At 40.8% G+C, this 57,671-nt stretch carries 49 protein-coding genes (2 of these 49 cut by a window edge); 27 read left to right on the forward strand and 22 right to left on the reverse strand.

The window, feature by feature from the left end:
* Window positions 1-7,390, reverse strand: partial view of a retention module-containing protein gene (locus A9260_RS13035; RefSeq protein ID WP_068699635.1) — the 5' end (the start) only. Its footprint begins 12,011 nt before the window's first position; only the first 7,390 of its 19,401 coding nucleotides appear in the window; the start codon lies at window positions 7,388-7,390; the stop codon falls past the left edge of the window.
* 439 nt (window positions 7,391-7,829) lie between these two features.
* Between A9260_RS13035 and A9260_RS13040 the strand changes: the two genes are divergently transcribed.
* Together A9260_RS13040 and A9260_RS13045 are read left to right on the forward strand one after the other, a co-directional pair.
* On the forward strand, window positions 7,830-8,057 hold the full coding sequence (locus A9260_RS13040) for a cation transporter (protein WP_068699639.1): 228 nt from the start codon (window positions 7,830-7,832) through the stop codon (window positions 8,055-8,057).
* A gap of 199 nt (window positions 8,058-8,256) precedes the next feature.
* Window positions 8,257-8,556: an isoamylase early set domain-containing protein gene (locus tag A9260_RS13045; RefSeq protein ID WP_068699641.1), complete on the forward strand. Its 300-nt coding sequence runs from the start codon at window positions 8,257-8,259 to the stop codon at window positions 8,554-8,556.
* 138 nt (window positions 8,557-8,694) lie between these two features.
* Here A9260_RS13045 and A9260_RS13050 read toward each other — a convergent pair whose 3' ends face one another.
* A complete protein-coding gene (locus A9260_RS13050; RefSeq protein ID WP_197485238.1) occupies window positions 8,695-9,462 on the reverse strand; it encodes a sulfite exporter TauE/SafE family protein in 768 nt (255 codons plus the stop codon).
* A 222-nt stretch (window positions 9,463-9,684) separates the two neighbouring features.
* Here A9260_RS13050 and A9260_RS17215 point away from each other — a divergent pair, with 222 nt between their 5' ends.
* The 6 genes from A9260_RS17215 to A9260_RS17195 all read left to right on the forward strand — a co-directional run bounded on the left by A9260_RS17215 (window position 9,685) and on the right by A9260_RS17195 (window position 13,407).
* The gene (locus A9260_RS17215; RefSeq protein ID WP_306763859.1) at window positions 9,685-9,858 is read left to right on the forward strand and encodes a helix-turn-helix domain-containing protein; all 174 of its coding nucleotides are present in this window, start codon (window positions 9,685-9,687) and stop codon (window positions 9,856-9,858) included.
* 41 nt (window positions 9,859-9,899) lie between these two features.
* Window positions 9,900-10,586, forward strand: a complete 687-nt coding sequence (locus A9260_RS13055; RefSeq protein ID WP_306763860.1) for a substrate-binding domain-containing protein — start codon at window positions 9,900-9,902, stop codon at window positions 10,584-10,586.
* An 86-nt stretch (window positions 10,587-10,672) separates the two neighbouring features.
* Window positions 10,673-11,872, forward strand: a complete 1,200-nt coding sequence (locus A9260_RS13060) for an OmpP1/FadL family transporter (protein WP_068699753.1) — start codon at window positions 10,673-10,675, stop codon at window positions 11,870-11,872.
* A 148-nt stretch (window positions 11,873-12,020) separates the two neighbouring features.
* Complete coding sequence (locus tag A9260_RS17050; RefSeq protein WP_197485239.1) at window positions 12,021-12,167, forward strand: hypothetical protein; 147 nt, start codon at window positions 12,021-12,023, stop codon at window positions 12,165-12,167.
* A 117-nt stretch (window positions 12,168-12,284) separates the two neighbouring features.
* Window positions 12,285-13,244: a LysR family transcriptional regulator gene (locus A9260_RS13065; protein ID WP_068699645.1), complete on the forward strand. Its 960-nt coding sequence runs from the start codon at window positions 12,285-12,287 to the stop codon at window positions 13,242-13,244.
* Between the two features lie 34 nt (window positions 13,245-13,278).
* Entirely contained in the window at window positions 13,279-13,407 is a 129-nt protein-coding gene (locus A9260_RS17195) for a hypothetical protein (protein WP_269451473.1), read from the forward strand.
* A gap of 44 nt (window positions 13,408-13,451) precedes the next feature.
* Here A9260_RS17195 and cra read toward each other — a convergent pair whose 3' ends face one another.
* Window positions 13,452-14,438 carry a catabolite repressor/activator gene (gene cra, locus A9260_RS13070; RefSeq protein WP_068699647.1) on the reverse strand — a complete coding sequence of 329 codons (987 nt, stop codon included), beginning with the start codon at window positions 14,436-14,438 and terminating at the stop codon, window positions 13,452-13,454.
* Window positions 14,439-14,753: 315 nt separating this feature from the next.
* Between cra and fruB the strand changes: the two genes are divergently transcribed.
* The 6 genes from fruB to A9260_RS13100 all read left to right on the forward strand — a co-directional run bounded on the left by fruB (window position 14,754) and on the right by A9260_RS13100 (window position 22,389).
* On the forward strand, window positions 14,754-15,887 hold the full coding sequence (gene fruB, locus A9260_RS13075; RefSeq protein ID WP_068699649.1) for a fused PTS fructose transporter subunit IIA/HPr protein: 1,134 nt from the start codon (window positions 14,754-14,756) through the stop codon (window positions 15,885-15,887).
* A gap of 10 nt (window positions 15,888-15,897) precedes the next feature.
* Window positions 15,898-16,863 (forward strand): 1-phosphofructokinase, encoded by a 966-nt coding sequence (gene pfkB, locus A9260_RS13080; RefSeq protein WP_068699651.1) that lies wholly within the window; start codon window positions 15,898-15,900, stop codon window positions 16,861-16,863.
* Window positions 16,864-16,873: 10 nt separating this feature from the next.
* Window positions 16,874-18,610, forward strand: a complete 1,737-nt coding sequence (gene fruA / locus A9260_RS13085) for a PTS fructose transporter subunit IIBC (RefSeq protein WP_068699653.1) — start codon at window positions 16,874-16,876, stop codon at window positions 18,608-18,610.
* A 754-nt stretch (window positions 18,611-19,364) separates the two neighbouring features.
* Window positions 19,365-20,087, forward strand: coding sequence for an oxygen-insensitive NADPH nitroreductase (gene nfsA / locus A9260_RS13090; RefSeq protein WP_068699654.1), 723 nt, complete (start codon window positions 19,365-19,367; stop codon window positions 20,085-20,087).
* On the forward strand, window positions 20,077-20,643 hold the full coding sequence (locus A9260_RS13095) for a DUF1415 domain-containing protein (RefSeq protein ID WP_373604484.1): 567 nt from the start codon (window positions 20,077-20,079) through the stop codon (window positions 20,641-20,643). The genes nfsA and A9260_RS13095 overlap by 11 nt, the downstream gene beginning before the upstream one ends.
* Window positions 20,644-20,997: 354 nt before the next feature.
* Window positions 20,998-22,389 carry a hypothetical protein gene (locus A9260_RS13100; RefSeq protein ID WP_068699658.1) on the forward strand — a complete coding sequence of 464 codons (1,392 nt, stop codon included), beginning with the start codon at window positions 20,998-21,000 and terminating at the stop codon, window positions 22,387-22,389.
* An 801-nt stretch (window positions 22,390-23,190) separates the two neighbouring features.
* On the opposite strand, the gene dbpA is transcribed toward A9260_RS13100, so the two are convergent.
* Entirely contained in the window at window positions 23,191-24,570 is a 1,380-nt protein-coding gene (gene dbpA, locus A9260_RS13105; RefSeq protein ID WP_068699660.1) for an ATP-dependent RNA helicase DbpA, read from the reverse strand.
* A gap of 590 nt (window positions 24,571-25,160) precedes the next feature.
* Between dbpA and A9260_RS13110 the strand changes: the two genes are divergently transcribed.
* Window positions 25,161-26,120: a porin gene (locus A9260_RS13110; protein ID WP_068699662.1), complete on the forward strand. Its 960-nt coding sequence runs from the start codon at window positions 25,161-25,163 to the stop codon at window positions 26,118-26,120.
* A 104-nt stretch (window positions 26,121-26,224) separates the two neighbouring features.
* Here the strand turns inward: A9260_RS13110 and A9260_RS13115 are convergent.
* A protein-coding gene (locus A9260_RS13115; protein WP_373604483.1) for an IS3 family transposase occupies window positions 26,225-27,336 on the reverse strand; the annotation gives its coding sequence in 2 pieces (ribosomal slippage) (window positions 26,225-27,084 and window positions 27,084-27,336; 1,113 coding nt in all).
* Window positions 27,337-27,534: 198 nt separating this feature from the next.
* Here A9260_RS13115 and A9260_RS13125 point away from each other — a divergent pair.
* The gene (locus tag A9260_RS13125) at window positions 27,535-28,155 is read left to right on the forward strand and encodes a glutaredoxin domain-containing protein (protein ID WP_068699668.1); all 621 of its coding nucleotides are present in this window, start codon (window positions 27,535-27,537) and stop codon (window positions 28,153-28,155) included.
* A 73-nt stretch (window positions 28,156-28,228) separates the two neighbouring features.
* Here A9260_RS13125 and A9260_RS13130 read toward each other — a convergent pair whose 3' ends face one another.
* From A9260_RS13130 to A9260_RS13140, 3 genes are all read right to left on the reverse strand, one after another.
* The gene (locus A9260_RS13130) at window positions 28,229-28,576 is read right to left on the reverse strand and encodes a hypothetical protein (RefSeq protein WP_068699670.1); all 348 of its coding nucleotides are present in this window, start codon (window positions 28,574-28,576) and stop codon (window positions 28,229-28,231) included.
* A gap of 15 nt (window positions 28,577-28,591) precedes the next feature.
* A complete protein-coding gene (locus A9260_RS13135; protein WP_082957105.1) occupies window positions 28,592-29,962 on the reverse strand; it encodes a peptidoglycan DD-metalloendopeptidase family protein in 1,371 nt (456 codons plus the stop codon).
* Between the two features lie 166 nt (window positions 29,963-30,128).
* Window positions 30,129-30,776 carry a hypothetical protein gene (locus A9260_RS13140; RefSeq protein ID WP_068699671.1) on the reverse strand — a complete coding sequence of 216 codons (648 nt, stop codon included), beginning with the start codon at window positions 30,774-30,776 and terminating at the stop codon, window positions 30,129-30,131.
* A gap of 417 nt (window positions 30,777-31,193) precedes the next feature.
* Here A9260_RS13140 and A9260_RS13145 point away from each other — a divergent pair, with 417 nt between their 5' ends.
* Window positions 31,194-31,436 (forward strand): hypothetical protein, encoded by a 243-nt coding sequence (locus A9260_RS13145; protein ID WP_068699673.1) that lies wholly within the window; start codon window positions 31,194-31,196, stop codon window positions 31,434-31,436.
* A gap of 92 nt (window positions 31,437-31,528) precedes the next feature.
* Here the strand turns inward: A9260_RS13145 and malG are convergent, their stop codons facing one another.
* The 3 genes from malG to malE all read right to left on the reverse strand — a co-directional run bounded on the left by malG (window position 31,529) and on the right by malE (window position 35,254).
* Window positions 31,529-32,419: a maltose ABC transporter permease MalG gene (gene malG / locus A9260_RS13150; RefSeq protein WP_068699675.1), complete on the reverse strand. Its 891-nt coding sequence runs from the start codon at window positions 32,417-32,419 to the stop codon at window positions 31,529-31,531.
* Between the two features lie 11 nt (window positions 32,420-32,430).
* Complete coding sequence (gene malF, locus A9260_RS13155; RefSeq protein ID WP_068699677.1) at window positions 32,431-34,008, reverse strand: maltose ABC transporter permease MalF; 1,578 nt, start codon at window positions 34,006-34,008, stop codon at window positions 32,431-32,433.
* 67 nt (window positions 34,009-34,075) lie between these two features.
* On the reverse strand, window positions 34,076-35,254 hold the full coding sequence (gene malE, locus A9260_RS13160) for a maltose/maltodextrin ABC transporter substrate-binding protein MalE (protein ID WP_068699679.1): 1,179 nt from the start codon (window positions 35,252-35,254) through the stop codon (window positions 34,076-34,078).
* A 705-nt stretch (window positions 35,255-35,959) separates the two neighbouring features.
* Here malE and malK point away from each other — a divergent pair.
* Complete coding sequence (malK, locus tag A9260_RS13165; protein WP_068699680.1) at window positions 35,960-37,084, forward strand: maltose/maltodextrin ABC transporter ATP-binding protein MalK; 1,125 nt, start codon at window positions 35,960-35,962, stop codon at window positions 37,082-37,084.
* A gap of 95 nt (window positions 37,085-37,179) precedes the next feature.
* Here malK and A9260_RS13170 read toward each other — a convergent pair whose 3' ends face one another.
* From A9260_RS13170 to A9260_RS13195, 6 genes are all read right to left on the reverse strand, one after another.
* The gene (locus A9260_RS13170; RefSeq protein ID WP_068699683.1) at window positions 37,180-37,380 is read right to left on the reverse strand and encodes a chromosome partitioning protein ParA; all 201 of its coding nucleotides are present in this window, start codon (window positions 37,378-37,380) and stop codon (window positions 37,180-37,182) included.
* Window positions 37,381-37,550: 170 nt separating this feature from the next.
* Window positions 37,551-38,300 carry a phosphate ABC transporter ATP-binding protein PstB gene (gene pstB, locus A9260_RS13175; RefSeq protein WP_068699685.1) on the reverse strand — a complete coding sequence of 250 codons (750 nt, stop codon included), beginning with the start codon at window positions 38,298-38,300 and terminating at the stop codon, window positions 37,551-37,553.
* Between the two features lie 40 nt (window positions 38,301-38,340).
* On the reverse strand, window positions 38,341-39,204 hold the full coding sequence (gene pstA, locus A9260_RS13180) for a phosphate ABC transporter permease PstA (protein ID WP_068699686.1): 864 nt from the start codon (window positions 39,202-39,204) through the stop codon (window positions 38,341-38,343).
* Window positions 39,205-39,209: 5 nt separating this feature from the next.
* On the reverse strand, window positions 39,210-40,121 hold the full coding sequence (pstC, locus tag A9260_RS13185; protein ID WP_068699688.1) for a phosphate ABC transporter permease subunit PstC: 912 nt from the start codon (window positions 40,119-40,121) through the stop codon (window positions 39,210-39,212).
* Window positions 40,122-40,242: 121 nt separating this feature from the next.
* Window positions 40,243-41,064 (reverse strand): phosphate ABC transporter substrate-binding protein, encoded by an 822-nt coding sequence (locus A9260_RS13190; RefSeq protein ID WP_068699690.1) that lies wholly within the window; start codon window positions 41,062-41,064, stop codon window positions 40,243-40,245.
* A gap of 564 nt (window positions 41,065-41,628) precedes the next feature.
* On the reverse strand, window positions 41,629-42,963 hold the full coding sequence (locus A9260_RS13195; RefSeq protein ID WP_068699691.1) for a DEAD/DEAH box helicase: 1,335 nt from the start codon (window positions 42,961-42,963) through the stop codon (window positions 41,629-41,631).
* A gap of 263 nt (window positions 42,964-43,226) precedes the next feature.
* Here A9260_RS13195 and A9260_RS13200 point away from each other — a divergent pair, with 263 nt between their 5' ends.
* Window positions 43,227-43,511: an Lpp/OprI family alanine-zipper lipoprotein gene (locus tag A9260_RS13200; RefSeq protein ID WP_068699693.1), complete on the forward strand. Its 285-nt coding sequence runs from the start codon at window positions 43,227-43,229 to the stop codon at window positions 43,509-43,511.
* Between the two features lie 118 nt (window positions 43,512-43,629).
* On the opposite strand, the gene A9260_RS13205 is transcribed toward A9260_RS13200, so the two are convergent.
* The 3 genes from A9260_RS13205 to A9260_RS13215 all read right to left on the reverse strand — a co-directional run bounded on the left by A9260_RS13205 (window position 43,630) and on the right by A9260_RS13215 (window position 47,078).
* Window positions 43,630-44,493, reverse strand: coding sequence for a L,D-transpeptidase family protein (locus A9260_RS13205; RefSeq protein ID WP_068699757.1), 864 nt, complete (start codon window positions 44,491-44,493; stop codon window positions 43,630-43,632).
* A 61-nt stretch (window positions 44,494-44,554) separates the two neighbouring features.
* The gene (gene phrB, locus A9260_RS13210; RefSeq protein ID WP_068699695.1) at window positions 44,555-46,048 is read right to left on the reverse strand and encodes a deoxyribodipyrimidine photo-lyase; all 1,494 of its coding nucleotides are present in this window, start codon (window positions 46,046-46,048) and stop codon (window positions 44,555-44,557) included.
* Window positions 46,049-46,073: 25 nt separating this feature from the next.
* Window positions 46,074-47,078, reverse strand: a complete 1,005-nt coding sequence (locus A9260_RS13215; RefSeq protein ID WP_082957106.1) for a YbgA family protein — start codon at window positions 47,076-47,078, stop codon at window positions 46,074-46,076.
* Window positions 47,079-47,223: 145 nt separating this feature from the next.
* Between A9260_RS13215 and A9260_RS13220 the strand changes: the two genes are divergently transcribed.
* Window positions 47,224-48,669: a hypothetical protein gene (locus A9260_RS13220; RefSeq protein WP_068699697.1), complete on the forward strand. Its 1,446-nt coding sequence runs from the start codon at window positions 47,224-47,226 to the stop codon at window positions 48,667-48,669.
* Window positions 48,670-48,694: 25 nt separating this feature from the next.
* Here A9260_RS13220 and A9260_RS13225 read toward each other — a convergent pair whose 3' ends face one another.
* On the reverse strand, window positions 48,695-49,585 hold the full coding sequence (locus A9260_RS13225; RefSeq protein WP_068699699.1) for a DMT family transporter: 891 nt from the start codon (window positions 49,583-49,585) through the stop codon (window positions 48,695-48,697).
* A 145-nt stretch (window positions 49,586-49,730) separates the two neighbouring features.
* Here A9260_RS13225 and A9260_RS13230 point away from each other — a divergent pair, with 145 nt between their 5' ends.
* From A9260_RS13230 to A9260_RS13260, 7 genes are all read left to right on the forward strand, one after another.
* Window positions 49,731-50,117: an MbeD/MobD family mobilization/exclusion protein gene (locus tag A9260_RS13230; RefSeq protein WP_068699701.1), complete on the forward strand. Its 387-nt coding sequence runs from the start codon at window positions 49,731-49,733 to the stop codon at window positions 50,115-50,117.
* Window positions 50,117-51,247 carry an HlyD family secretion protein gene (locus A9260_RS13235; RefSeq protein ID WP_068699703.1) on the forward strand — a complete coding sequence of 377 codons (1,131 nt, stop codon included), beginning with the start codon at window positions 50,117-50,119 and terminating at the stop codon, window positions 51,245-51,247. The genes A9260_RS13230 and A9260_RS13235 overlap by 1 nt, the downstream gene beginning before the upstream one ends.
* A 350-nt stretch (window positions 51,248-51,597) precedes the next feature.
* Complete coding sequence (locus A9260_RS13240) at window positions 51,598-52,569, forward strand: LPP20 family lipoprotein (RefSeq protein ID WP_197485275.1); 972 nt, start codon at window positions 51,598-51,600, stop codon at window positions 52,567-52,569.
* A 27-nt stretch (window positions 52,570-52,596) separates the two neighbouring features.
* The gene (locus A9260_RS13245; protein WP_068699706.1) at window positions 52,597-53,595 is read left to right on the forward strand and encodes a hypothetical protein; all 999 of its coding nucleotides are present in this window, start codon (window positions 52,597-52,599) and stop codon (window positions 53,593-53,595) included.
* Window positions 53,596-53,626: 31 nt separating this feature from the next.
* Window positions 53,627-54,220: an LPP20 family lipoprotein gene (locus A9260_RS13250; protein ID WP_068699708.1), complete on the forward strand. Its 594-nt coding sequence runs from the start codon at window positions 53,627-53,629 to the stop codon at window positions 54,218-54,220.
* Window positions 54,221-54,282: 62 nt separating this feature from the next.
* Window positions 54,283-55,806 carry a transglycosylase SLT domain-containing protein gene (locus tag A9260_RS13255; RefSeq protein ID WP_068699710.1) on the forward strand — a complete coding sequence of 508 codons (1,524 nt, stop codon included), beginning with the start codon at window positions 54,283-54,285 and terminating at the stop codon, window positions 55,804-55,806.
* Window positions 55,807-55,851: 45 nt separating this feature from the next.
* On the forward strand, window positions 55,852-56,616 hold the full coding sequence (locus A9260_RS13260) for an ETEC_3214 domain-containing protein (protein ID WP_068699711.1): 765 nt from the start codon (window positions 55,852-55,854) through the stop codon (window positions 56,614-56,616).
* 96 nt (window positions 56,617-56,712) lie between these two features.
* On the opposite strand, the gene A9260_RS13265 is transcribed toward A9260_RS13260, so the two are convergent.
* On the reverse strand, window positions 56,713-57,671 hold the 3' portion of the coding sequence (locus A9260_RS13265) for an MFS transporter (RefSeq protein ID WP_068699762.1). The gene runs 178 nt beyond the window's last position; 959 of the gene's 1,137 nt are visible here — the last part of the coding sequence; the start codon falls outside the window, past its right edge — the gene reads right to left on this strand; its stop codon occupies window positions 56,713-56,715.

The following is a 57,671-nucleotide window of genomic DNA, read 5'->3' on the forward strand; positions in this document are numbered from 1 at the left end:
CCACAAAATCAATCTTGCCATTAACCGATTGCTCGCCGGCAATCTCATCAAGTACCACGTCACTGTCAGTACCACTTGGATCATCACCATCTGTGATGTTGACTGTGATGGTCGCTGAAGTCACATCAAAATCGCTATCGGTTACCGCAACATCAATCGAAAGCTTGCTGAGGTTAAGCACGTCTTGATCTAAAGGTTCACGTAAATCGATGCTATAACTGCCATCTAAATTAACAATGACCGTCATCACAACCGTACCATCAAGCAGCGAGACCGTCAGAGTATCATTCACACCCGTTTGAGTGGTGGAAGACAATGCCGCCGTGGTTTCTAAGCCATTACTGGTTAGCGTCTGCCAAGGGCTTTCCATCGCTACGACCGAATCATCAATCTCAAGCGTAGTCACCAAGTCAATGCCCGCATCTAAGGATAAATCACCAACAAAAGGTTGCTTCGTGACATCGCCAATATCGTTTTCAAACAGATCGGCCGTATCATCGAGGATGATAGGATCGGTGCCATCAATGATGGTAAAGGACAGCGGTGATTTGCTAATGTCACCATCAGTATCGGTGACGATAATGCCAACACCCAACACCGTTTTATCGGGATTAAGCGCATCGTTGTTATCCTGATCAATGGCGGCTAACTGATTGATGGTATAAGTACCATCTGTGCTCACCACAAGCTCAAGAACTGTTGCTCCGCTGGCGGCTACCACCGTAATGCCACTATCGGTAATGGTTAATGAGGTTACCTCACCATTGCTGGTAATCGCATTCCAAGCGGTAAGTTGTTCAGGGCTAAACTCAATCGCAACCTCGGAAATGGCGTCACTTCCTTGGTAATTTATCGCGCCCGTCACCGGCAACACTAAAGTGTCACCAATGCTATCTTCACTCCATTGCTTTGAGTCTGGCGCGATGGAAAATTCATCACCATCGTTAATGGTAATATCAATCACCGTTGATACTAAATCTAAATCACTATCGGTGACCGCAACCCCAACTTGCAGGGTATTCACATCGGCAACTTGGTCGAGAGCACTGAGCTGAGTTAATGTGTAAGAGCCTGAAATATCGATGGTTAATGTCAGAACTGGCGTACCATCGGCCAACTGGACTGTCAGGCCAGTGCTGGTCACAATCAGTTGCGTATCTTGTCCATTACTGGTCAGTGATTCCCACTTGGCTTGTTGTGCATCTGAAAGAGTAAATTCAACCGATGCAATGGCATCACTGCCCTTAACAAGATTAATCGAGCCGCTATCAGTGGCTGTACTATCGGCGACATCATCTTCATCTAAGCTTATTGAGCTTGCTGACAGTTGCGCATTATCACCATCGGTTATCTTAATGCTGATATTCGCGGTAGCAGAGTCTTGGTCATAATCAGTAGCGATCACTGGCACTAACAGATCGCTAATATCGTCAATCGTGAGCTGATCTAATGCGGCATTTTGCACCAAGGTATAACTGCCATCATCGGCAAGCGTTAATACCAGTACTTCCACGCCAGTTGTGCTAGATAAGGTGAGTATTTTTCCAGTGGCATCTAACGAAATATCGGTTGCTTGACCATTACTGGTCAATGCATTCCATGTTGCATCAGATTCAACAGCAGAATCGATCACCATGCTTTCAACACTATCACTGCCTGGAGTAAAGACTATCGTTCCGGTATTGGTTTGCCCGGCCTCACCCTCTTCGGTATAGCTAATGGTGCTCGTGGCACCAATTGGCGCAACATTATCGCTAATATTAATGGTGATATTGGCGCTAACACTGTCACCATCTGAATCACTGGCAATCACTGGCAAAATAAGTTTGGCTAGGTCAGTGCTAGGATCGTGCTCAATTGGCTGTGATTGAGTGACCACATAATTACCGTCGTTATCAATGGTAACCATTAACACTTCTTTACCAGAAAGTGATGTGACGACTAAGGTTTTACTATCACTTAACGCAACTTTTACACCTTCACCATTGGTTTGTAGCGAGCTCCAGTTCGCGTCTAAAAGAACATTGGCATCAAAGGAGATATCGGCAATATCTTCACTTCCTGCGGTAAACACAATCTGCTCACTGCCAGTCACTACACCGGTGGTCTCTTGCAGATTAATAATACTGTCTACACCTGTTGGATCGGCACCATCATTAATCGTAATTTCGATATTGGCAGTATCAATATCACCATCGGCATCATTGGCAGAGATAGGCACGATGAGATCCAATGAATTGCCACTTAATTGATCCAAAGGTTGCAACTGCTCAATGGTGTAGGTGCCATCAAGGTTGACGATGATCTTTAATACGGGACTATCATTATCTGAGCGACTGACCAACAAGGTATCGTTAATGCTGCTCCCATTACCAACTTGATTGGTCGATGACAGCGCAAGCGTTACGCTCTCACCATTACTGGTCAAAGAGGTCCAATCTAAGTCACTCAGTACTGTGCTATCAATAGCGATAGCTTCGACTAAATCTGTGCCTGCAACTAGGTTTAAACTGCCTTGTTGAGGTTGGAAGTTCACATCACCAATTTGGTCTTCATCAAGGGTAGAACTGGCATCAGAGATCACCAGATCTTTGCCGTCCGTAATCGGAATTAAAATAGTGGTTGAAGTGACATCATTATCGGTATCAGTCGCATCAACTTGCAAGGTTAACTCATTGAGATTGCTATCAATATCTTGCTCTAGTGGTAACAACTGTTCAATGCTGTATGAACCATCAAAATTAATCGTGGCAGTCAGCACTATCGCACTTTCATCCCCTTGCAAATGCACAATCACGGTTGTGCCGTCATCACTGAGTTTAACCTCTGTTTGTTGATTGTCACTTTGCAATGCAAGCCAAGCATCATCGGTTTCAACGCTGGCATTAAATACCACACTAGCAAAGGCATCAATGCCATCGGTTAAGCCAATGTTGCCTGTTTCTGGCGTTTGGGTTGGATTAGTAATCTCATTTTCATCAAGGGCTGTGCTGACCTCTGTTGATGAGGCAGGATCGAGTCCGTCATTAATCACCACATCAATCACTGACGTATCAAAGTCTTGATCGGCATCGGTTGCCGTCACCGAAATAGAAAGCAGATTTTGATTGCTGGCAGTCGGCTGATCGATAGGCAGATATTGGGTAATGGAGTACAGCCCGTCTAAACCAATCTCAAGTTTTAGCACTTGAGTATCATCATCAAGGGTTAAGATGAGTGAACCTAGCGAGGTGGTTAAAGTGGTCTCCATTCCATTGCTGGTGAGGCCTTGCCATGCTAACAACTCTTCTGCGGTTAAGGTGACATCCAATGACTCAATAACATCACTACCGACCACCAGCCCAACATTGCCAGTGACCGTAACAGGGCTCACAGTATCGTTATCAAACAGCTCGACACTGCTATCTACAATCACTGGGTCTGCCCCATCGTTAATCTGGATGGTGATATTAGTGGTTACAGGATCGTCATCAGTGTCTGTCACAATCACCGGCAGCGTTAATACCATCGAGTCATTGCCATTGTGCTCTAATGCCTGATATTGAGTGACAGTGTAACTACCATCTGGATTAATAACCGCTTCAAGAACCACATCCGTTGGGTTTCCGCTAACGCTCACCAGCAAGCTATTATCTGTCACAACAACCTGCAGAGCTTGGTTATTGCTCAGTAAACCCGTCCAATCCGTATCACTTTCAACAGTGGCTTTATCAAACACCACGCTAAACACATCATCACTGCCTTGCTGGACATTAATAGTGCCACTAACGGCAACCTCTTGCCCTGTTTCGCTGATAACTGGCGCAGTGCTTGCTTCAATTGTCGCATTGTCACCATCGGTGATTTGTATACCAATATTGGCAATTTGCGGCTCAGTATTGAGTGCATCGGTATCAAAGACATCCACACGCAAATTTAGTAACAGTGTTTCTAATACGCTGTGATCCAGAGCTTGGAACTGAGTGACTCTAAAGTTGCCTGCAAGATCTTCCAGTTCAACTTCTAAAACTTTATTACTGGTATCTCCAGTGACATACAAGGTTAGCAATGTGCCATCGTCACTAAGCTCATAACTCAGCGGTTGATCGTTGCTGATTAAACCACTCCAAATCGGATCGTTATTCAGCGCCTCTTCATTGAATACAACTTCACTAATTGGGTCATCAGTGACCACAATCAAAAATTGATCATAGAAGTTCTGCTGTGTCGCTTTTTCAGTAAATTCAACGCTCTTATCACTGACGATTGGTGGATCGCCATCAACAATGGTTAAGCTAATCGTCGCTGTCGCCACATCTTGATCAGAATCGGTCACCAATACCGGGATATCTAATAGAATTTGATCAGTATCGGGATCTTGGTCGATTGGCTTTGACTGGGTTACGGTGTAGTTGCCATTAATATCAATACTGACACTCAGCACATCCACTTGAGCGTTGCCATTATCCGCATCAAGGTAGTACACCGTGAGTGTATTACCGTCCACTTTTAATTCAGTGGCAATATCACCACTGGTGATACCTTGCCAATTTGGATCGTTAACCAGTTCAGGATCAATGACCACAGAATCAATAGAATCGGCGCCTTTAGTGATCACCACCTGAGCGGATACCGTGCGCACCGTATCGCCAAATTCAACATATTGAATACTGCTATCAGCAGCCGTTGGATCGAGACCATCGCTGATATTAATCGTGATCACATTCGAGGCGGTATCGCCATCAAAATCGGTTGCAAGCACATTAATTGGCAATACTAATAGATTATCAGAACTGTCCCCCATTGCTGGGTGCTCTAAAGCCGCATTTTGTATAATGCTATAGCTACCATCGGTGTTAATCGTCACGATTAACACCTCTTGCGTAGCGGTTGAGACCGTTAATACGCTGCCATCGCTAGACAACGTTACCGTAGTGTCTTCACCATTGGATTTTAAATCTGCCCAAATAGGCGCAACAATACTGGATGGTAAAAACTGCACGCTTTCGATCGCATCACTGAACACCGTAAAATCAATTTGCCCAGAGTTTGCTTGTCCAATAGCGCCCGTTTCTTGATAACTCACCTCACTTGGGGCGCCCGATGGGCTGATATTATCTCGCACTGTAATAGTGATATCTTGCGTAACGGAATCACCGTCAGTATCGGTTGCCGTGGTAGGAATAACTAAATTAAGTACATCACTGTCTTGTTCAATAGCGCGGTACTGAGTCAGGGTGTAGTTTCCATCATTATCGATAGTCGCCAGCAATACAGGCTCACCGCCGAGGGTGTTCACTTGGATGGTTTTACCGTCAATCACGCTGACCGTAGTTTGCTCACCATTACTGACAATGCCTTGCCACGTAGAGTCGGCTTCAACACTTGCTTCAAAAGAGACATCAGCAATTTTGTCACTGCCTTGAGTAAAAACAATCTCACGAGACGTCGTATATTCACCCACTATCTCAGTATAATCGAGCAGACTGTCTTGCCCCGTAGGGTCGCTACCATCTTCAATTTCAATGCTAATGATTTCTTGTTTAAAATCACCGTCGGTATCGACCGCTACAATAGGCAGATCGAGTGCCGTCAGATTAGCACTATCTTGATCTAATGCTTGCTTGAGGAAGACTTGATAAGTGCCATCAACATTGACCACCACTTGCATCACAATGCTGCTCGGATCGCTTTGCAAATACACCACTATCGTATCTTGAACTCGCTCTCCAACACCGTTTAGTTGAACGCTAGAATCTTCAAGTCTAAGGCCTGTCGCTTCACCGTTAGAGGTTAATGAATTCCAAACACTGTCTTGCAGAATCGATGGCGCAATAATAATCGACTCGACATTATCACTTCCTTGTACCAGACCAATATCACCAGTCGAAGAAGGCGACGTTAAGTCGATATCGTCTTCTGAAATTCTTGGCGCAATCACACTATTAATACTCAGATCGTCACCATCGGTCAGACCTAAGGTTAAAAATCCCTGAGTAGTATCACCATCGTTATCGGTTACCGTGACAGGCAGGGCAACGCTTAAAGTCTCAAGTGAGTTCTGCTCTATCGCTTGAAAAGCTTCTAATGTATAACCGCCATCGCGATTCAGGGTAATTTCAAATACTTTGCTCGAAGGGTCATGGCTTAACACTATGCTTAATACAGTGCCGTCATCGCTAAGCTGCGCAAGGGTTGCTGAGTTATTGGATAATAAACCGTCAAATAGAGACAACGAATCTTGATCAAATACAACGCTATCCAGACCATCACTGCCAAGTTGATATAACTCACCACTTAACGCATTAGTACTCACACCATTTGATTCAACTTCATCACTGACAATACTCTCAACTTCAGCATTATCACCATCGGCCACCACCACACTAAATTGAACAGGGTCGATTAGCTCAAAGCCGCTGATATCTTGACCTGTGATTGCAAAATTAATCATCAGTTGATCATCAACGATTGAGACGTATTGGCCACCAGCATCGATATGATCAATGGGTTGCGAAACCAATGTGGTCACGGTCAACTCAATGCCTCGGTCAAGCACTGTTTGCTCAATGGTAATAGAGAGTACCTCTTCACCATTGAGTGTCCCGATCAGTGCATTTAATGATTCATCATAAACAAAACTAACCGCATCACCTCCCGAGGTGATATTGGCATTGAGCTCAGCAAGAACTAAATCCACATCCACCGGCGAAACAGTAAAACTATCCGCATCTAGGGCAAAAGTTGCTTGCTCAATAATCACCGTGCCGCTGCTAGATTGAGGATAAGAGGAACCAGTATTTGCTGTGCTCTGAGTGTTAGATGAAGAGTTAAGAGAGCCTTCAGTCAAGTTTAAGGCTATTTCGCCGCCGCCACTGGCAAAGTTAATGGTCAAGCCATCGTCTTCTATTACAGCTGCATCAATAAGTAATCCATCGGTTTCAAAAGCAGTTTCAGGGCGGATTTCGGCGTGCGTCATATCAACGGTAACAAAGCCACCATTTGCTGATGTTTGAGCATCAACATTATGTCCTGCAACCATTTCATCCAATAAATCTGAAGGGTTTTCACCACGAGCTATGGCATCTTGGAATTGTGCAATATCCTGCTCGTTGTATTGCGCGGGGTGGTCACTTAACTGTAAAGATCGGTCAAGATTTGAAGAAATAAGCTGAGGTGCTTTATCTGCACTGGTACTAGCAAGACATACCGCACAAACTTGGTCGAAAATTTCCGCCTTAGAGCCGTATTGCACCATGACCTTAGCATCGTCACCGATAAGCAATACATCCCCTTTATGTAGGGTGTCGCCTTTTTGCAGTTCTTTAGCAGGGTTTGATGCATTAATTACAACAGATTTACCTTGAGCTGCAACAACAGATACATCAGTGATCAATACTTGCTCTTTCATAACTACATCCTTGTTTTCTGTCTCGACAATCCTTAATCAAAACAGTACATCCACAATACAACTGTGTATTCAACACCATATAAATAATATATTAACAACTCACACCTAATTTTGAAGCATTAATTAACACATTTACATAACAATTTTCCGCGTGACTTCATAGTGTCTAATACATAAATAACCATCAAATAGATTATTTTATGCCTAATATAGAGCTATAAGGATTTACACAGCCAACAAAAGTCACCTTTACAGCATTATATCCTGCCGTAACATTCAGCACATGAATTTAACCGCTATTTGTTACTAAATGATTCAAACTATTAGTGAAATATATTAATTTGAATTCTTGATCGAGCTCAAAAAATAGCCAGTTAACGCTATACCCATAAAGTGGTATTCGGTATTATGAGATCGTCTTCATAGAGGGAGATTTGACATGAATAAGGATTCATTTGGCATTTGCATTACTAGTGCAATGCTAAAAAAAAATGAGCGTACTACATTTACCCATGTTCGAGCCTATCAGGCTGGCGACTCAGGTTTGGATTTAAGAGTATTACTTGCTATCCCACAGATCACTGGGAAGGAACTTTTGAATACTATCCAACATTCGCGAGAGTTGATTTGGCGAGCAACTTACCAATGTACTCGCGAATATGAATAATTATCATTATTTTATTACATCTTAAACGCCAGTGTTCCCCACTGGCGTTTTGCATTGCTTCAATTGCAAGAGTGATATTGCACAGTATTTGTAACATCTTATTAAAATTTAATTATAAAAATACAAAAAAACTTGAAGTTCATATTTTAATCGCTGAAAATTAGATAAGAATTGATTTACATATATAAGGAATATAACTGTGTTGAAAAAACGTTTTTTCAAAACCAAAGATGAGGTTGAGGTTACTTTTGAATGGCCGAAAGCTGACGAACAGTCTCTATCAATAGCAGGCGACTTTACCGATTGGCAACCTGTTGCGATGAAGTACAACAAAACCAAGAAAGCCTTTAATTTTAAAACTCGCTTTCCAAAAAATGAGCAGTTCCAATTCCGCTATCTTATCGATGGCGAAGTATGGGAAAACGATCCAAAAGCTGATGCGTATGTACCAAACGATTGTGGTACTGATAACAGCATGCTATGTACAGCAGAAGCCTAGTACGCTCTAAAAAGTAAGCTAAATATATGTAGCCATTAGAGCTCGGCATAACCCGAACTCTAATGGCTATTTTTTGTTATTTCCCGTATTTCTTACTCTTTTATTTACAAAGACTGCTTTGCATTTAGATTATGTCCATCACAGAAAGTAGGCACTGTAGAAAAAGTAGCTGGTCACTGAAACACTGATAACGATGACCACTCGACTGACCCATATTTGAGGTAATCGTCGTGAGACTCTCGCAGCGTAGTAGCCTCCGACTAATGTGCCTAACAACACGATCAATGTGGCAGGCCAATCAATGACGCCCTGAACAATAAAAATCACCACCGCAGTCAGCGATACACCGCAGGAAATCAGTAATTTAACACCATTCATCGTATTGATGTCTTGGTAACCGGCGATGACCAAAAAGCTTAAAGAAATAATGCCTAAACCTGCATTAAAAAAACCGCCGTAGGCTGAGATTACCAACAAACCTAGCCAAATTAAAATGACCCCCAACTGAGAGGCATGCTTGTATTGCGCAGTTAAGGTTTGCAAAGCTGTGTTTAAACGAGAGCCAACTAAAAACAGTGTAGTTGCAAACAGCAGTAACCACGGAATCACCCTAAGAAAGGTATTTTCTTCAACATGCAGCAAACTCCACGCACCAATGGCACCGCCAATGACACTAAGTATTAAAATTTTGCCGATATTCGCTTTGTCTTTCAATATATCTTCTTTGAAAGCGTATGCACCGCTAAGATAGCCCGCTGTGGACGCTAACGTATTACTGGCATTAGCCATAATAGGAGGCACGCCCGTTAGCATTAATGCTGGGAAGGTAACAAAACTGCCACCACCTGCGATAGAGTTCATTACTCCGCCGACAATGCCTGCTAAAAAAAGCAAAACTACATCCATTATAGCCACATGATTCCCTTTACCCTTTCTCTAAAGATCGGCGCTTTATTCGAATACCGATTGTAGTAAGCGACAGTTCAGCCCAGCTAATTACCCAATATTTTCCTTGCACTATGCCTGACCAAATACTGAGGCTGATTGATATAATAGTAAGTTGAACTTGAATTACCTGCACAAAAAATTATTATTTATAGATATATGCATAAATAAAATTTATCTAACATGTTGAATCAGACTTGGTTAAAAACCTTCAAGACCTTAGTTGAGGTCAATCATTTCACTCGTACTGCCGAAGCGCTTTTTATGACCCAACCAGGGGTAACTCAACATATCCAAAAGCTTGAGCAAGCCTGCAATACTTCTTTGATTATAAAAAAGGGAAACGGTTTGAACTGACAGAACAAGGTTACACCGTCTATCAATACGCTTGCCAATTAATGGATCAACAGCAAGCATTATTAGAGACATTACAAACCGACAATCCCTATAGTGGCAGTATAAAACTGGCGTGTTCTGGTGCTTTAGCGCAATGGCTTTACCCAAAATTTATAGCCCTACAAGCACAGCATCAAAGCTTAGAAGTTCAATTTGAATCTGCGCCAAATAAACGTATTTTTGAATGTGTACGCCAAGATCATTGTTTATTTGGTTTAGTCACTCAAACGCCCAATCAAGGGGAGTTTTCCGTTAAACACATTGGGGTTGAAATACTGTGCTTAGTCCTTCCTAAAGCGTATCAAAATACACCGATCACTAGTGAGACATTGCATAAGATTGGACTGGTGGATCACCCCGATGCCAATCAATACCTTGCTAAGTACATAGAGGAATGTGGTAATCCAGAATTAAGCGAAGTATCACTAAAAACATTGCCGCACTGCACAACCATTAATCAGCTCAGTCAAATACTCTATCCTATAACGAAAGGGATTGGTTTTACCGTATTGCCCCTCAGCGCAGTGGTCTCATCCCCATTTTATTCGGATCTTTACGTGCATATTGCACATAACAATGTTGAAGACAGTTTGTACCTAATTTGCAAAAAAGACCGCCCACTACCAAGTCGTTATCAGCAATTTATTACTCTCATTGAACAGTCTGTCCATCAACCTAAATCCACTTGAGTAATATCTGAAATACGCTTTTCTCATTAGCTAACATAATGCTTCTCTCATACCCTTATATGGTCTTTCATATTGGGGTTCATCTTGTGTCTTTATCTTATTTTCGATGCAGTAAAATTTCAGTGATAGTGGGTCTAACTATCGCCTCATCTACCGCGCATGCTAGCGGGATTTTTTTAGCGGAAGCCAGTTATGCCAATATGGGGACTGGCGGTGCGGGTGACGGTGTGTATACCGAAAATGCGGCTGCTATGTGGACAAACCCTGCAACATTAAGTTTTATGGAGCAAGAGCGTCACACCTTTAATACCACAGTGCTCAATCTTGATATGAAATATGAAGACAGCGCTGATGTTGATGCGTTTGACGCACATTCCAATAAAACCATGCCGATTGTAAGTTACTTTAGTAACCATAATATTAATGATAAATGGGCTTATGGTATTGCTCTGTCATCTCGTGGTGGCGCGGCTTTAGATTATGGAAGCCAATGGAAAGGCATCAATCAACTCACTGATGTGGCATTGGTGACTTACCAATTTAATCCATCCGTGGCCTATCGCCTTGATGAGCGTGTATCTATCGCAGCAGGCCTACAAGTTGACTACGCACTCATTAATGCTAATACCAGAAACCTTGAATTAGAAACAGAAGATAGCTTGGCATTCGGTTACAACTTAGGGGTAATGTTTAATGTCTCTGAACAAACCAAACTGGGGCTCTCCTATCGATCGCAGTTAGAACATAAATTTTCAGGGGACACAAATTTCAAGATAAATGGTTCTACTATTCGATCTGGGCATTATGGCGCGCCTCTTATCACACCTGCCACTGTTGATATAAGTGCCAGTTATCAGCTAAACGAAAATATGACACTGATGAGTTCAGTGCAGTGGCATGATTGGAGCAAATGGCAAGATACGGTCGTTGAGCTTGATTACCCAAATGCCAATCCTTACACGATTAATCGCGAATTTAAAGATGTTTGGCACTTTGGCGTTGGCGGTGAATATAAGCTGAGTAACAACTGGGCAGTTAAGGCCGGTTATTCTTATGAGACTTCCCCACTGGATGACGCTGCAAATCAATCCCCTGATTTACCGGTTGGTGAACAACACCGTTACTCGGTCGGCGTATCAAAAGCTTGGGGTCAACACACTCTAGATATTTACTATCAATATGCCGATTTTGGTGAGATGGATGTTGAACAAACCAATAAAACCATCAATCTCAATGGACAATTTGTTGGGCAAGTTCACTTTATCGGTGTCGGCTACACCTTTTAATCAGCTCCAGTCAGTAGGCCATCTATAACCATCAATACATTCGCTATACAGAAGTTAGCTACACGACTATGAATACACAAACCCTATGGATAAATGAGCTAAGGACAGCCTCGCAACACGTTAAAATTATTTAAATAAGGTTAGAACTATGCATTTTACTAGAAAACCGAATTCTCAAGATATTGATATCTTGCTCTCTTTACCTATTTATTCGTTAGAGCGACTTTTTGAGCGACTCCCATACCAAAGTAAAGAACGCTTAATCACGGCCATGCTTAACAAGCACCTTATCTAATTCATTGAAATTAGAATAAAAAACGAGAGTTTTCACAGCAAAATTGTTCATCCCTGCCTATAGTAATATTTATAAACTAGAACTTATCTAGACTCTAATATAACTAAAGTGGATAGCATGAAAACTCTCGAGCAACAATTGTCCCGCCTGGATTTAAACCTTCTTGTCTCATTAAGTGTATTGCTAAAAGAGAAGAACGTATCAAGATCTGCTGAAGTATTATTCTTGTCACAACCGGCGATGAGTCGAACATTAAAAAGACTGCGTGACGTGTTTGATGATCCTCTGTTCTATCGAGAATCGGCCGGTTTACAACCCACTGCCAAAGCGCTGAGCTTACAAGAGCCATTAAGTGAAATACTACTTTCTGTCAGTAAGCTTATTGATAGCACTAAATTTTCACCACAAAGCTGCGACCAGACCTTTAAAATTTCATTGCCTCCTCTCATGAGTCGACAACTCTCTGTACCCTTGATAAAAGAGTTAATGCGTAATGCTCCCAATGCCAGTCTGGTTGAATACCCTGCCTCTCTTGAGCCTAGTGCTCTATTAAAAGATCGAGCCGTTGATTTTTCAATTCACATCGAAAGCCCAAGCAACAATGAAGAATTTCCTTCAGAGCTTATCGGCCACACCTACGCCGTGTTTTATGGCATGGCAAATCACCCTTTAGCTCATCAGAAAAAGGTCACATTAGAGCAATGCTTAAAATATCAATTTGTGGATTTGAATTTAGATTTAAGATCGGTGTTTGGCGATCACAACCCAATTGATAGGTTTTTAGAAAATAAAGGTTTAAAGCGAGATATTGTTTTTAAAAGCGGGCAACTTAATACCCTTATCGATGCAATGCAAGACTCAGACAAATTGCTCATATCTACTCACACTCTGCGCAATGTTGATGATTTTCAGCAACGTTTAGCACCCGTTCTGGCATTAAAAGATGAGCCCGCTATGGCGGTTAAAGTTTACCTTATCGAACACAAACGCACTTTAAACAGTGCTGCTCATCAATGGTTAAAACAGCTCATTTTAAATACCCTGCGCGATAAAGCCTTTTCAAATGATGAGGTGTAAAGCTTCCCTAGGGTTAGAGCGAACGAACGCATGAATGAACACTTATCGACCAATCATGTACATCATCTCCACAAGACGCCGTGAAATCATCCTTGATGGCTTCATTGTGGCATCCATGCCACAAAGGCTTGTTCCGATAATGCACATGATTTTGTTCAAATAACTTTCGTGAACTCACCCTTCCCCTAGGGTCTAAATAAGGAAGATCTATCTGGTGTTTCTCACTTTCAGCGCACGCTCAATTAATTCAACACCGGGCTGATAACGCTTAGCGCTGGCATTTAATGCTAGCGCGAGTGCGGCATCAGCAATTTCTTCAAATCGCTGCGCCATTGCATTGACTTTGATTGGTATAAAATCAAGAAGCCTATTATCACCAAAAGTGGCCACCTGTAATCGACTCACAAGCTCAGGATTAGGTAAAATAACATCCAAAGCCCCTTCAAGCAGAGTATATGAAGTACAAATTAGCGCATCGGGCAAGCAATCATTGTCCACCCACTCTTGTACTAAACGTCTACCCTCACTTGCAGTAAAGTGCTCCCCATAAGCAAAACTAACAGAGACTTCACACCCTTTGACGGCTGCCTCAACACCTAATTGACGATCTCGCGAAACAGGAAGGTTTGGCAACGCACCGATAATACCAATACTGGATACATCGCTATATAAGATTGACTGAGTAAGATGCAAAGCTGCCTCAAAGTCTTCACTGACAACACAACTGAATATTTCATCATCCAAAAGACGGTCAATCGCAATAACCGGCGTCCCCTTGTTAAGCAATACTTGATAATAATCATTTGCTTGTGGCATCGACGTTGCCACAAATAAGGCGTCGACTCGGCGGCTAAGCAGTGCATCTGCAAGCGCTCTTTCTGTTTTAGGATCATCATCTGAGCAACCAATTAGAATCTGATAACCGGCTTTTCTTGAATTCTGCTCTAGCAGTTTTGCAAGTTTTGCGTAACTGGCATTTTCTAAATCAGGAATGATCAAACCAAAAGAACGGCTATTTCCTGCTCGTAATGACGAGGCGGCATGATCAGGTCGAAAATGATGTTCATCAACCACTGCCATCACTTTTCTTTGCGTCTTTTCACTTATGCGATAGGTTTTAGCCTTACCGTTAATCACATAACTTGCCGTTGTTTTTGACACGCCCGCCAACTTAGCAATCTGTTCTAAAGTCATTTGAGATCCTAATAAATTGTGCAGTTGATCATAGTTATCTAGATCAGTTGTTACTTTTGTTTGAATTATAAGCTGAATCGGTTAACTATGAAAGCTGAAACGATTTAGCAGAGCAAATAAATAGAAAAAATCTCTATTATTTTCTATGCAAATATTGATTTTTACATCCATACTATGATTAAGAATTAAACAATAACGTTCTACAAACTTTAATTTATCTATTTTTTTGCTGATTTGCTGAACCGATTTAGCAAGTTAAGAAAAGTAGTTAAAATAACGAAACAAAAGCTCGAACCAACTTAGATTGAGGCGAACATGCTGACTATAAATAGACAAGATATCCACTTACAGCAATATGCTGATAATAAAGAATCTGCGATCCAAGCCGTGGCAAAAAGCCTTGCACATAAAAACCTGATCGCTCCCGCTTACGTTGAGGGCATGCTAAACCGAGAAGCTCAAAACTCGACATTTTTAGGTAACGGCATTGCAATACCGCACGGTACGGTCGAAACGCGAAACCTTGTCAATAAAACAGGCGTGGCGATACACCACTACCCTAACGGTATCGACTGGGGTGACGGCAACACGGTTTATCTTGCGATTGGTATAGCCGCAAAATCTGATGAACATTTAGGTATTTTAAAACAACTCACCAAGGTGCTCTCAGCCAATGGCGTTGAAGACGCACTCAAAAATGCAGACAGTGCTGATGGCATTGTCGCGCTACTTAATGGCGATGTTCAGCTCAAAGCTGATTTTGATGCTTCATTAATTCAACTTAACTTCCCCGCTTATGACATGTTGCAAATGGCGGCGGTTGCCAGCGGACTACTTAAAAACACCGGCTGTGTTGAAAATGAATTTGTCTCAATCTTGGTCACTCAAACACCGACCCCGTTAGGTCACGGATTATGGCTACTGGCAACGGATAAAGGCGTAAAGCGTACTGCGATGTCTTTTGTTACCACCGCAAACCAATGCGAATATCAAGGCCAAGAAGTGAAAGGATTAATCGCATTTTCCGCCAATAACTCTGCGCACCTACCAATGCTCATCACCTTAATTAATACGTTATCTGCCGGTAAACAAGAGTCACTTTTGCAAGCGACACCTGAGTCACTGATTGCTCTTTTTAACAGCAGTGAGATATCAACTCCATCGAATGACGCACAGCACAGCGCTGAATTTATTATCAAAAATGCTCACGGACTACACGCAAGACCAGGCGCAATGCTGGTGGCGGAAGCGAAAAAATTTGAATCGCAAATCACGGTTTACAACATGGATGGCGAGCCAAAACCTGTCAATGCAAAAAGCCTAATGAAGGTCATCGCTATGGGCGTAAAACACGGCCACAAATTGAAATTTTCAGCCAACGGACTTGATGCAGAAAAGGCATTGCAGAGTATAGGTATCGCAATTCAATCTGGCCTTGGTGAAGGATAAGGAGACAGCGATGACAACAACAAAAGTAGTGACCGTCACCCTCAATCCAGCACTGGATCTGACCGGACACATGCCTAATTTAAAGTTAGGTCACGTAAACCTTGCTGACTCAGGATCAATTAGAGCAGCAGGCAAAGGGGTCAATGTCGCCAAAGTACTGAGCGAACTGGGTGCACAAGTCACCGTAACCGGATTTCTAGGCAAAGATAATCCAACACTTTTTACTCAGTTATTTGACGATATCAACGCTAAAGACGCATTTGTGCGAGTGGAAGGTGCCACACGCATTAACGTAAAACTGGTTGAAAATGAGGGCCGAATTAGCGATATCAATTTCCCTGGGGTTGAAGTCACAGACTCGGATATAACACGATTTGAAGAAACCCTTTTTACTCTTGCACAAGAACATGAATATTTCGTCATTGCTGGCAGTCTGCCTAGCGGTGTCTCTCCTAAGCTTTGCGCTTCTTGGATTGAAAGGCTGCATCAATTGGGTAAAAAAGTGTTATTTGATAGCAGTCGCGCCGCTCTATCAGAGGGTTTACAAGCCAAACCTTGGTTAATAAAACCTAATGATGAAGAGTTAGCCGAGTTTGTACAACGCGAATTAACTACCCCTGAAGAGTGCCAAAACGCAGCCTTAGAGCTTGCCGATAAAGGGATAGATAACATCGTAGTCTCAATGGGTGAGCAAGGCGTTATGTGGCTCAATCAAGATCAATGGTTATTCTCTCAACCTCCTAAAGTCAACGTCATCAGCACCGTTGGTGCAGGCGATACATTAGTTGCAGGTTTGTGTTGGGGACATATGCAGGAAATGGAAAAAACAACTCTATTACAATTTGCTACTGGCTTATCCGCCATAGCCGTAACACAAGTTGGCGTCGGTATTCCTAGTCAACAGCAACTAAATAACATGATTGAACAAGTCAGCGTTCGACAAATAAATGTTCAACAAACTCTAACGTTAAAATAAAGGTCTTCCTATGAATATTGCGATTATTACAGCCTGCCCTAGTGGTGTTGCAAACAGCATCATTGCCGCTGGGCTTTTAGAAAAAGCCGTTCAGTCTCTTAAACTTGATGCAAAGATTGAATGTCAGTCAAAAATCATCGACGGCTACACCTTAACTTCACAAGATATAGCAAATGCTGACACCATCATTATTGCGGCTAATACTGTGGTCGATACCCGCCGCTTTGTGGGTAAAAACGTGTATCGCGGTGAGATTAATGCTGCAATCGAAGATGGCAAAACCTTTATTGAAACCGCTCTGCAAAATGCAAAGCCTTTAACTGATAGCGAAGTTTCTGCAAGCGTCAATGAGCAAGTAGCAGAGCAAAAGGCAGGCAAAAATATCGTGGCGATTACCGCCTGTCCAACAGGTGTAGCGCATACCTTTATGGCTGCCGAAGCACTAGAAAACGAAGCTATTGCTCAAGGGCATCAAATCAAAGTTGAAACTCGTGGCTCAGTAGGCGCTAAAAATCAACTTACCGAACAAGATATCCAACAAGCTGATTTAGTCATTATTGCCGCTGACATTGATGTGCCACTGGAGCGATTTCACGGGAAATTGCTATACCGCACAAAAACAGGTCCTGCCCTTAAAAAGACCAAGCAGGAGATCGAGAAAGCGTTCGTCGAGGCTGCCCCTTATCAAGCAACAGGTAATGTAAACGCCACTAGCGCAAGTGAAAGCAAAGGTGTTTACCAACATCTCATGACCGGTGTATCACATATGCTGCCTGTGGTGGTTGCCGGTGGTTTAATTATTGCCCTTAGCTTTATTTTTGGTATCGAGGCCTTTAAAGAAGAAGGCACACTCGCCGCTTCACTGATGAGTATTGGCGGCGCATCAGCATTTGCCCTTATGATACCGGTGTTATCGGGATACATTGCGTTTTCCATCGCCGATCGTCCCGGTCTTGCTCCCGGTCTTGTTGGTGGCATGCTGGCAAGCTCTCTAGGCGCAGGGTTCTTAGGTGGTATTGTGGCAGGTTTTATTGCCGGTTACAGCGCTAAATTTATTGCCGACAAACTGTCACTACCACAGTCAATGGAAGCACTTAAACCCATTCTCATTATTCCTTTTATCGCCACATTGTTTACCGGTTTAATCATGATCTATGTGGTTGGGACCCCTGTCGCGGCAACGATGACCGCACTAGAAAACTTCCTAAATACCATGGGCGCAGGCAACGCGGTTATGCTGGGTATTTTATTAGGCGCAATGATGTGCTTTGACTTAGGCGGTCCTGTTAATAAAGCGGCTTATGCATTTGGTGTTGGTTTACTGGCTTCACAACAATACGCACCAATGGCTGCAATTATGGCGGCAGGTATGGTGCCAGCATTGGGTATGGGACTGGCAACATTCTTAGCAAAACGTAAATTTGAAGCAAGTGCTCGCGAAGCAGGAAAAGCCTCTTTTGTCCTTGGGTTATGCTTTATCTCAGAAGGTGCAATCCCATTTGCGGCTAAAGATCCAATGCGTGTGATTCCTGCGTGTATGGCTGGTGGTGCATTAACTGGCGCTCTATCCATGCTGTTTGGCGCACAACTGCTTGCCCCTCATGGCGGATTATTTGTACTGCTGATTCCAAATGCTATTTCACCCGTCATTTTATATCTGGTCGCAATTGCAGCAGGTACACTGGTGACAGGCTTTAGTTACGCTTTCTTAAAAAAGAGCGATGAGTCAGCACTCGCGACAGCGTAATATCTATCACAGTAAGTAAATGATCAGGTCAGATTCTGCGATGGAAACCGCGCAGATCTGGCCTTTTTTATGACTAATCTTCTATTGTTCAACACAGGATACTATTCACTTTTCCACGCCCCCTATGCCTTGCTCTTTTTTGGCTACCGACTATGTAAGAGATCTCTCACAGACATGTAAGCTTCCTCCATTATCAACCCATCAAAACTCGCAACAATCACACCTAACCTATTGTTTCATAATGAATATCCTTAAGCATGATTTAAAATTGACAGCACGGATTGATAAAATCAAACCTAGCCACATTGTTAAACTAGGTGAATACCGTAATATGTTTCTTGTCGACAGGGAGTTGGCAGGAACGGAAAACCTAATGGATTAGGTATCTTCAGGATGAAGAATCGATTACTAGGATGTAATCAACACGGAAGTATAGCCCTAGGATAGGCGCAAGATTCAATAAGGAACATTGAATTTAAGGACACCGTCAGGACGACGATGCACAAGGATTAGGTTAACGGATTTAGCCGAAGCAAGGATAGTGTTAGGGAATGTGTTTGTAGCGGGATTGCTGCGTTAAAAATTTGCCCCACCAGCTTGCTGTGTGGGGCTTCTTTTTGTCCCTTTTAGAACACCCCTCGATGAACGTACATACCTCTAATTCTTCATCTATACCGTCAGAAAACATAAGTTACTTTGCTCAGTAGCGCATTATTGCTACTCTAAATGGCAATAACACCGTATGGATAGCCTGATGAATAGCACTATAGACACTCTCCTCTCTCACCGTTCAATTCGCTCTTTTACTGAGCAAACTATTGAACCTAAATTACTTGAAACCATTTTAGACTGTGGCTTAGCCGCCTCAAGCTCTAGCTTTATTCAGTGCGTTTCAATTGTTCGTATTACCGATAAAGAGAGTCGTGCAAAGCTGGCACAATATGCAGGTGGGCAGCCTTATGTTGAAAGCTGTGCTGAATTTTTTGTGTTTTGCGCCGACTTTCATCGCCATCAACAAATACATCCACAGGCTCAACTCGGATTTACAGAGCAAACACTTATTGGCTCAGTAGATGCGGCTATGGTAGCGCAAAATTGTCTCACTTCAGCCGAGTCTTTAGGCTTAGGTGGCGTATACATTGGCGGTCTGAGAAATAGCCCGCAGCAAGTGACGGATCTTTTAGCACTGCCAAAACATGTGATTCCGTTATTTGGACTGTGCTTGGGATACCCAGATCAACAGCCTGAAATTAAACCGCGCTTACCAAAGTCAATTGTGGTGCATCAAGAGACTTATTCTGCCATCGATATGAATGAATTGGCGTTATATGACGCGCACATTCAGCAGTATTACGCGACTCGCACTGATAATAAAAAAGCAGCTTCTTGGTCTGAGCAAATTACTCAAATATTGAGTAAAGAGGCGCGTCCATTTATGCATGATTTTCTACAACAGCAAGGGTTTAATACTAAATAACATGAAAACTGACCTAAAAAGTGTAGAAACACAAACTCAGCAATGGCTAGAAGATGTCGTGATTGGGCTTAACCTGTGTCCGTTTGCACACAAGCCTAATAAGAAAAAGCAGATAAAAGTAGCCGTCTCTGATGCCAGTACTGAAGAAGCTCTACTTGAATTCATTTTATTAGAGCTCAAACAATTAGACAGCCACAGCGCCGAAGAGTTAGAAACCACGCTAGTGGTTGCGACAGAGATCCTTGGCGACTTCATGGATTACAACTTCTTTCTTGATTGGGTTGATGCACTCATCAAGCAGCAAGACTATGAAGGTATCTATCAAATTGCCAGTTTCCACCCTGACTATTGCTTTGGTGGCACTGATCCTGAAGATGCAGAGAACCTCACCAATCGCTCTCCGTACCCTACGATTCATTTGATTCGTGAAGCATCGATGGAAAAAGTGTTAAAGCACTACCCTAACCCTGAAGCAATCCCTGATGACAACATTGCTCGAGTAGAAAACCTCACTCAACAGGAAAAAAATAAGCTATTTCCTTATTTATTTAAATAGGTCATAAGCTTAGGGCGAACGCATGAGTGAACACTTATCGACCAATCATGTGCATCATCTCCACAAGACGCCGTGAAATCATCCTTGATGGCTTCATTGTGGCATCCATACCACAAAGCCTTGTTCCAATAATGCACATGATTTTGTTTAAATAACATTCGTGATCTCACCCTGACCATAAGCTAACTAACTCAAATCACCATCACTTTAATAACCACACTTCTGTGATGGTCTTCAAATATGGGAACATTGCTTCAATTGCATTTACGCTCATATTTTTATTTATAATTTCCCCATTATCTCAGCCTAATCAGATCTCTAGGTTAAGGCTAACTTCAAAAATAATGGGGTTTTATGAACTTATTTAAAGTAACCGCTATAGTTTCTAGTCTGTTTATATTGAGTGCTTGTAATAGTGGTAATGATGTATCGAATATCAAAGCTGAATTAACATCAGCACAAAAAGACCAAATAACTAGCTATCTTAATGCTCCTAGTGGTTTTGAGTTTAAACATGACACTCCCCTTTATACTGCTTTAAATAGCCTTTATTTCTTTTCAACTCAGAATGAAGTTACTCCTCAAAGTATTAACCCTGGAATAAGCAAAGGTATTGCTAATGTACTTAAGTTAGATGCGTTTGCTAAACTCTCCACTAAAGCGAGTCAAACATCGTTAACCTTTGTTGGTAACCACCCTGTCACTGCAACAGATACAGGCGCCCCTACATTAGATGCGACAAAGTGGCATTGCTACGACTCAACACCAATGACTGTTGTCGTAGATAACCAAGGCATGACCATAGACGGTACTTTAACTGAATATGAATATTCTAGTGGATGTAGCACAAGCAATTCACAAGTCTTCTCATATAATTTCAATCATGCTCATATCAATTCTAATTTTGTGATTGACTCTGGTAGCATCAGTGACCAACGAAATGGTCAACAAGCCCTAAAAGCGAACCAAATTCTATTATCTAGTGCCGAGGCGGGTGTCGCAAACCAATTTGGTAAAGCATGGCTAGCGCAGTGGAAATTAAATACAATAAATGCAGGTAGCGACTTCCTTACATTAAAAGATGGACGAGTTGTCTACAATAAAATTCCATCCAACCTTGTTGACTTTGCTTCTCTAGACCAAACAAAACTATTAGCCGGAACGGTATTTGGTAATGCACCTGCCAGTGGTACTCCTGCAAGTCCTAAATGGTGTCGTATTATCAACATCCCACAAGGAACTGATCTCAATAGTCAAAAGGCACAAACCATGATTGCGGTTAACTGTGCACGTTCAGAGAAACGTTATTGTAAGGAAGTAAAAGATCCCAAAGATCCAACCAAAGTTGAATTTGCAGCAGGTATGCAGCCAGCCACTTCTCCACTAGCATGGGGTGACAAAGAATATAACAATGCAATGGATAACACTGATCTTCAGCAAAAAAATAATAAACAAGGTCATTTTGAACAAAACGGACAAGCTCAAAATGCTTTCACTATTAGCCCGTATGGCGCACCACCATTCGCTGGTACATTAAAAGCAGTTTATGGCTATACCGCTCCTAAAGATGCCAATCCAGCAAGTCCATATTTCAACAATGCAGGTACCAACAGCTTTGCAGGACATCCGGGCCATTGCCAAAACGAAATGGCGGATTGGGCAACCACAACTGGTGTCTCTTTCAAAGTAATTACAGCACATGGTGCAACGGGTGTTGATTTCTTAACTCAGAACTTTGCTGGTTAATCTTGCTCTCTACTGATTAAAGTAGAATACAACTCGCTATAACCTATTAAGCCTCATTTATTACATTGATAATAAATGAGGTTTTTTATTCTTACCGTGGCATAAAATGGTAACACTTTTTAACAGCGGTAACGTTACTCTACGCACGTCAACTAATTGGTCACTTTGGAGCTCTTTATAAAAATATTTCTCATCTTACTGGCTATTTTTTGCGTATTGCTACTTCTCATAAACCTATCCGGTCGCTATTGGAATTAGGGCGAACGCACAAGTGAACACTTATCGACCAATCATGTACATCATCTCCACAAGACGCCGTGAAATCATCCTTGATGGCTTCATTGTGGCATCCATGCCACAAAGACTTGTTCCAATAATGCACATGATTTTGTTCAAATAACATTCGTGATCTCACCCTGCTATTGGAATGGTCAGGTCAGACACCCAATAAGTCGTCACAGAAAAAGTAGAATTTCATTAATTTCATCACCTAAATTACCGCTTAGGAGTTCCCATAGACACATCGCTGACCTTATTCAAATTACTGGCTGTCTTTAGTTTTTTGGCTCTGCTTATGAATCTATCTGATAAATATTGGGATCATAGGGCATACAGAGCAATTAGAAGGTGGCTTGCCGTCATTATGGTCTTATCAGCAATTAACAGTATTTTCGGTTGCAAAGATAACGATGATTACTAGCATAATGGTGATTTACCTAGCCATAAAAAAGCCCTTATATCAATGATATAAGGGCTTTTCTCTAATCAGAATCGTCTAATTAAGCAATACGATAAAAAGGACTAGGATAGAATACGAGCTCTAAAGCTACGTCCTTTCATCTTGCCATTTTCTAACTTTTTATGGGCAACTTTTGCTACAGACTGATCAACAGCAACGTAGGCACGCATATCAAATAGATTGATTTTACCCACCTTTTTACCATCAATGCCATTTTGTCCAGTTAACGCACCAAGGATATCACCCGCTCGCACTTTCTGCTTCTTACCGCCAGAGATTTCGATGGTCACCATAGTAGGTTGCAGTGCTTTAGCTGCACCAATTTGTGGCAAAGACTCAGGGGCTATCTCTGTATCCATATACTCATCAATAAGAGCTACGCGATGATACTCTTTCTCAGTGTACAAACTACAAGCAACACCTTTACTGCCAGCTCGACCAGTACGGCCAATGCGGTGAACATGCACTTCAGGATCACGTGAAAGCTCGTAGTTAATAACCGCGTCAAGATTTTCTACATCCAAACCGCGCGCCGCAACATCCGTTGCAACTAAAATAGAGATACTTTTGTTAGCAAACTGAACCAATGTCTGGTTACGTTCTCTTTGCTCAAGATCGCCATGTAAATCAATCACGCTGAAGCCTTTATGATGAAGCTCATCGGCAACAACTTGTACTTCTCGCTTGGTATTACAGAAGATAACCGCAGATTCTGGCTGATGAGCCAATAGCAATGTTTCTAATGCTTCAAGACGATGATCGTTATTGGTTACTTTATAAAAGTGCTGTGTGATACTGCTCTTATCATGAGTTGATTCCACTTTTACCAACTGTGGATCTTGCATAATGCGCGAAGCCACTTGCTGAATTTTTTCAGGGAACGTTGCACTAAACAGTAATGTTTGACGCTGCTTAGGCGCCTCAGAAATAATCGCATCTAATGCATCTTGGAAACCCATATCCAACATACGATCCGCTTCATCAAGCACTAATGTGTTTAGCTCAGCAAGGTTAATACGGCCTCTTTCCAAGTGATCGAGAATACGGCCTGGAGTACCCACTAAAATATGTGCACCGTGCTCAAGAGAGCCAATTTGCGGGCCCATTGGAATGCCACCACATAAAGTCAGTACTTTAATGTTATGAATAGTACGAGCTAATTTACGAATTTCTTTTGCAACTTGGTCAGCCAACTCTCGGGTTGGACACAGCACTAAAGATTGAACACGAAAGCGTTTCACATTCAAATTAGTTAATAGGCTTAAACCAAAGGCTGCTGTTTTACCTGAGCCTGTTTTACCCTGTCCAATCACATCTTTGCCACTCAGCATCAAAGGTAAGCTCTGTGCTTGAATCGCGGTCATCTCGGAATACTCCATCGACGCCAAATTATCGAGCAATGGCTGAGATAAAGATAATGTTGAAAATTTATTGTCGCTCAAAGGAGATTCCTTATGTGGGTTGGATATATAGCAGTATATTACGGGTGTGACCCTAAAGGGTAGGCAGATGAATTGCAAGCGCTAATTATCTGTAGCCATAACCAGAGCAAATGATAGTTTCGATTTATACCGTTTAATCACATCACTTTATCGGCTAGCCTGCACTGCCTAAGATAGTTAATACCAACAACCACGATCAAGATCACGTTTTTGCGAATAGTTTGAACTGACTCTCAATAATATCCTCGGCAAAGCATAAACCGTACATCACCTAACCGGCTTTAAGTTGTTTAAAATTCTTATCTCAACACCAGTTAGATGTTTTTCCTTTTATTTTCAAACAGTTAAAATTAACAAATCAAGCCAACCTCATACTGCACGTTCAATTTGACCTCTAAAATTCCTATAAAATCAATAGCTTAAAAATTACACAATTCATTTAACCGTCATCAAAGCGTCACCGCTCTTTCATTTTTGAGTCATTAGACATTCACATTTGAGCTCTAAATTAGCCGCAAATCAAACGGCTTCTTGCCTACATAAATAACTTTTGAGTACACACTCAACTTATATCAATAGGAAATTTCAAAATGAAAAAGGCAGCACTAACTACCGCAATTTTGGCTCTACTGGCTTCTGGTTCTGCAGCTGCGGCAACCGTTTATAAAGATGATACGTCTGAGCTTAAAATCGGCGGTCGTGCAGAAGCGCGCTTTAACATCTCTGATGACAACAAATCTGATAGCACTAGCGCATTTGAAGATAAGTCACGCGCTCGTCTAAACATTGTTGGTAAGTCTCAAATTAACAACGACCTATACGGTTTCGGTAAATATGAAGCTCAGTTTGATACTGATGCTGACATTACTAACCGTTACGTATTTGCCGGTATCGGTACTAACTTTGGTGAGTTCTCTTACGGCAAGCAAGACACTGCGCAGGTGATGCTTACTGATGTAACCGATACAATGGCAACTTTTGGTGCAGATGCTGCTGACATAGTTGATGGCAACAAAGACAAGCGCACAAACAACTTCCTATACGCGGGTGAGTTTGGCGGTTTTGATATTCAAGCTAACTACCTAGCAAGCGATGAAAAAGATAACGATAGCTACGGCATCGCAGGTCTATACGCTTTTGATTTCGGTCTAGAGCTAGGTCTTGGTTATGTAGCACAAAAAGATGGCGCAAATGATGACAGCCAAATCAACATTGCAGTTCAATACTCTATCGCTGACTTCACTCTAGGCGGTTTGTACGCTCTAGGTTCTGTTGCTGATAAAGACGTAAACGCATTCGAAGTATCTGCTGAATACAAACTAGACAAATGGACATTCGTTGCCGTTTATAACTACAATGATGTAGATGATATCCAAGTTTTCGCTGCAACTGATGTAGACCAAGTAGATAACTTTGCAGTTGAAGCTGTTTATAGATTCAATAGCAACCTTCGTACTTACGCTGGTTATAAGCTAGAGAACGCATACAGCTATGATAAAAAGCGTGATCTAGACGACCAAGTTCAAGCGGGTATCCGTTACAACTTCTAAGCTCACTAAAAGCTAAATCACTAAAAGATAGGCTCTATTATAGAGCTTATCTAAAACAATCAGTTGAACTTGTTATTTAAGACCGAGCTGTAAACATCCCTTTTTTAGTGGCACTCGAAATTAGAGTCTTCTCCCTGTTGTGATTTAGCCAAATATTCCCATGGAGTAAGATCTCCGAGTGAGTCATGTGGCCGCTCACTGTTGTATTCATTTATCCAACTTTTTGTGAGTTCACGAACCTCACGCAGTGTTTTAAACATGTACATATTCAAAATGGCATCGCGATAGGTTCTGTTAAAACGTTCAATATATGAGTTCTGTGTAGGCTTTCCTGGTTTAATAAATTCCAGCTCAACCTGATTTTCTTCCGCCCATTCAGCCAGTTTTAACGAGATAAATTCAGGGCCATTATCCATTCGTATCTTTTGTGGATAACCACGCCATGCGACAACTTGCTCAAGTACTCGAAGAACACGTACTGTGGGTAAACTTAAGTCGATCTCTACTGCTAATATTTCGCGATTAAAATCGTCTAAAAGATTGAACGTACGAAAACGTCTTCCGCACTGTAATGAATCACTCATAAAATCCATGGACCAGCATATATTTACTTTCTCTGGTACACATAGCGGCATAGGGTTACGGGTTGGAAGGCGTTTCTTTTTACGTCGTCGCATATTCAGATTCAGTGAACGATAGATGCGATGAACTCGTTTATGATTCCATTTGTAACCCCATCGTTTTAGAGTCTTAAATAGTTTGCTAAAGCCGTATGCTGGATAACGTTCAACCGCTTTTTTAAGTGCATCAATGACCTCATCATCTCGATGAAGATCTGGTTGATATCGATAAACTGAGTCACTGATGCCAACAACACGGCACGCTCGACGTTGGCTGATGTTATGTTTGCATTTCACATAATCAACCAACTCACGGCGAACCGATGGCTTTACAGCTTTTTTTCGATAACGTCTTTAAGAATTGAGTGATCCAAGCTTAAATCAGCGTACATTTGTTTTAATCGTCGGTTTTCTTCTTCAAGCTCTTTCAGTCGTTTGATGTCCGAACTATCCATACCGCCATATTTGGCTCGCCAGTTATAGTACGTTGCATCTGATATGCCATATTCACGACAGGCATCAGAGACCTTTCGGCCTGCTTCAACTTCCTTCAAGATTTTAACAATCTGTGATTCTGTATAGCGTGACTTTTTCATGATCATTCTCCGTTTTATTTAGTTTAAACGGAAGAACTCTAAATCGGAATACACCTATTTTAGGGGATGGTTACAGAGCCTTATGCTCGGTCTTCTTCTCTCTAATTATCAAACACGTTATTCATTTCAAAATAATTGAAAGATTTTCCAGAAATGTATGTTCTACTCTAATAACGAACGTACACAAGGAAGCGCATGATGAGCAAACCCATTAAAATCACACTTTATCGCTGGGCAGGTAGTTGGGGGCCATTTAAGGTCAACATCCCTTGTGGTGAATGTACGCTGACCAAAGATATTCTTAAAGATACGTTCGACAATGAACTTAAAGACGTTCCCGTAGAGCTTGAAATGAAAGACTGGTTGTCTCATTGGTGGGAGCCGTTAAAGCTTGGTTCATGGCACGCGCCAATACTGGTAGTGGAAGGCAAAGTCGTAAGCCAAGGTGAAGCACTAAATCGCGGCGTATTAGTCCAATCGGTTATTTCTCAGTGGAGCAAACAAGATGATCTGCAGGGCAATATTGTATTTGGTAAAGCCACCTGCCCTTACTGCGTAAAAGCCAAGAAAAAACTCGATGAAGCAGGCATTGCTTATCAATATCATGACGTCGTTAAAGACAGTGCTGCTCTCTATCGCATGATTCCCGAAGTGAAAGCACATATTGGGCAAAAAACACCGGTCACTGTACCGCAAATATGGATGAATGGTGAGTATATCGGTGGCTATGATGACCTAGAAAAATGGCTGCCTTCGAACAAAAACACCACAGTCCCTGATAATGTTGTCGATATTCCAGCGCGAACAGGTAATGACTAATCGGTAATTCAATTAAGCCCATAACATAAAAAATCCACCATAAAGGCGGATTTTTTAAATTTATACTGCAGACTTATTTTCTTTTTGGTTGCTGGTAGGTTTTACCTGCAATCTTGTATGTGTCGCTTGGCTTCACATCAAAATAAGCATCAAAGAACCAAGCAACAAATCGAATCACATGTTCATCAACATTCATTATATGTTCAAGAAATTCTTCTAAATCGTCGCCATTTTGCTCTGTAGTCACATGATATACACGTTGCTCGCCTTCAACCTCAGCAAGAGCAAATTGCCCTTTTAAAGATAGCGCAACTTCAGACACTTCTTCAAATTCGCATTCTTGTAGCAGTGTTAACGCTTCTGGAAGATCGGCACATTTACTTGCTAACGTAACCAGTTGGTTAAATTCACTTTGATTCATTTTATCTACCTAAATTTACAGGGCTTTATGAGAAGCATTATTCTGCGAACTATTTTGACTCGCAAGCAATACTTCTTCAGCTTTCATCATTTGCGTCAACTTATCACGATTTGCCGCAAATTGCTTCATATCACTTTTTGCCACGGATTCTGCCATTGGGATTTTCGCAGTCACGGGGTTAACCGGACGATTACGAATCAAGAATTCATAGTGTATGTGAGGACCCGTAACACGACCTGTTGCGCCCGATAGAGCAATCACATCGCCTCTTTTAACTTGTTGGCCTTTTTTCACTAGCATCTTACTTAAATGTAAATAGCGAGTTTTATAGATAGAGCCATGTTCAAGCACGATATATTTACCCGCATACGGGTGATTACGAATCATAATCACTTTACCATCACCCGTTGCATGTACCGGCGTTCCTGAAGGCGCACCAAAATCAGTACCGTTATGTGGCGAAATACGCCCTGTCACTGGATGCAAACGATAAGGGTTAAATTTTGATGTAACACGATGGAACGTACTCGGGTATCGCATAAACGCACGCTGAAGGCTCTCACCATTTTCGTCATAATACTGGCCATCGGTATGCAAGAATGCACTGATTACACGACCTCGATTATAAATTTTGATGGCTTCTACTTCACGCGTACCCGTTTCAATACCATCAACGGTTTGCACTTTATGCACAACCGAGAATTTATCACCCGCACGAAGATCTCGTGCAAAATTCATCTTATCTTTCATCAAATTAGTAATACCGCGGATCTCGGTGATATTAAGACCTAATTTGTGCGCTGATTGAGAGAAACTGCCGTGGACTGCACCAACTAAAGCATTGGTGTGCCAATCACCCTTAACCGAGACATCTTTATATGTATACGCCCCATCTTTATTACGGGTGTATTGAACAATATCGGCAGGGTTAAATTTAAGCTGCATCTTGTCTAATGTATGCGTAGTACCATTCACCCAAAATAACAGTTGGTTTCCTGGGCGAAGTGTATCTAGAGAAAGGTGGTTAAGATCTTCTTCCATAATTTTCAGCAAGCTTGAATAAGGAACGCCAAGCTTTGAGAAAACAGCACTTAAGCTATCACCTTTTTTAACGGTGTAACTGTAGCTAGGGACTGATTTTGCGACCTTAGCAACTTTAGGCTTTTGTTGATCAATGGATGTAGAAGCAAGGCTTTCTACATTTAAAGGCACAAATTTACGTTCATTTTGTGAATGTGAAAATATTGCACCTAATATCAATATTACTGGCAAAACCAACAGGCCCTTTTTGATTCTTGACCGAGATTGTTGACTGAGTTGATTAAGCTTAAACACCGAAATACCTACTAAAATTAAAGCTGAACAAGTGGAAACGGTCGTTACCATACCACCACATATTCATTTGTAAAATGGAAGAGCTTAATTGGCTCTTATTCGTTTATCACTGTAACTGCGATACGACTCATCTTTGATATCGTAATCAAGTGTTGCCGTTCTTTACATAAGTTCATTTACTTATTGCAAACCTTCGAGCTCATTTTTTAAATAAAGTTCAATTCAAATGTTCAACAAGTTTGCCCTCGGATATAGAAAAGTGCCGAGTAATCAATTCACTAGGTTGGTCTGACATCGCCTGAGTGAGGGTATGTTGCTTATAACTCAGCTCGATAGAATTTTGCTTATAGACCAAGGAATTGATTGCAATACGATCGCCTAAAAACAATTCTTGCGCGATAGTAAAGTGATCACCTTGTTTTTGATCAACATCCAGATAATAAAATGAACCGCTTCCAGAAGTCATCGCAATGGTTGGCATCAACCACAATGTCGGTTTTGAACTGTTTTGAACAATTTTACATAGCCAATGAGTATTAAGCTGAAGCTTACCCTTTACCTGATTATAATTATAACTGGATTGATAAATATAAGGGTCTACAAGGCCACGGTGAAACTGAACATTTGACTGGATGATGGCATCATCAAATTTACTCGCCTTAACCATTAAAGATTTCGGTAAATTAAATTGAGCCTCATCGCATTGACTGTCTAATGAAACAGTCTTAGAAAAACTCTGTAAGTGACTATTCTTATTTTGTGCATTAACGTCTGATAAATTAAGGTTTCTTACCGTACCGGCATAAGCTAACCCACTCATCAATAATGCGTTGATGAGTACAATACTAGTGCAACGTTTTAACATATGACTCAACTCCCCCTAGCTCCAAGCCAGGTGTGCCTAGACATGACTTTGCGATGCGCATTCTACCAATCCATACACATTTTTATAACGAACTTTTCTCAATCTTTGATTTCATATAATAAATATCTAATATAGATCTGAAAATTCACATATAACCCATTGTTTCATATGCACTCAGTTACAATACGTATATTCATCGCTCTTCTTATGCCGAATTATTATTTTGTTTATCTCTATTTTTGTCATTGTTAGGTCAATAAACTCTCTAAATCCCAAAAATTGTCTTTTTTACATAATATTGCAACCTAACTGTAATCAAATTTTCATTTACTTCTGTTTAAATTTTCTATCACAACAATCGGTTACCCGCTAACGCACTAGATTGTTTCTGCAAGTAAGAAATAACTAAGAGATACCATGCAAGAAATTAAATTAGGAATTGATGTCATTAAGGACAATAAAGCAGTTGAGTATCAATGGGTAAGGACGATGTATGTGGAAGGCTACTCAGAAGAACGAATTGATCATTACATCAATGAATGTTTTGGCGGTGACTCGGTATTCTCACACCTATTTCGTAAGGTAGCACTACATCAAGAAAGTGTTTATGTGTTGATGCGCCATTTAGGGCATGCGCCCTCAAATCTCGAAAAGATTTAAAGCAAATAGAAAGGGGGAAGCCAATGGCTTCCCCCTTTCATTTACTGACTCCAAAGCTGGTTAGAGCCATTGAGAACAATAATAAAAACCCGTTACCCTTTCACACCACCGGATGTCAATCCACCGACTAACCAACGTTGAGCCAGTAAAAAGACTATCGTGATAGGCAGTGCTGACAGTACTGCCGCTGCGGCAAAATCGCCCCACAAATAGTTTTGTGGATATAAGTATTGCTGCATGCCTACGGCCAACGTATATGAATTTACGTCCGATAATAGTAATGAAGCAACAGGTACTTCACCGACTACGCCAATGAAGGATAAGATAAATACAACCGCAAGGATTGGCACAGACAAAGGAAGTAACACTAAACGGAATGCCTGCCAAGGCGTTGCTCCATCTAATGCTGCGGCCTCTTCTAACGAATTATCGATAGTTTCAAAGTATCCCTTAATCGTCCATACATGCAAAGCAATGCCGCCTAAGTATGAAAAGATCAAACCACCATGAGTGTTCAAACCCAGAAACGGAATGTACTGCCCTAATTTATCAAATAATGCATAAATTGCGACCAATGCCAGCACCGCTGGGAACATCTGAAAAATCATCATCGCTTTTAAGATGGTGTTCTTTCCTTTGAAGCGCATACGAGCAAAGGCATAAGCTGATGTGGTGGATAGCGCAACAATAAGAATAGAGGTGATTCCTGCCACTTTTATTGAATTCCACAACCACAACAACACAGGAAATGGCGGTGGCGTCACGCTACCATCGGCATGTGTCACCGATAGACCTAATGCTAATTTCCAATGCTCTAAAGAAGGATTTCTTGGGATCAAACTGCCCGTTGCAAAATTACCTTCACGAAACGAAATCGCTATCACCATTAATAAAGGGAAAATAATCAGCGATAAGAATACCCAAAGCGCAATGTGCGTCGCCCAAACACGGTATTTAAGATTTTTACCTTGTACCATAGCCATTTTATTATTCCTTAATCCTGAGACAGCTTAGTGAAACGAAGGTTGAGTAGTGCCATACCACCGACTAACAAGAAGATCAGCGTTGCAATAGCACTTGCTAGACCAAAGTCTTGTCCACCACTACCTTCAAACGCGATGCGATAGGTGTAGCTTACGAGCAAGTCGGTATAGCCTGCAGGTTCTGAGGTGCCAATCATATTTGGCCCACCGTTAGTCAACAGCTGAATCATGACAAAGTTATTAAAGTTAAAGGCAAAACTGGCAATCAATAAGGGTGTCATCGGTTTAATCATCAATGGCACTGTAATATGGAAGAAGTTCTTTAATGGACCGGCACCATCAATGGCGGATGCTTCATAAAGATCATCAGGAATGGCTTTTAATAATCCCATACATAAGATCATCATGTACGGAAAACCAAGCCAAGTATTGACTATCATTACCATCGTTTTAGCCAATACAGGATCGGAGAACCAATTTGGTGAGATACCAAAAATCTGGTTTAGCACTAAGTTGATTTCACCAAAGCTCTGATTAAACAATCCTTTAAAAATCAGGATGGAAATGAATGCAGGAACCGCATAAGGCAGTATCAACAACACTCGATATACCCCGCGACCTTTCAGCTCCTCCCACTGGACGACACTGGCTAATACTAGCCCAATCACTAGCGTAAAGATGACGGTTAAGACTGAAAATACGACCGTCCATATAAAGATAGAAATAAACGGCTCTTTGATACCATCATCTTTCCATACTCGCTCAAAGTTAGCCGTACCAATACCAACAATAAAGCCAGGAGAGACCGTATTGCCTATAAATTGACCTTGCTCATCTATGCTTTGGTAAAAGCCCACTTCCATATTCGGACGTAAGGTTTCACCTGTTTCATTGTTAAGCATGGTTATGCCATCGTCTTGCAAGCTAAATAGCGGCTGCACACCAGCAAATTTACGCAAACCGCTCATCCGAACAGCTTCGCCACCTGGCTTAATCAGATCAATATTGCTTAACATCGGGCGCGCTTTAATGATGGCTTTAATTGGCTCTTTTTCACCAGTTAGGGAATTAGAATCAATCGCAGTCAACGCGAGCTCTTTATCAGTCACGTCTTTAGTCAGACTAAATTCTCGGGTCGCTAATGTTTCTTCACCATCTTGAATGGCAATGATGTGTCCACCAGCAGTTTTAATTAACTGAAATGGGTAGCTATCACCACTTTGAAATGTACGATCTTCTAAAACGGATTGTGTCCGCTCCAGTGTTAACTGATTTTTGGCGCTGTAGTTGGTGAACGCCAAATTGACGGTATAAGCTAATGGAAACAGTATAAATAAGATCATTCCCGCAATACCTGGATAGATATAACGATGCGCGTAGGTTTTCTTACTACCAAATATATAAAGTGCCAATGCTGTTAAGATGAGGGTGAGAATAGCAAATGCCGTTTCTCCGCGTGAATACATCAAAACGGTCGCGTAACCGTTTATAATTCCGACTAAACCAAGGGCTGCCCACTTCAATACAGATTTTGTATTTCCGGCAACCAAAGGAGTCTCAACAGAACCAGGAGATTGAACTGTCTGCATAAAAAAAACCTACTAGCGAATGATCAATAAGAGAAAAAAGGAGGAGTTGCCCCCTCCTTAAATGGGTTTACTTAAGCATTTGTTTCTTAGCGTCTTCTAGAGCTGCATCAACAGATTGACGGCCATCAACAACGTTCACAATCACGTTTTTGGCCGATCCCCAGTAAGTGTTCATTTGAGGAATGTTTGGCATGATTTCACCATGTTCCGCACTCGCCATTGTTGCTGCGATGCGAGGATCTGTTGCCAATTCTTTTTGGAATGATTTTAGTGCAACCGCGCCCAAAGGCTTATCATTGTTCACTTCACGCAAACCATCATTGGTCAGCAAGTAGTTCTCCAAGAACTCAACCGCTAGATCTTTGTTTGGAGACGCGGTACTGATACCCGCAGTTAATACACCGACAAATGGTGATGAGTTTTTGCCTTTGAACGTTGGAATGGTGGTCACACCATAGTTCACTTTATTGTCATAACCACCCCATGCCCAAGGACCATTAATAGTCAGTGCAACTTCACCTTTAGCAAAAGCTGAATCGGCAATTGAGTAATCCATATCAGCAGAGATGACTTTCTTCTCAACTAAAGACTTAATAAAGTTCATTGCATCTTTAACGCCAGCTTTATCAATACCGACATCTTTAACATCGTAGCCTGTTGGCGTGTGCTTAAACGCATAACCACCGTCAGCTGCCATCAATGGCCATGTGAAGTACGGTTCTTTTAGGTTCCACATGATCGCTTTTTTGCCATCTTTAGCCAGTTTTGCATCAAGGGCTTCAATTTCTTCCCATGTTTTTGGCGGGTTTGGAACTAGGTCTTTATTGTAGATAAGTGCTAGTGATTCTATCGCAACAGGATAACCAATAGTCTTGCCTTCAAAATTCACCGCTTCCCACGCAAAATCAACAATGCCTTCTTTGATTTCTTTCGAAGGTTTAATCTCAGCTAAAAGACCAGCTTGTGCATAGCCACCAAAACGATCGTGCGCCCAGAAAATGATATCAGGACCATCACCAGTTGCCGCTACTTGAGGAAAACGTGACTCTAGACCATCAGGGTGAGCAACAGTAACTTTAATGCCTGTATCTTCTTCAAAACGTTTACCCACTTCTGCAAGACCGTTGTAGCCTTTGTCTCCGTTGATCCAGATGGTCAGTTGACCTTCTTGAATCGCTGCGTGAGCACCGAAAGAACCAAGCGCAACTAACGTGCCAAGTGCCACTGTACTTAGGGCTTTTTTCATGAGTTTAATCCTTTTTTATTATTGGTGTAGGGCCATCCAAGATATTCCTGAAAGCCAAATTTCACTATCTATCATCCGCTAGTCGCCTTAAATCATCATCCTCCTGACTACTACGCCCTATAACAACGCAAGCAAATTCGTGACGAGCCTCTCTCATCGTTGATGATCTCAGTCACAATTCTGTTTTTCTTGTGATGCGAATCAACACAAATTGACCAATAAAGGAGATATTGATCCAATCAATATTAAAAGCCGATTCTCACCCTCCTCCCCTGCTACTCCCCCTACAAAAAAGTGAATGAGGAGGATGTTTCTAGAAGCAAAGTTACACAAACTAACAACATCCGAGATATGGATAGCAAGAGCACTTTATCTAACTAATTTGTTGGAATTACATTTTAAAGTAAGCAAATAGTCACTTTCCTAATGTGCAGAATGATAATCATGATGGGGAACATATTAAGAAAGTGTGGGGAATATTAGCTAACATTCGAAATGGCCAGGTGATGCGACCAAAAACTATTGATATTAATGACTTTGGGGTCCGTGATTAATAACGATTGCTTTGTGTTCATCACCTTTTTCTTTGCTGTTATCTTAAAAAGATTATGCACATGACTTCTATTTTCTAGTTTGGCATTCATGGAAAAATGATAACCATAATGAGCGCCAAGTGGTAAAAATTAATGTTGAGGATCAACTGAAATGACCAGTGTCACGTTAAAAAATGTATATAAATCCTATGGTGATATCGAGATCTCAAAGAACGTCAATCTAGAGATCAACGACGGAGAATTCGTCGTATTCGTAGGGCCATCAGGTTGTGGTAAATCAACACTTCTACGCTGTATTGCAGGTCTTGAAGAGATTACATCTGGTGATCTCTATATTGGCGAGCAACGCATGAATGACGTTGAACCTTCCAAGCGTGGCGTGGGGATGGTATTTCAGTCCTACGCACTCTACCCTCACCTCAATCTTTACGACAACATGTCATTTGGCATGAAACTGGCTAAAGCTGATAAAACAGAAACAGAAAAGCGTGTTAAACACGTAGCGGACATATTACAACTTACCCATTTGCTAGACCGCCAACCTAAAGCACTTTCTGGTGGTCAGCGTCAACGTGTTGCTATTGGGCGTACGCTTGTTTCACAGCCCGAAGTCTTCCTATTAGATGAACCACTATCAAACCTAGATGCTGCACTGCGCGTTCAAATGCGCAGTGAAATCACCAAGCTTCAACGACAACTGGGTTGTACCATGATCTATGTTACCCATGATCAGGTGGAAGCAATGACTATGGCCGATAAAATCGTAGTACTTGATGGCGGTTATGTCTCTCAAGTCGGTCGACCTTTAGATCTATATCACTACCCACAAAATCGCTTTGTAGCAGGGTTTATAGGTTCTCCTAAAATGAATTTTATTAGCGTGCACGCTATTGAAACATCATCAACACACGTCAAAGTAGAACTAGAAAATAAAGTAGCGTTCAATATTCCTGTTGACGGCACAACCGTCAATGTAGGGGATCGTATGTCATTAGGTATTCGCCCTGAACACTTACTGATGTCAGACTCTTCTGAAGCAACAATTTCAGGTGAAGTGACTATTGTTGAGAAATTAGGACTAGAGACTCAGGTTTACCTATCGGTTGAAAGTGCAGATACCGATATTAACTTCCGTCAACCAGATACCTTAGAAGTGGCACCAGGCGATCACTACTCCATTGGTATTGACCCAAAACGATGCCACCTATTCCATGATGATGGTCGCGCCTGTCGCCGATTACACCAAGAAATTGGTGCTACAATCCCCCCTGCTTAATTGAAGCTATTACCAAAAAAAAGAAGGCGAGCTTAAACAGCTCGCCTTCTTCGTTTTTATACAACTGATTAAATCTGCTTATACCATATATGATATTAATGAATTGGCGCTTCATTTTTTGCGTAGAACTTACCAAAGTATTGCTCAAGCACTTCTGGTGTTAACTCACCCGCTTCTTCAAGTTTTTTAAGCTCTGCGGCTATTTGCTTTTGCTCTTCGATAGATGGCAGTTGTTGCTCCGGCTGATCTTCAGCCTCTGCAGCCATTGCTTCTAAGTCTTTTTCGAAATCACTCACTGTACATACCTCATATCTAAACTAATCCGAGTTTACTTAGGCTGCATTAGAAGGTCAATCTAACGATAACTAAGGAAACGCAAAAAAGCCCCTCTATGAAAGAGGGGCAAAAGTCCATCGCTTATTATTATAGTTAATTTTGTTTCAAAACAGCGCGATTAATCGAAGGATTAACCAAAGTCGCCATTAACGTAACCCTGAGTGCGATCATCTCTTGGGTTGCTGAATATTACGGGTGTTTCATCATGCTCAACTAACTCTCCCATAAGGAAGAAAGCAGTGCGGTCCGAAATACGACGCGCCTGAGCCATTGAGTGCGTCACGATAACGATGGTGTAATCTTTCTTAAGATCTTCCATCAGTTCTTCAATTTTATGTGTTGCAATTGGATCAAGTGCCGAAGTTGGTTCATCCATCAAAATGACATCTGGCTCCATTGCGATAGTACGTGCAATACATAGACGCTGCTGCTGACCACCAGACAAACCAAACGCATGTGATTTAAGACGATCTTTTACTTCATCCCAAAGTGCTGCGCCGCGCAGAGAATTTTCGACAACAGAATCAATGTGTTTTTTATCTTTAATACCTTGAGCACGAAGGCCATAAGCCACGTTTTCGTAGATACTCATTGGGAACGGGTTTGGTTTTTGAAATACCATACCGACTTTAATACGCAGATCGGCTACATCAATATTGCCGTAAATATCTTGGCCATCCATTTCAACTAGACCTTCGATTTTTACACCTTCAATCAGGTCATTCATACGGTTTAAACAACGCAATAGCGTCGATTTACCGCAGCCTGAAGGCCCGATTAATGCTGTTACTTGGCGTAGAGGAATAGGCAAGTTAATGCTTTTTAGTGCTTTGTTTTCGCCGTAATAAAGATCTAGGTTTTCGATAGTAAATTTGTTCATTTTATGTGTCTCTTAAATTCTTTGAGTCTATCAGCTGCAATTAGTAAGTTGCTTTATTAAAGCGGCTAGCGATAAGTTTGGTTAACGTATTAATTAGCAGAACAACCACAATCAGTACTGTTGCTGTACCGTACGCTTGGTTCCACTCATCAATCGTAAATAGCTCTGTTGTTAACTTATATAGGTGAACGGTTAATGTACGACCCGAATCCAATAATGATTCTGGGATACGCGCAACCATACCTGCAGTCAAGAACACGGGTGCTGACTCACCAATGACACGACCGATACTTAAGATAACAGAAGTCAAAATACCTGGCATTGCACTTGGTAAAATCAAGCGCCAAATGGTGTAGATTCTTGAAGAACCTAAAGCATAAGAACCTTCACGGAAAGTTTGAGGAACCGCCATTAGTGCTTCTTCCGTTGCACGGATAATCACTGGCAGAATCAAAATACTTAACGTTAGTGCACCCGACAGAATAGAGAAGCCTAATCCAAGGATGGTCACAAAGAAGGTCATACCAAACAGACCAAAGATAATAGACGGGATACCCGCCAATGATTCAGTACAAAAACGAATCACTTTAACGAACTTACTACCTACTTTTGCATACTCTGTAAGATAGATAGCCGTCATGATGCCCAATGGCGCCGCAATCGATATTGAAGCGATAACCATATAAACCGTCGAAACGATCATTGGGAAAATACCCTGAGAATCACCGGTACGAGTATAGTCACCCGTGACGAAATCCCAGTTCACAAATTGCAAACCATTCGACAAAATGTACCAGATTATCCAGAACAAAAAGCCCACAGTTAAACCAGCAGATAGCCATACAAATGCACTAAGCAAATGATCTTTACGCTGGCGAGATTTTTTAAGTTTTACTGTATCCATGACTCTTATCTCGCTTTTTGACGGTTAAGGTACAATAGAGCACCGTTTAACATCATGATGAAGACCAGCAGTACAACACCAGTCGCATACAAGGCATTGGCGTGAATGCCACTTGCGTAAGACATTTCAATGGCGATATTGGCGGTTAGTGTACGCGCAGCATCAAGCAGCCCTTCTGGCATCGCTGGGGCATTACCCATCACCATGATAATCGCCATCGTTTCACCCAATGCTCGGCCGATACCCAAGATAACGCCAGTCATAATGCCTGAACGAGCCGCTGGAACGAGAAGTTTAAAGATGGTGTAAATTTTTGAAGCGCCGAGTGCAAGAGAGCCTTCTTTATAAGTACGAGGCACTGCGCGAATTGACGTTTCAGACACGGTAATGACCGTTGGCAAGATCATCACACCAAGCACGATAATACCGGCAAGGATCGTATTACCCGCAGGCACATCAAAGATGTTTTGAATCAGCGGTACAATAATAACCAAACCAAAAAAGCCATAAACGACCGACGGGATACCAGCCAGTAGCTCAATTGCAGGACGAATGATATTCGCCACACGCTTTGGCGCAATTTCGGCAATAAAGATGGCGGTCAATACGCCAACCGGCACACCAAATAGAACTGCGCCTAAGGTGGAGACTAATGAGGCCACAATCATTGTTGCTACACCGTATAACGCAGGTGGCAACCAATTTTGCCCCATAACAATACCGCTAACGCCTGCTACTTGAAATGCAGGGATACTCTCTTTAACGATGAAGTAAGCGATAATGGCTAGAGAAACAATACCAATAACTGCGCTGGACAAGAACAATCCGTGAAAGATTCGCTCTCTCCAGTCAACGCCACGGGCTTCTCTTAATGAAGAAGAAGCAAAAGCCGGAGCTTGAACATTGTCATTTTTCATTGAAAAATTCACTATTAATTTGCGATGGTAAATCTAAATACGCACTAAGCCCAATTAAATAAAGTGGGATGCATGGAAAAGCTCAGCCTTCGCAGGCTGAGCAAAATTTCAATTTTTTCTATTACTTAGCAGAGATGTAACCTTTGCTTGATACTAGTTCTTGTGCATCAGCAGATTGCATCCACTCTAGGAACTTGTGAGTTTCAGCAGAAGCGTTAGCTTCTTTGTAAAGTACTAGGAATGGACGAGCTACTTTGTAAGAGCCGTTCTGAACGTTTGCTACAGAAGCGGCTGCATTATCAATTGCTACTGCGTTAACAGTGCTATCAACAGTACCTAGAGAGATGTAGCCAATTGCGTATGGGTTTGAAGCAACTTGAGTTTTAAGTGCGCCGTTACCGTTTGCAACTTGTGCACGTTGAGAGATTGCCGATACAGTAATATCGTTAATCTTCATTTTAAGGCCCATGATGTCTTCGAAAGCACCACGAGTACCAGAAGCTGTGTCACGAGTTACTGTAACGATAGGCTTGTTTTCGCCACCAACTTGTTTCCAGTTTGAGATTTCGCCTTTGTAGATACCTTTAACTTGCTCAGAAGTTAGGTTGTTCACAGCGTTTGCTGGGTTAACCACAACTGCGATACCGTCAAGTGCGATAGTCAATTCTTTAAGAGCAGGCTCTTTTTCAGAATCTTTAAGGTTACGAGAAGACATGCCTAGGTTTGCTGTACCGCTTTTAGCCGCACGAACACCAGCTGAAGAGCCAGGGCCTTGAACTTCGATAAATACGTTGCTGTTAGACTTCATGTAAGTTTCAGAGAAAACTTCCATCAATGGAGTGACACTACTTGAACCAACTGTAGAGATAGTCTCTTTAGCAACTGCTGGGGTCATTGTTAGTGCGCCTAGAAGTGCTACTGCACCGATTACTGTCTTTTTCATCTGTTTGTCCTTAATGGGAATCACTGTCACGACATTTGTATGTCGTTCGTTTGTTTAGTTGACGAGGGACACTTTAAGGGTGTTGTATGACACTTATGTTTCAGAACTTTTAAAGGTAAATGACAATTTGATTGGGACTTTCAGTTTGAAACGATATCGACAACCGTCAAAATGGCATGACTAAGATTAGGAGGGATGGCTTTTTTATGTATTAGCCACAATAAGCACTCTCACAAAACAACAAGATTAACACTATAAGTATCAATAAGTTAACTAGCAAGAACCACGGTAAACTTAGTAGTGAACGCCATTCTAATTCTTATCTTTCATTGCCAATATGATTGAACAATGAAGTCTATTTTGGCTTTTATTGCATACGATTTATTACAAAATGACATTGTCATAAACCTTCGAAAAACACTTAAAATTAATTCTAATTATTTCTTTTCTTAAGAAAAACAACGGGATTCCGCCACTATAGACTGGTCAGAAGATTGAATATCTAAAATTAAGGCATAAAAAAAGCGAAGAACTCAGTCTTCGCTTTTTAAAAATTAGTGTGAATTAATCATCACTGTCCACTTTAGGTGGCGTTTTCTTCTTAGGAATGAATACCGCATCCCCAACGGCCACATTGGTGTGGAATGTTTTGTCGCGTCTAACTTGCTTCTTAACAGCTTTCTTCGGTGCGGCTGATTTTTTAGCAGTTTGAGCACCTTTACCACGATAGACCGGTTTTTTAGGCTTAATGCCTTTGAACTTACCTTTAAGACCTTCTAGCACATCAAATGATAAGTCTTGTTGTAAGAAGCTCTCCACACGCTTAAAGCTATCCCAATCTTTAGGGCCAACTAATGATAATGCCGTTCCTTTGTTACCTGCACGGCCTGTACGACCGACTCGATGCACGTACTCTTCGGTATGTTTTGGCATATCAAAGTTAATCACGTGTGAAACGTTCGCGATATCGATACCTCGAGAGGCAATATCGGTTGTGACCAAAATTTTAAATACCGTACGCTCAAACTGACTCATAATCGTATTACGCTGAGTTTGAGTTAAACCTCCGCTCAATGCGACGGCTTTCAATTGTTTCTTATTAAGCTCTGCGGTCAAACGCTCGGTATCTGAACGGGTCGCAGTAAAAATCATTATCTGATTGTAATCCGCTTCATCAATAATACGATTCAGTAGCGCTTCTTTATGATCAAGGTGGTCACAAAGATAGAATTTCTGTTCAATATCAGTGTGATGAGCATTGCCACTGTCTATAGAGATACGTTTAGGGTTATTAAGCATCTCCATTGCCATATCATGCACTTCGGCGTGATCAAGGGTTGCAGAGAACATCAACGTTTGACGGCGGCGGTGTTTCGCTAAGCTATGAATACGGCGAAGTTCAGGTGCAAAACCTAAATCCAGCATTCTATCGGCTTCATCTAAAACCAGCGTATCAAGCCCATCAAGGAACAGTGAACGATGCTCTAGGTGATCGGCTAAACGTCCCGGCGTTGCCACGATAAAACGAGGGTATTTACGCAATGCTTTAACTTGATCGTTAAAGTTTTCACCACCGACGATTAAAGTTGCCGTGTAAGACAGTCCGCCTAACATGGTACGCAGCTCGTTATACACTTGGCGAGCCAATTCACGAGTAGGCGCTAAAATAACACCGCGAGGATCCTTGGCTGAGAATGCTTTGTTTTTAAGAGATCTATGCAGCATAGGCAAAACAAATGCCAAAGTTTTACCAGAACCAGTTTTAGACGACGCTAGTAAATCCTTACCAGCCAACGCGACAGGGATTGCCTGTTGCTGAATTTCGGTCGCACTCTTAAATGAGTAGTGATCCAAATTCTTCATTAAACGATTGTCTAAACCTAATTCTCTAAACTTCAAAGTCTTCTCCTAAAACGGGGGTTAGCCTGTTTTCTGTCTACTCAAAATTCGGACAGATAAAACACGCTATATAAAAATCTGGCTAATAATACCCTACTTACCCACTCAGATCACAAAATATCCACTGATAAACCTTTAAATGAAGCGCCATATGCAGACAGTCACCTAATTTCTGTAAATTATTCGAACATATTTTGTTCTGCGTCTACACTATTTAAGCCAACAGAAATAAGTGGCATTACTAAAAGAATCAGGGAGTTCGTATGAATAATAAGTTTTTACTCGCAGCAGGGGTTAGCTCAGTTTTATTATTAGCGGGTTGTGCTTCAGGTCCAGATGAAGAAACAACCGCTAAAATGGCAGACACTGATGCTAGAGTTTCTCAGCTAGAACAAGATTTGGCAGCGCTGAAAGCAGAACATGAGAAAGACTCTGCTGACAACAAAGCAACGGCAATGCAAGCTAAAGAAGCGGCAATGGCAGCACAAGATGAGTCAGCACGTGCTAACGAACGCCTAGATAACGTAGCTCAGTCGTACACTAAGTAGTTTCACTATACTCTAATTTTAAAAGCCAGCTTTTAGCTGGCTTTTTGTTTTGTACTCAAACAGTAAATATTATATCAATCACCGTAAGATCATTTTCAGAAATTTACTACGATTGATATTAGTAGGTGCCGTCATGCACTATGGTCGGTAAACCTGTTTGTATTTGGATTACGCCATTCACCCTAGAATACGCCTGCTGATAATTATCAAGCCACACCTGCAATTCCAAAGGCCAATCAAAAGATTGTTTACTGCCATTTCGCGCTGTTAGCGGCTCATGAGATTCGACAAACACACTTTCATCAGGCTCGACTGCCACTTTAATTGGCTGATTGACAATTTGTACTCGTGTTCCGCGGTCGACTTGATTAAATAGCCATTCAATATCAACCGGTTCCATCCTAATGCAACCACTGCTAACCCTTAACCCAATGCCAAAATCCTTATTGGTACCATGAATTAAATACTGACCTGACCCATAACGTAAACGCATTGCGTACTCACCAAGAGGGTTATCAGGTCCTGCGGGGACTTTTTCTGGCAATTCAATCCCATTTTCTTCGTAGGCCATTCTTATCGATTTAGGCGGTGTCCATGTGGGTGCTTCTATCATCGAGCTTATTGAGGTCACCATTTGCGGTGTTTCTCGACCTATACGTCCTATTCCCACAGGAAAAACGTGTACATGCTCCCCGTCGGGATCAAAATAATAAAGGCGCAGTTCTGCAAGGTTGATGACAATGCCTTTTTGCTTTGCCGTAGGCAGAATAAAACGCGTAGGAACCGTTAATACTTCTCCATCAGTAGGTAAGAAAGGATCAACCCCACGATTGGCCGCAATCAGACTTAACAAGCCCACATCATAATCCTTTGCCAATAATGCAAATGTCTCGCCTTTGGTCACTTGGTGACGTTGCAACTTCCCTACTATATGACTACCGTCTTTAGGTAGTGTAAATGTTGCACTCACTGCGCTTGGCATCGTCAATGACCAAGCAATCAATATACCAACAATGAAAAGTAACCGACTACGAAAATGAACCTTAACTACCACTGTCTTTCGCTTCCTTATACATCTGCAATGCTTTTAGCCTTTGCTGTTTATGATCAACAATAGGTTGAGGATAGTCCAAACTTTGAAAATCATCCCATAACCACGGCGAATGAATAAATTTACTGGGTACTGATTTTAGCTGTGGAAGCCAACGTTTCACGAATTCGCCATCGGGGTCAAATCGTTGACCTTGGGAGATAGGGTTAAAGATTCTAAAATATGGCTGAGCATCACAACCAACGGATGCAGACCATTGCCATCCTCCGTTATTCGCCGCAAAATCACCATCGACCAACTTACTCATAAAATAAGCCTCGCCTTTGCGCCAGTCGATAAGTAAATCTTTACTCAAAAAACTCGCGACCACCATTCGCAATCGATTATGCATCCAACCCGTCTGATTAAGCTGTTGCATCGCAGCGTCCACAATGGGATAGCCTGTTTCTCCTTGTTGCCATTTCTTCAGATGCGTATCAGAGCCAAGCCATTCGAGATTGTCAGCCCAAGGCACGAATGTTTTTCCCATACACAGCTTAGGTTCAAAGTGAATTAGATGTTGATAGAACTCTCGCCAAATCAGTTCACTCAACCAAGTTTGCTCACCTTCATTTAACTGATCAATACGGCGGCCACAGAGTAACCTTGCGATACACTGGCGTACTGACAACATACCAAGCGCCAGATAAGGAGACAGCGTACTGGTTCCATCTAGCGCAGGGAAATCTCTATCTTGATGATAACTTGAGGATTTTTGAGCAACAAACTCGCGCAATAGCGCAATGATAGAAGAGGTATCACTAAGCCATGTAGACTGACCTGAGAAAGTGTGTTCTAAAGAGGACTGTTCTGGAGAAAACTGATCTGAAGCAAAGGGCATTAATGCTTGCCAATCCACCACCGTGTTTGAATCAAACAAAGCGTTAGTTGCTAAACGCTGAGGCTTGCGAACCAAAATCGGATGTTGTGTGAAACGCGACAGCCAGCATTTTTTAAAGGGAGTAAACACTTTAAAATAACTGCCTTGCTTATTTTTGACACTGCCAGGCGCGAAAATGCACTTATCCATATGCAATGAAAAGCCAACATCCATGCCCTCTAGCAGCTTTTGAACCTGATGATCTCGTGTTACCTCATTAATTTCATACTCTTGATTGGCAAAAACATGGTCAATATTAAACTGCTCACAGCGTTCTTTAATCAACTCAGGACACTGCTCAAAAGTGTCGACTGTCTCAATGTGCAATTGAATATTAAGCGAATGCAGTTCCTGTGAAAGAGCCTGTAAACGTCGACAAATGAGATCCCTTTGCATTGTCGACATACCATGCAGCTTCCACTGCTCTGGTGTCATGATAAATAAAGCCATAAGGCCAGCGGATTCATGGCCAGAATTCGTTTTTTCATTCACCGCCATCATCGATTGTATAAGAGCGGTATTATCTAACGTTCGTAAATCCCGCCGAAACCACATTAGTGCTTTCATTTATTTCTCCTCACCCGCTTTCTTATTACAAACTATAACGAAGTCGTAACTCTTGCGGGTGTGGGTCGAGAAATTTTTGGCTAGCTAAATACTCGTCAGGATATAACGACAAATAATGCTTAATTAGCGTCATTGGGCTTAATAAAGGTAATAAACCTTGTCGATATTCATCAATAACTTGGCGCAGATCCTGCCTTTCTTGAGAGGACAACCATTTTTTAAAATAGCCTTGAATATGCATAAGCACATTGGTGTTGTTTTTTCGAGTAGCTCGCGTTGTCAGTGCCTGCATCAATTTCAAACGGTACAGTTGAAAAAACTCATCCGCTTCATAGCTTGCGACTTTGGCGACTAACTGGCCTAACGCCTTATAAGCACTTGGATCATGAGCCATCAAGGTCAATTTATAACGGGAATGGAATGCAATAATCTTTCTTGGTGTCGCATGCTCTCCCATGCAGTCATAAAAATCACGTAAACTAAACACGCGTGATATGAAATTTTCCTTTAAAACAGGATCATTTAAACGTCCATCTTCTTCCACTGGTAGCCAAGGCATTTTCGTCATTAGCTCTCGGGTATACAGGCCAACACCATCAGTAGACGCCCAGCCATTTGCGTACACTTTTACACGCTCCATCCCGCAAGTTGGGGATTTGGCGCACACAATATAGCCACACAAAGACTGCCCCTGTAATTCATTCACTTTATTTTCAGAATAGGTTTGCATGCTCGCGGTATAATCTTGAGTTTGGTCTTTAGTTTCCACCAGAGCAATGCGCTCATCATCTGAGATAAGGCGTATTGCTGGTCTAGGTACGCTCATACCAATACCTACCTCAGGACAAACAGGGATAAACTGAAAAAAGGGAGAAAGCTCTTTTGTCACAAATTTACTGCTTTTATGCCCGCCATCAAAGCGAACTTCTTCACCTAATACACAAGCACTGATGCCTATTTGGATTGGGTGACTAGGAGTGTTAGCGTCTAGAATTTTCGATGATAGTGTCTCAAGCGGAGTATTGGTCATAATTTATCCCTAAAATTCACAAGTAACAGATTTAACATCCATATATTCTTACGCTGTAAATGAGAGAACAGAGCACTTTTCATTTCAAAAATTGTGCTAAATTGCTTTGGATTGAGTCAACTCCACCAACGATATAACCAATGCCGTGTTTGAAACGATAACCCCTCAACTGTTAGAGCTGAATTTTTGCAAAAATCCATTGTGTGCTGACTTTGGATCGCTCAACCTTGCCAACTATTCTATTTTAAATGACCGACAATACTCTCAGATAGCCTGCGCAAGTTGCCATACCATCTCACCCACTCTATGGCCTGACGAATTAGATAAAGAGTTGACCTCACAAGCACAATATCGACACGCTGACTTAAGTGCGTGCGGCAATAAAAAATGCGACAACTTTGCCAATCACGTGCAACTTTACCCACACAGCTATTATTCATTTGGATTTAGTGGTGAGAAGCAGCGCTATCGTTGTAAACAATGTAAAAAGACATTCGTTGACCAATTCTCTATTGCCAATCCACACCTTAAAATTCATGTCACTATATTAGCGCTATTACTGACTGGATTTAGTTTAAGAGAAATCACCAGCAAGTTAAAAATTCAAGCAAAGACCTTAAATGATCATATCAACACCATGGCGAGTATCTGCCGTCATAAGTCATCAATATTTGATCATCACTGGCAAAATCAGTCTCAGAAATTTTCATTAGTCAGTAACTGCTGTGCTCTTCAACCAAACAGCAATAATGGTGTATTATGGGTTTGTACTAGTGATAGCAACTCTCACTACATAACCCATCAATCATTCAACATCGCTAAAAATTACACTCTCGCGGATCGACGCATCATCAATAAAGAATACCTCGCAAGTATCAATACACCCTGTACTATGCCAATTGATGAGAAACTGCCTAGTTTGCTGAATGCATTAATCAGCGATCATAAAAATCGAAGCGATCGAAGCAACCCTCTGCATAATCAAACTCAGCTTAACTACCCTTTAAAGTCTGGTTTGGTGACCCCTATTTACTGTGCAACAGCCCACTTTAATCAACTCAATCAATGGCTGGAGAATAAGCAGCATCTTATCATTAGCATGAACTTTGAACCTATGCTGGCACAAGCTGCAATGACCAGCTTTAATCGCATGCGTCAAAAACAGTGTTTAGATTTATTATATCAAGTTGATGATTTAAATTGGATGGAAGGAAAAGGGGGCGGAAAGCCGCAGCCTTTATTACTTAAAGAAACACCTGCCCCTTGGTCTATTTCAGAACAATGGCACCTTAAAACAGACTCAGATCAAAGAGCCATTTGCCAACTGGTTGAAAGTACTCTAACCCAACAGCAAGCGCATCAACTGCCTAAATTGACTCCACTAACCGATTATATGACTCGCTTCCATGCTATGTTTAAAACAATCGTTAACGAGCCTAGACGCAGAAGACGCCCTGAAGGTCTATTACCTCTGCTGGACATCTACAAAGCATGGAATAATCTTTGCCATCAAGAAACCCCCGGCGAAACGCCAGCAGTCAAAGCAAAAATTTCAGAAAAACCATTATCATTAGATCAGCTTTTGCAGTGATCTCATAAAAAGATTGTACTGGGTATTAACCCATAAGAAGAATGGCAATGCCGAGTAAAGCCACCATTGTCCCGATAATGGATCGCTTAGAAATTGAGATTCCTTTCATCTTATAGATGATCAGCATAAATAAAGGACTGGTAGCAATGAGTGTTTGAGCAATGGCGGGATTGGCATGCTTTAACGCCACTTGTTGTAACCAAAGCGCTAAAAAGGTCCCTACCGTAATCGCCGCCAATAAATACAGGCGATCCACTTTACTCATTGCCTTACCTAAATGCACAATATTTGAAAATGGTTTCGGTTGAAATAATGGCACCATCATCGCAACCACCAAAACGCCAACCGATAACCTAAGCAATGCGCCCACTAACGGATTGATATCCCCTGCCACTAACGCAAAGTGAGAGATCACCACCCCACTGGCTTGGCATACACTGGCCAATAACCCATAACCTACACCGGCTTTTGAAATACCCTCTTTATTAGACGAAGGCTGCATCACCACCAAAGTAACAGCAACAGTAGTAACAACAATGCCTAACCAATTAAAAACGCTTAAACCTAAGCCAAGAAACACCAATGCCAAGACGCCCGACAACGGCGGCGCTAATGACTCTAACAACAAGGTATTATTAGGTCCTATTCGTTTTAAAGCAGCAAAATAAGCACTGTCACCTATCGCAATACCAATAACACCTGATAACCCTAAAATGAGGGCATGGTGCGCAGAGATTTCGATGTGTGGCTGAGGTAATAGTGGCAATACCAGCAACATCATCGCAGAGCCGATAACCCCTTTTATGATATTAAGCTGAAAAGCACTAAATCGATGACTAAATTGCCCATAAATCCAAGTCGCAATGGCCCACACCATCGCCGCGCCAAGTGCCGCTGCTTCGCCAATAAAGTTCATCCATACACCGCAAAGTAGTGACATCGATTGCACACGCTAACATGCTGACTAAAAACGTCTAAAATCAATAAAGTAGTTGTATTCATATACAGAAACACCGAAGATAAGATTAACAATTTTCGAACAAGCATTACAAGGATGAAACATGTTTCTCGATTACGTTGCTTTAGGACTATTAGTATTTGTAGCTCTAGTTATTTTTTATGGCGTTATTGTCATTCATGACATTCCCTATGAAATAGCAAAAGGCCGAAACCACCCTCACCAAGATGCCATTCATGTTACCGGATGGATAAGTCTTTTTACTCTGCATACCATTTGGCCATTTCTTTGGATTTGGGCAACATTATGGCGTGAAGACCGAGGTTGGGGAATGAACCAAATCAAACAAGAACAATCTGATCTCCATCATGATGTTTCTCAGTTATCTCAGCAAGTTCAAGATTTAACCGAGCAAGTCGCAGAGCTTAAACAGTCAAAAACTCAAGCTCCGATCAATACTAAGCCAGTACAAAGCGAAGGAGATGCGTAATGGACTTACTATTAATACTGACCTATACAGCCATCTGCGTCGTCATTTTCAAAGTATTTAATATACCGCTGAATAAATGGTCTGTGCCTACCGCCGTGCTAGGCGGCGTTATACTTATCGGCACTTTAATACTGTTGATGAACTATAACCACCCCTTCACTCAGATAGGTCGACAAGTTTACAACACCACCCCTATAGTCCCAACGGTAAAAGGGCGAGTTGTAGAGGTGAACGTTAAAGCTGATACCTTTATTGTTAAAGGTGAGCCACTGTTCACAATTGAGTCTGAACCTTTTGAAGCTGAACTGCTGCAAAAACAAGCAGATTTAGCTGAAGCGATACAAGGGGTTTATCAACTTGAGTCCGATTATAAAGCGGCTCAAGCAGACGTGCACAGAGCAACAGCTGAACGTGAACGTTTGAGAAAAGAGTTTAACCGTTATTATAGAGGTTACAAAAAAGGCGCATTTACCGAGCAACAAGTGGATACTCGTCGTCAAAACCTAAAAGGTGCACAAGCGGATCTTGAAGCAAAAATTGCCATGGAAAACCGTGCTCGCGTGGCATTTGAATCTGAGATTGATGGAGAGAACACCACAGTTGCAAGATTAAACGCCGAAGTAAAACGTGCCCAGTTTAACCTTGATGAAACGGTTATTAGAGCGCCAACCAATGGCTACGTCACTCAGCTAATATTGCGTCCGGGGCAAATGGCGGTTCCATTACCGATTGCGCCATCGATGGTGTTTATTCATGCTGAAGAACATGATTATGTGGCTGCATTTCGTCAAAACTCCCTGCAGCGTTTAGAAGCAGGTTTTGCAGCAGAGTTTATGTTCCCAAGCTTACCGGGTAAGGTTTTCTCAGGAGAAATTATTAAGGTTATTCCTGCAATGGCCGAAGGTGAGATGCAGGCATCTGGTCGCTTACTTGGCACTCAAGCACTGAATGCCAGTGGTCGCGCTTTAGTTAAACTGCGTATTACCGATGACCTATCAGAGTATCATTTGCCTTTAGGTACATCAGTCGAAGTGGCGGTCTATTCCGATAGCTTCCACCATGTCTCCATCATGCGAAAAATTCTAATTCGAATGAAGAGCTGGCAGAACTACCTCTATCTTGATCACTAAAGTCCACATAAGCCAATAATTATCATATGAAAGTTATTGGCTTATAACTCATACTCCAGTGAATAAAATATCATTAATATTAAATTTAATTCCACTTAACTTTAATATTAATATTTACCTACTTTATCCTAAATCTCATCTGGATGGTCTTAATATATTTTGACATTCCGAATGCTATACCACAACCGCACCTACCCAATCTACCTTAAATAATTAATTTTGTTTTAATTAAATTAAAAATAAGATCTAGTTAATATTTTTATAATACAAATTTATCTTTCTATTATTAACGATTAACAAGTTAAACCTCTAGTGATAGCATCATCGAATCATCACTAGGATCTATGTATATGCTTGATTTTCGCCATTTTGTATTAATAATTTGTATGTTTATTGTCGGTTGTTCTTCATCATCAGCACCTGACTGGTATTCTAAAAATGGTACTAAGACAACGGGATACATCACTGGTGTGGGCCAAGGTAACAGCCTGCCTCAAGCACAGACTTCTGCATTGAATAGTATAAATGAGGTTTTATGGACTGAAGTAGAATCATCATTTTCTATGCAAGAAAGTGAAAGAAATCTGAATAAAAGTACCGCGACTCAAAGATACATTGATAGCAATATAAATACCAAAACAGCAAAACTAGCACTTACAAATATAGACTATGTCAACAGCATTAAGCTCGGAGATGTATACTTCGTCGAAGCACGAGTGAGCAAAAAAGATATTATCAAGCGACTCAATGATGATATTAAAACCACTGAACTAACATCAAAACAAAGACTTAATAATTTAAAACATCAAGATTCATTACTTTGGTGGCTAGGCACTAAAGATAAGCAGCATGAACTGTCTAATATTCACACAAAACTAACTATTCTAAGCACCCTAGATGGAAAATCGAATACAGATATCCCATACACACTAAAACTAATCGAAGTTATTGAACAAACTAAATCCAAAATTATTATTCAATTAAAAGCAGTGAAATCAGATAGAAAAAGCCAACTTTTTCTATCTGAACAAATTGCTAATAACGGCATATCAAGCGTAATCGATGACCAAGCACAATCTACTCATACCCTAAAAGTCGACTCGGAATATCGAAAAAATAAGGTTGGAGAAGCTTATATAGCAACAAAATTAACCGATATAACACTAATTAGTAAATCGGGGAAAATAATTGCTACCAATGAAATAATTTCAACAGGAAACTCTGTCATCAATTTCAAGTATGCACAGGAAGGAGCTGAGCGGCATTTTTCTGAGTTAATTAAGAAAGAAGGTCTTTGGGTAGCTTTTGGCATAAAAATATAATAATCGATAAAATAAATGGAAGTATATATGTATAAAAAAACAGCAGTGGCTTTAGGCTTAATTTCTATCCTTTCTGGTTGTGCGAGCAACGATGTAGCTATGTGTACGCCAGATACAAGAGTTGATATACCTACGGCAGATGTTCCCGTAAAATCAATCGAAGATAGAAAAATTATCGTACTACCAGTTGAGATGAATTTTAATAATATTGCAAGTCAGAAAATTACTGCATCTATGAGAACGAATTTAGAAGCTCAAGTACGAAAATCTGGCGCGCAAGTAATTGATAGAAAGTTAGCAGACAAGTTAAAAAATGAAATTATATTAGCGGAGCAAAGCGGTCAATATAATACAAATGGCGTCCCTATAGCAGATGTAGCCGTATTGACTGAAATTACTGCAAGTGATTTTAAATATGAGTTTATTGATAGACATGAAGCAACCAACATTTTCACTGGGGAAAAAACGATAGTGGCAGCAAAATGTCACTACGAAATGGATATCAAAGCGATAGCAAAAGTGGTCAGCTTACCAGAGATGACACTGATCAAACAAATAGAATTAAAGGGTGATGAAAAAGGCAGTTCTGGTACGAAAACATCAAAATGTGACGTATCCGAACATTTATATAGCACTTATGCTAATAAAACCGCCGCTGAAGCTGTAAATATGAATATTGAGCTTAGAAATCTCTTAGCTCCTACTGCCCCAGTGCTCGAACTTAGACAGTGTAATTCTGGAACAATGGCTAAAGTTGGTCTTGGTCAGAAGCACCACGTAAAAGGTAATGCCGATATTCAATTCAGCCAATTAATGACTAACTCAGAAGGTGAAGTTGAAACTTTTGCAATAGGTGAAGGTTCTGTCAATATGAACCCTAATGCTATTACGCCTAAATATTCATGGGTTATTGTTGATGATGAAGTCGCACTAAAATTAAAACGTGGTCACGCAGCCAAAGTAGTACATAGCAATAGTAGCTTCGATATCATAAATGACCATGCAAATAATCTGTTAGGTTTTTAATTTTATTTATTAATTCTTACTGGAGTAAGAAATGAAGCGTTTTATATTTATAATTTCAATTTTAGCATTAATAGGATGCCAATCAACGCAAACAATTGAAAAAGCTCAGTCTTATTCTACTTGTGTTTTTCCTGACTCACCAAGTACTGAAGCACCTTCTTGGATTTGCAATGTAATGCCCCAAGATCTTGCTATTGCAAGTACTGGTTATGCAAAGAAAAGTGCTGCAGGTATGAGTATCATGCGTAAAGTTGCAGTGAATGATGCAAGAGTTGCATTAGCCTCTGAATTTCAAACAGATGTTAGTAATATGTTCAAGCAAGCAATTGAAAGTAACGTTATTACTACTGAGAAGTCGACTGAAGAACATGTTATTGAAAGGGTTGAGAGTGTGACTAAAAATGTGGTATCTCGATCTTTAAGTAACAGCCGAATTATTGTCAGCCAAGTTAGTCCTAGTGGAGGTTTATATCTATTAGTTGGAATGGACAATGCTGCGTATCAAGCTAACGTTAATAAAATTGTTGATACAGTAAACGAAGACTCTCAACTTTGGAATAAATTTAATAATGAGAAAGCAACAGAAGAACTTTCTAACGCTTTAGAATCATTAAAAAATCTCTAACAGTAAAATAATGATGGGACGTTTTTACGTCTCATCACTTTCTAAGTAAAGGACTATTTAAAGTGAATAGATTTAAATCTAACCTTTTATTGTGGATAATTTCATCTGCAATATCTAACACTGCACTCGCAAACACAGACTCATTCTCAGAATTATCACGCTCCACTTCAAATTCAAATTCAAATAAATACTCAGAAGATAATAAACAAGAATTTTATAGATGGCTTGATATTTATTTTACTGAGTATGAAAACTGGCGAGATGAATACACTAAGAACTTAGATGAGCAAAGACTTAGCCTCATAGATACTTGGGGAGAAGCAGAAATATCCGACAACCATAAGCACGTCGAATATGACGACATCAAATCCACCAGAAAAATTATTGATTATGAACATAATACTGCAACTATTTCGATAATTGTCGATAAGTCTACAGATATTAACAATCCTGATATATTAAAAGATAGCAATACGAAGCAAGAAATAAATGGTTATTCTATAGATTTAAATAAAGCCGTAATATCTGAATCACTCATTAATTATTCCTTGATCAATGAAAACAAAGAAAAACAATTTATTATTACCCAAACAGAATTGCAAATGAATGAGTTAGATATTCAAACTGAAAGACTTCTACGTGCAAACACTGGTGTCCCCGACTCTTTCATTCAAGAACGTGCATACAACAAAAAGAAATCATTACTAAGAAATGCGCATCAGCGTATTAGCCTTATTGTTAAAAAATATGATTCGATCAGAGATAAATTTTCAAATAATAATACCTTATCAAATGAGAACTCTTTAGTAATTGTAGATAAAGATAACACTGTATCAAAACCAGCAATCATTCCTAAAAAAATCGATGATAATAAAATTGACTCACTCGCAGAAAATAATACAAACATCATAGCAGTTTCATCTGCTCAAACTCTAACTACAGAATCAGAAACCATAACTACACCTGAATTGAACGTAACAAAAAAACTAATTCCTGAGAAGAAGATTATCTCGTATACAGTTAACTTACCTCAGAATAGCTTAAAAGATCGAGCTTTAACTTATTTACCATTGGCAATTGAAGAAAGTCAGCGCTGGGATATAAATACTCCACTGATAATGGCTATAATTCATAGTGAATCGGCATTTAGGCCTGATGCAAAATCTCACATTCCTGCATTTGGATTGATGCAAGTCGTTCCATCCAGTGCGGGACATGATGTAAATAAACATGTTCGAAACATTGATGCACCAATGAAGTCGAGTGATTTATACGTACCTCCTATTAATATAGAAACCGGTTCAGCATACTTAAATATTTTAAATACTAAGTACTTAAAATCAATTAAGAATGACAAGAGTAGATTGTACTGTGTGATCGCAGCTTACAATACTGGAGCAGGGAATGTAGCAAGAGCCTTTAATGAAAATCGATCTACCAATATTAATAACGCATCTAAAATAATCAATTCAATGACCCCTGAAGAAGTTTACAATCATCTTTATAACAATCTACCATATGATGAAACAAAAAATTATCTTAAGAAAGTTACTAGTAGAATTTCATTATATGAAGAAAATACATAATAAAGTGAACCATTGTATTTGATTATGTATTAGGAGAATTTATACATGAATAGTATCGCAAATAATAATCCACAAAAAAATTCTATAAAAGTTACGATGAAAAATAATTTTGCTAAACTCATTGCATTGGTTTCTATAATGGCAATAGCCTTGGGTGGGTTGAATGATACCATTGATGCATTAGAAAAAGTGAGAAATATTATTTTATCACAATTTACTGATATCCCTTCACAAGAAAGAATAAATAAAATTTATATAAGATCTTCGTCAGATTTATTAGAAGATGTATACGGCCCTCCAATATACATTAAAAAAGGATTTGATAATAAAATAATCAAATATTACAAAGATAACAATCATATAATATCATCTATTAGTGTTGATGGTGCTATTGCTGCATATTTGATTTTTCCAGAAGATGATTTTAATCCAAATACAGAAGAACATGCAGGAGGTAAAGATCTGTTAAATACGGTACTTTCCAATCAAGATTCCGTAAACCATATCCGAGTAAACACATCAAGAACTAATACTTACTATATTGAAGAAAATCAATTTGGTGAATTTGGAAATCTTTACAATTCAATTTCTGGTTATAGTGGTTTTATATCGGAAACAAGTATGGAAAACAAACAGTTAATTGATGAGATATCTGATGCTGAAATGTTTGGCAATAATACAAGTCAATTAACAAACAAACTAAGAAGCAGCCTTGTACCAAACTTCTTTGGATACAGCACCCTAAATATAGAGCTATTAGAAAGTGCTATTCTATCAAATACTGAATATAAGCTTCTTAATAATTTATAGTGCTACGTTAAATAAGATTTAACTAAGAAGAGTAAAGTATACAGAAACCTTACTCTTCTTTTAATATAAACAGATAATATTAAGGCTAGCCCCTATTTAATTCCAGTTTAATATCCTAACTTCATTACCTTCCGTTGGGTTTTTCGGAATATTCAACGATAGAACCAGAGACACACCCGCCATAACAGCGCCAATCACAAAGACTAAAGAAGGTGATGTTAGCCATATAATGCCAAAGGTTACTGGGATAATGACTGCGGCAATATGGTTAATGGTAAAGCTCACACCGGCAGTAGATGCCATATCGGCAGGATCGGCAATTTTCTGGAAATAGGTTTTGATGGCTAACGCCAACGCAAAGAACAAGTGATCAACAACGTATAACGCAGCTGCGTAATGAGGCGTGCTTACTAGCGCATAGCCAATAAAGACGCAAATTAATCCACAGTATTCAAACATCATTGAACGACGTTCACCAATCTTACCAATCAATCGGCCAATCTTCTTGGCAAACAAAAAATTAAACGCATAGTTAATCAAAAATAATAGTGCGATGTCTGGAGCAGAATAACCAAATTTTTCAACCATTAGAAAGCCCGCAAATACGGTAAAGATCTGACGGCGCGCACCACTCATAAAGGTTAACGCGTAGTAGAGCCAATAACGCTTTCTTAGTATGAGTTTTTTGCTTTGTACGGTATCGGTTTTAAATTGAGGGAAACAAAATGCAATCACAGCCACCAGCAAAATGGTTGTACCACCGGTAATGGCGTACACAATCGCATAATCCAGCTTAAGAACCTGCAACATTACCCACAATCCGCCGTAGGTAATTAGCGAGGCTAATGCCCCAACCGAGATTAACTTACCGAGCATTTCTGGTGCTTCTGCTTTAGATAACCACTGCAAAGAGAGTGACTGTTTTAAGGTTTCAAAATAATGAAACCCCGTAGACATTAATAACGTGGTCAGCAATAACCCAGTTAAGCTTGGGAAAAAGCCCGTTAAGAAGGTACCCAAACCAAGCAGTACCAAAGACAGCAACATAAATCGTT

It is taken from the genome of Vibrio sp. UCD-FRSSP16_30 (assembly GCF_001676025.1).
Taxonomy (GTDB): Bacteria; Pseudomonadota; Gammaproteobacteria; order Enterobacterales; family Vibrionaceae; genus Vibrio.

What these genes read in the sequence shown, in the direction of transcription:
- A9260_RS13200 (WP_068699693.1), top strand. Translation starts at nt 43,227, where the DNA reads ATGAATAATAAGTTTTTACTCGCAGCAGGGGTTAGCTCAGTTTTATTA.
- cra (WP_068699647.1), bottom strand. Translation starts at nt 14,438, where the DNA reads ATGACTTTAGAACAGATTGCTAAGTTGGCGGGCGTGTCAAAAACAACG.
- malE (WP_068699679.1), bottom strand. Translation starts at nt 35,254, where the DNA reads ATGAAAAAAGCCCTAAGTACAGTGGCACTTGGCACGTTAGTTGCGCTT.
- malG (WP_068699675.1), bottom strand. Translation starts at nt 32,419, where the DNA reads ATGGCTATGGTACAAGGTAAAAATCTTAAATACCGTGTTTGGGCGACG.
- A9260_RS13215 (WP_082957106.1), bottom strand. Translation starts at nt 47,078, where the DNA reads ATGACCAATACTCCGCTTGAGACACTATCATCGAAAATTCTAGACGCT.
- A9260_RS13050 (WP_197485238.1), bottom strand. Translation starts at nt 9,462, where the DNA reads ATGGATGTAGTTTTGCTTTTTTTAGCAGGCATTGTCGGCGGAGTAATG.
- A9260_RS13040 (WP_068699639.1), top strand. Translation starts at nt 7,830, where the DNA reads ATGAATAAGGATTCATTTGGCATTTGCATTACTAGTGCAATGCTAAAA.
- A9260_RS17215 (WP_306763859.1), top strand. Translation starts at nt 9,685, where the DNA reads ATGTTGAATCAGACTTGGTTAAAAACCTTCAAGACCTTAGTTGAGGTC.
- A9260_RS13250 (WP_068699708.1), top strand. Translation starts at nt 53,627, where the DNA reads ATGAAGCGTTTTATATTTATAATTTCAATTTTAGCATTAATAGGATGC.
- A9260_RS13110 (WP_068699662.1), top strand. Translation starts at nt 25,161, where the DNA reads ATGAAAAAGGCAGCACTAACTACCGCAATTTTGGCTCTACTGGCTTCT.
- A9260_RS13205 (WP_068699757.1), bottom strand. Translation starts at nt 44,493, where the DNA reads ATGCCAAGCGCAGTGAGTGCAACATTTACACTACCTAAAGACGGTAGT.
- pstB (WP_068699685.1), bottom strand. Translation starts at nt 38,300, where the DNA reads ATGAACAAATTTACTATCGAAAACCTAGATCTTTATTACGGCGAAAAC.
- malK (WP_068699680.1), top strand. Translation starts at nt 35,960, where the DNA reads ATGACCAGTGTCACGTTAAAAAATGTATATAAATCCTATGGTGATATC.
- A9260_RS13190 (WP_068699690.1), bottom strand. Translation starts at nt 41,064, where the DNA reads ATGAAAAAGACAGTAATCGGTGCAGTAGCACTTCTAGGCGCACTAACA.
- A9260_RS13260 (WP_068699711.1), top strand. Translation starts at nt 55,852, where the DNA reads ATGAATAGTATCGCAAATAATAATCCACAAAAAAATTCTATAAAAGTT.
- fruA (WP_068699653.1), top strand. Translation starts at nt 16,874, where the DNA reads ATGAATATTGCGATTATTACAGCCTGCCCTAGTGGTGTTGCAAACAGC.
- pstA (WP_068699686.1), bottom strand. Translation starts at nt 39,204, where the DNA reads ATGGATACAGTAAAACTTAAAAAATCTCGCCAGCGTAAAGATCATTTG.
- A9260_RS13125 (WP_068699668.1), top strand. Translation starts at nt 27,535, where the DNA reads ATGAGCAAACCCATTAAAATCACACTTTATCGCTGGGCAGGTAGTTGG.
- A9260_RS13235 (WP_068699703.1), top strand. Translation starts at nt 50,117, where the DNA reads ATGGACTTACTATTAATACTGACCTATACAGCCATCTGCGTCGTCATT.
- A9260_RS13245 (WP_068699706.1), top strand. Translation starts at nt 52,597, where the DNA reads ATGTATAAAAAAACAGCAGTGGCTTTAGGCTTAATTTCTATCCTTTCT.
- A9260_RS13130 (WP_068699670.1), bottom strand. Translation starts at nt 28,576, where the DNA reads ATGAATCAAAGTGAATTTAACCAACTGGTTACGTTAGCAAGTAAATGT.
- A9260_RS13145 (WP_068699673.1), top strand. Translation starts at nt 31,194, where the DNA reads ATGCAAGAAATTAAATTAGGAATTGATGTCATTAAGGACAATAAAGCA.
- A9260_RS17050 (WP_197485239.1), top strand. Translation starts at nt 12,021, where the DNA reads ATGCATTTTACTAGAAAACCGAATTCTCAAGATATTGATATCTTGCTC.
- A9260_RS13140 (WP_068699671.1), bottom strand. Translation starts at nt 30,776, where the DNA reads ATGTTAAAACGTTGCACTAGTATTGTACTCATCAACGCATTATTGATG.
- pfkB (WP_068699651.1), top strand. Translation starts at nt 15,898, where the DNA reads ATGACAACAACAAAAGTAGTGACCGTCACCCTCAATCCAGCACTGGAT.
- pstC (WP_068699688.1), bottom strand. Translation starts at nt 40,121, where the DNA reads ATGAAAAATGACAATGTTCAAGCTCCGGCTTTTGCTTCTTCTTCATTA.
- A9260_RS13055 (WP_306763860.1), top strand. Translation starts at nt 9,900, where the DNA reads ATGGATCAACAGCAAGCATTATTAGAGACATTACAAACCGACAATCCC.
- A9260_RS13240 (WP_197485275.1), top strand. Translation starts at nt 51,598, where the DNA reads ATGCTTGATTTTCGCCATTTTGTATTAATAATTTGTATGTTTATTGTC.
- nfsA (WP_068699654.1), top strand. Translation starts at nt 19,365, where the DNA reads ATGAATAGCACTATAGACACTCTCCTCTCTCACCGTTCAATTCGCTCT.
- A9260_RS13230 (WP_068699701.1), top strand. Translation starts at nt 49,731, where the DNA reads ATGTTTCTCGATTACGTTGCTTTAGGACTATTAGTATTTGTAGCTCTA.
- A9260_RS17195 (WP_269451473.1), top strand. Translation starts at nt 13,279, where the DNA reads ATGAACACTTATCGACCAATCATGTACATCATCTCCACAAGACGCCGT.
- phrB (WP_068699695.1), bottom strand. Translation starts at nt 46,048, where the DNA reads ATGAAAGCACTAATGTGGTTTCGGCGGGATTTACGAACGTTAGATAAT.
- A9260_RS13100 (WP_068699658.1), top strand. Translation starts at nt 20,998, where the DNA reads ATGAACTTATTTAAAGTAACCGCTATAGTTTCTAGTCTGTTTATATTG.
- malF (WP_068699677.1), bottom strand. Translation starts at nt 34,008, where the DNA reads ATGCAGACAGTTCAATCTCCTGGTTCTGTTGAGACTCCTTTGGTTGCC.
- fruB (WP_068699649.1), top strand. Translation starts at nt 14,754, where the DNA reads ATGCTGACTATAAATAGACAAGATATCCACTTACAGCAATATGCTGAT.
- A9260_RS13135 (WP_082957105.1), bottom strand. Translation starts at nt 29,962, where the DNA reads ATGGTAACGACCGTTTCCACTTGTTCAGCTTTAATTTTAGTAGGTATT.
- A9260_RS13065 (WP_068699645.1), top strand. Translation starts at nt 12,285, where the DNA reads ATGAAAACTCTCGAGCAACAATTGTCCCGCCTGGATTTAAACCTTCTT.
- A9260_RS13225 (WP_068699699.1), bottom strand. Translation starts at nt 49,585, where the DNA reads ATGAACTTTATTGGCGAAGCAGCGGCACTTGGCGCGGCGATGGTGTGG.